Source organism: Microbacterium sp. HD4P20, from assembly GCF_019449275.2.
GTDB lineage: Bacteria > Actinomycetota > Actinomycetes > Actinomycetales > Microbacteriaceae > Microbacterium.
In genome coordinates this window covers 113,877-170,235 of sequence record NZ_JAHZQZ020000011.1, presented here as the reverse complement: position 1 = coordinate 170,235, position 56,359 = coordinate 113,877, and the positions used below count along the sequence as shown (strand labels likewise).

The following is a 56,359-nucleotide window of genomic DNA, read 5'->3' as shown; positions in this document are numbered from 1 at the left end:
ACGACGCTGAAGGAGGGGCCGATCTTCCAGCGCGACGTGCTGCGGTTCCGCAGCTTCGTCGCGCACGAGCTGCTGCGCGGCCGCGTCGCTCTCATCGGGGACGCGGCGCACACGGTGCCGCCGACCGGCGCGAAGGGCATGAATCTCGCCGTCGCGGACGTCATCGTGCTCGAGCGTGCGCTGCGTGCGCTGCTGCTCGATGGCGACCAGCGGCTGCTCGAGGCGTTCCCCGAGACCGCCCGGCACCGCATCTGGAAGGCGCAGCACTTCTCGTGGTGGATGACGAACATGCTGCATGTCGCGCCGGACGCCTCCGACTTCGACCGGCAGCGGCAGCTGGGCGAGCTGCGCTCGGTCGTGGAATCCGAGGCCGGCCGCACCTACCTCGCCGAGGCGTACACCGGCTGGCCGCTCGAGGGCCTCGCCTGACGTCCGGCGGCCGTCACCGCGCCGCCGCTGCGGCACCACGCCGTCACGGCCGCCGTCACCGCGCCGCCGCTGCGGCACCACGCCGTCATCGCCGCCGTCACCGCGCCGCCGCGCGCGACAGCGGCCGCGCGGACGCCCATCCGGCCACGAGCAACGCCAGCACCGCCGCCAGCAAGACGAGCAGGGGCGCCGCCCACGACCCCGTCGACTCGTGCAGCATCCCGAGCACGATGGGTCCGCTCGCGCCGCCCGCGTAGCCGACTGCCTGCACGGTGCCCGAGCGCCCGGCGACGGCGCGGTCATCTCCACCGAGGGCGTTCAGCATGATGAACACCCACGTGATGCCGGCGCCCTGCGCGAGGCCGCCGACGACGCACCACATCAGCCACGCGCCCGGCGAGAAGAGGAAGCCCAGAGGGATGGCGAGCCACGCGACGCCGAGCACGATCGCACTGGTCGCCAGCGAGGTCCGGTGGGCGAGCAGCGGGATCCCGAGTGCGCCCGCGATGCCCGCCAGCTGGAAGACGGATGCCACGGCCCCGGCCTGCGCCGCCGGCATCCCATCGTCCATCAAGAGCGAGGGCAGCCACGCCGTGGTCGCATAGAAGGCGAAGGCCTGCCCGGCGAATGCCACCGCGAGGAACCAGGTGGTCGGCGCCCACGCCGCCGACCGGGCTGCGCCGTCCGCATCGGCGGCCTGCGGCGCGGGCGCCGGCGCGAGTGCGCGCAGACCGTGCGTCCCGATCCATGTCGCGAGTGCAGCAAGACCGAACCCGCCCCACACCGCGAGCGCGACGCGCCAATCCGTCGCCGCGGCCAACGGCGCGGTGGCGAGCGTGACGACCATCGTGCCGACGTTGATTGCCGAGGTGTAGACACCCGTCATGAAGGGCACCCGTGCGGGCGGGTACTCGCGCTTGATGATGATCGGCACCACGACGTTGCCGACGGTGAGGAAGAGGCCGATCATCGCCGTGCCGACCATCGCCGCCGTCAATCCGCCGAGCGAGCGGACGAGGCACCCCGCCACCGAACCTGCCAGGGCGATCGTGAGGGCGAGATCGGCGCCGCACCGGCGGATCAGGGCCACCGCCAGCGGCGCACACACCGCGAAGGCCAGCACCGGGATGCTCGTGAGCAGCCCCACGGTGCCCGCGGTGACGGCGAGGTCGTCCTGCACCTCGCGGGCGACGGGCGCGACCGCGACGATCGGTGATCGCAGGACGGCCGCGGTGAGGAGGATTGTGAGTGTCACCCCGACCGCGTGCCACGACCGCGGGGCACGGGTCGACGATCGCATCGCGCCAGGCTACCGAGCGCGGAGACGGGTGGTGAGGCGCATTGCCGCTCAGCGAGAACGGGGGACGACGCGGCCAGAGGCTCGGTTATAGTCCGGTGACCATGGCTTCACCGTCGCCGATGACTCCCCCGCGGTCCGCATCGCGGTCGACGTCCGTCGTGCTGCTGATCGCGGCGGTGTGCCTGGTCGCAGCGAACATGCGGCCCACCATCACGGGTCTCGGCCCGCTCCTCGACCAGATCGGCGCCGACACCGGCCTGTCGATCGCGGTCCTCGGGGTTCTCGCCGCCGTGCCGCTCATCGCGTGGGCGCTGTTCTCGCCGCTCGCGCACACGCTGAGCCGCCGGTTCGGGCAGCCGCGTGTGCTGCTCGGGTCGCTCCTCGTGCTCTTGGCAGGCACTCTCGTCCGCTCGCTGCCCGGGCCGGTGCTGAGCCTCTGGATCGGCACCGCGGTGATCGGCCTCGGCATCGCGCTGATCAACGTGCTGATGCCCGCCGTGGTCAAGCGCGAATTCTCCGGCCATGTGCGTGGGGTTACCGCGCTCTACACGGCGCTGCTGGCCGGGTTCGGCGCGATCTCGTCGGGCGTCGTCGTCCCGATTTCGCATATCGACCTCGGCGGCGGTCCCGCCGGCTGGCGCTTCGCGTTGCTCGTGACGGGCGGCATCCTGCTCCCCCTCGCGATCGCGGCCTGGTGGTGGGCGCACCGCGGCGCCCGCCATGCGCACGTGCGCGAGACGACCCAGCACGGCCGCACCGGCATCTGGGCCGACCCGGTCGCGTGGCTGGTGGCTGCGTACATGGGGTTGCAGGCGGCGATGTTCTACATGCTCGTGACCTGGCTCGCCGCGATCTCGATGTCGACCGGGCGCTCGGAGGTCGTGGCCGGGATCGACGTCATGGTCTACCAGCTGTTCTCGCTCGCCGGCTGTCTGGCGCTTCCGCTGATCCTTCGCGGCCGGGTGGAGCGGTTCGCGCCGGCCCTGATCCCGTCGCTGGCGATCCTCGGCGTGATCGGCCTCATGCTCGTACCGGACGCGGTCGCCTTCTGGGCCTCGCTCATCGGACTGTCGTCGGGGGCGACCCTCGGCATGTCCCTCACGCTCATGGCCCAGCGGGCACGCGACCACGACGCCTCGGCGGCCCTGTCGGGCATGTCGCAGTCGGTCGGGTATGTCATCGCCGCGACCGGGCCGGTCGCCTTCGGTTGGCTCCATACCCTCACCGACGGATGGATCGCACCGCTTGCACTCCTTCTCGGGGTGCTCGTGCTGCTCACCTTCGTCGGGGTCTTCGCCGGCCGCGAGCGGTTCGTCCTCGACCGTGGGTAGTCAGGGACGGATGCTGCGGCCGCCGCGCTTCGGGGGGCACATTTCGCGGGGTCGAGCGCCGCGATCCCGCGTGTCGTGACACCCGAAACGCTCCCCGAGAGGCTCAGGCCTCGGGGAAGGCCAGGGTGCGCAGCAGGTCGGTGAGGGTCTGACGCTCGTCGTCCGAGAGGTGTGCGTGAACCTGCTCCTCGGCGGACCTCGCGGAATCTCGCGCGGCGAGCGCGAGCGCACGGCCGGCGTCCGTGGCCACGACGACGTTCGCACGGCGGTCGACCGGGTCAGGCCGGCGCTCCACGAGCCCGCGCGACTGGAGGTCGTCTACGAGGCTGACGACCTGGCTCGGGTCCAGCCGGAGGAACTCGGCGAGCTCGCGCTGCGAAGGGCCGGCGCCGTCGGCCGCGAGCGAGAGCACGGAATACGAACGCGCCTTCAACCCGTGCTCGGCGAGAGCCGCGTTGCCCGCGGCCAGCGCGATCGCATTCGCTCGGGCGAGCAGGAAGCTCATGTCGTCGGTCAGGGTCGAGGCACGCAGGCCGGCCGCGACGACATCGACGGGTTTCGGCATGGACAGATCGTAGCCCACTTCGTGGATGAAGCAAACGATTGACAATCTCAATCATTCCGGCTTCAATAGGCACGCAGGCACGACGCGCACGTCGGCAGGACACAAGCACGTCGGCAGGACACAAGGGAGTCACGCATGTCACTCGAAGGCAAAGTCGCCATCGTCACCGGCTCGGGCCGTGGCCTGGGCCTGGCCTACGCGCAGGAGCTCGCCCGCCAGGGGGCCGCGGTCGTCGTCAACGACGTCGACCAGGCGACCGCCGCCGACGCGGTCGCGTCGATCGAATCCGCGGGCGGCAAGGCCGTCGCGGTGGTCGCGCCGGTCGGCTCCACCGAGACGGCGAAGCAACTTGTCCAGACCGCCGTCGACACGTACGGGCGCCTGGACATCCTCGTCACCAACGCCGGCGTCCTGCGCGACACGGTGCTGTGGAAGATGAGCGACGACGACTTCGACACGGTCATCAACGTGCATCTGCGCGGCACCTTCACGTGCGTGCGCGAGGCGGCGACCTACATGCGCGCCAACGAGATCGCGGGGCGCATCATCTGCATCGGCTCCCCCACCGGGCAGCGCGGCAACTTCGGCCAGACCAACTACGCCGCCGCCAAGGCCGGCATCGTGGGCATGGTCCGCACGTGGGCCCTCGAGCTGAAGAAGGCCGGCATCACCGCCAACGCCGTCATCCCGGTCGCCGCGACGGCGATGACGGCGACCGTCCCCTACTTCGCCGCCGCGGTCGAGGCCGATCAGAAGGGCGAGCCGATGCCCGCGTTCTTCCGCCACGACCTCGGGTTCGGGACGTCGGACGATGTCGCGGGACTCATCGCGTATCTCGCGTCGGATGCTGCCGCCTCCGTCACCGGTCAGGCCATCGGCATCGGCGGCGACCGGCTGCAGCTGTGGTCACACCCCGAGGCCGTTGCCACCGCCTACCACGACGGCGGCTGGTCCTACGAGGCCCTCACCGCCGGATTCACCGACGCCGTCGGCGACTTGCAGACCGTCGGCGAGAAGTTCCCGCCGCTGCCCGAAGACCTCCAGCGCCCGGCATCCTGACATGACACGGTACGAACCGGCCATCGACCTCGATGCGATCGAGGCGATCGACGTGCACGTGCACGTCGAGGTCGACGGGCACGGCCACGCGTCGCTGCCCGACGACCTGACGGCGGCGGCGGCGAAGTACTTCTCGACCGACGGGCCGAACCCCGACCTCGACTCGATCGCCGCGTACTATCGGGAGCGCCGCATGGCGGCGGTGGTGATCACCGTCGACGCCGAGACCCAGCTCGGGCATGTACCGATCTCGAGCGCCGAGATCGCTGAGGGCGCCGCGCGCAACAACGACGTGCTCATCCCGTTCGGCTCGGTCGATCCCCGCAAGGAGTCGGCGATCGACGATGCCCGTCGCCTCATCGAAGACAGCGGCGTGCGCGGCTTCAAGTTCCATCCCACCGTCCAGGGTTTCGACCCCTCTGACGAAGCGCATTTCCCGCTCTATGACGCGCTGCAGCAGGCAGGCGTCGTCGCGCTCTTCCACACCGGTCAGACCGGGATCGGCGCCGGCATGCCCGGCGGGCGGGGCTTTCTGCTCGGGCTGTCGAACCCGATGCTGCTCGACCCGGTCGCGGCGCGTTTTCCCGAGTTGCAGATCATCATGGCCCACCCCTCGGTCCCGTGGCAGGACGAGGCGCTCTCGGTGGCGACCCACAAGCACAACACCTGGATCGACCTCTCGGGCTGGAGCCCCAAGTACTTCCCCGAACAGCTCGTGCGCGCCGCCAACTCCTACCTCAAGAGCCGCGTGCTGTTCGGCTCCGACTTCCCGCTGCTCACCCCAGACCGGTGGCTGCGCGACGTCGAGCAGACGGCCCTCAAGCCCGAGGTCATGCCCGGGATCCTCAAGGCCAACGCCGGCCGGCTGCTCGGGCTGACGGCATCCCCCACCCCTGAAGGCTCACGCCCCACACAGTAAGGACACCCCATGACCACCACCGTCGCCTACGCCGACGTCGCCGGAATGGCCGGAACCGACCTCGGCTGGTCGGAATGGCTCGAGGTCACGCAGGACCGCGTGAACCTCTTCGCCGACGCCACCGACGACCACCAGTGGATCCACGTCGACCCCGAGCGCGCCGCATCCGGCCCGTTCGGCGGCGCGATCGCGCACGGCTACCTGTCACTGTCGCTCACCGTGAAGTTCTGGTCGGAGCTGTTCGATGTGACCGGCGTCGGAACCAAGGTCAACTACGGGCTCGACAAGGTGCGCTTCGTCTCGCCGGTCAAGGTGGGCGCACGCGTGCGGATGAACGCCGTGATCGCCGAGGTCACCGAGGTGCGCGGCGGTTACCAGTTCGCCGTCGACCAGACCATCGAGATCGAGGGCGCCGACAAGCCCGCGGTCGTGGCGCGCGGGCTGTACCGCTTCTACGCCTGACCAACCGTCGCTCGCGCCTCGAGGGAGAGGATCCCGCAACGATGCACAACAAGGGACTGGGTTTCTGGCTCGCCAAACGGCGGCTGCGCAACCCCGACAAGACCGCCGTCATCTTCGGCGGCGCCCAGCTGACGTATCGGCAGTTCGCGGATGCCGCGGACCGTGTCTCGGCGGTGCTCCGCGATCGCGGCATCGGCAAGGGCGACGCGGTGGCCTACATCGGCGAGAACAGCCCGCAGTTCCTGCAGGTCATGTTCGCGGCGGCGCAGCTGGGCGCCGTGTTCGTGCCGATCAACACCCGGCTCGCCGCCCCCGAGATGCAGCACGTGCTGGTGGACTCCGGCGCTCGCACGCTGGTTCTCGACCCGGAGTTCCTCGACCGCGCGATGCCGGGCGTCGAGGCCGGGCGGGTCGCGGAGGTCATCGTCACCGGTGAGGGCGTCCCCGAGAACCCGGGCCTCGCGCGGCTGGTGGCCGAGGCGCCCGCCGGCCATACCGTGGTCGATGTCGACCTCGACGACCCGGCCGCGATCATCTACACCTCCGGCACCACCGGCCGCCCCAAGGGCGCCGTGCTGACCCACGGCAACCTCACGTGGGTCGCGATGAACTGCGTCGTGGACTACGACGTGGTCTCGACCGACGTGTCGCTCATGATCTCGCCGCTCTTCCATGTCGCATCGCTCGGGATGGGCGCCCTGCCGGTCATCCTGAAAGGCGCGACACTCGTGCTCGAGAAGGGCTTCGAGCCCGGCCGCGCCCTCGGGCTGATCCAGCAGCACGGGATCACGATGCTCAGCGGCGTGCCGACGACGTACCAGATGATGGCCGACCATCCCGACTGGGCGGGTACTGATCTCTCGACGCTGCAGAAGCTCACGTGCGGCGGATCCGCGGTGCCCACACGCATCCTGAACGCCTATGAAGAGCGCGGTCTGTCGTTCTCGCAGGGATACGGCATGACCGAGACCTCCCCGGGGGCGACGTCGCTGTCTGCCGCGATGACCCGTGAGAAGCAGGGCAGCGTCGGCCTGCCGCACTTCTTCACCGAGGTGCGGATCGCCGACGAGAAGGGCGACCCGGTTGCGCCCGGCACCGTGGGCGAGATCGAGATCACGGGCCCCAACGTCTTCCTCGGCTATCACGGTCTGCCGGACGCGACCGCCGAGGCGTTCACCGACGACGGCTGGTTCCGGTCCGGCGACCTCGGATACCTCGATGCCGACGGCTACCTGTACATCGCCGACCGGCTGAAGGACATGATCATCTCGGGCGGCGAGAACATCTACCCCGCCGAAGTGGAGAACCTCATCTCCGACATCGAGGGCATCTCGGGCGTCGCGGTCGTGGGCGTGCCCGACGACCGGTGGGGCGAGGTGCCGTGGGCGGTCGTCACGCTCAACGAGGGCGCCGACGTCGACACCGAGAAGGTCCGCTCGCACCTGGACGGACTGCTCGCGCGCTACAAGCTGCCCAAGAACGTCGTGGTGGTCGAGGACTTGCCGCGCACGGCCTCGGGCAAGGTCCGCAAGGCCGACCTGCGGGCCCGCTTCACGCGGGGCTGAGCAGACTCCGCCGCCGAGCGCGGCGACTTCGAGACGCTGCCGCGCTTGGAGGTTCCGGCCGTCCAGCGAAGCTGGCAGCCCTGTGGACTCTATTAACCTCGTGGTTAGTATACTAACCATGAGGTTAATCGAACGGACTCCCCACACCACCCGAACCGGAGGCGACGGGCCCGACCGCCCGCGCCGCAGGCCCGTTCTGCGAAGTCTGCTCGTCGTCGCGTTCGGTGTCGCCGCGTTCATCGCCGGCATGCTTGCCGCTTCCGGTCATGCCGATGTCGGTCAATTCGCATCGCGCGACGGACAGCGCGCATACATCGCGGCCTATGAGGAAGCGCTGGCAGAGGCCCCTCGACCACCCGACGCGCAGGAAGACGTGCGCACCACTTTCGGTGTGGTGCGGATGCTGCGCTGGGACGCTGCACACGAAAGTGACCCAGCGCCAGACCCACTCGTCCTGCTGCCGGGCACCCAGTCCGGCGCTCCGGTGTGGGTGGACAACATCGCGAGCCTGGCCGCCACTCGTGCTGTCTATGTCGTCGACCTGCTCGGGCAGCCAGGGCGGAGCGTGCAGGGGGTGCCGGTGACCTCCGCCGCGGAGGATGCCGCGTGGCTCGCCGAGGCTCTCGAGGCGATCGATGGCCCCAAGCACGTCCTCGGTCACTCAATCGGCGGGTGGATCGCGATGAACCTCGCGATCCACGAGCCCGACGCGGCGTCCAGCATCACCGTGCTCGATCCTGTCCAGACCTTCGGCGACCTTTCGATGGAAGCAGTCGTCCGCTCCATCCCCGCATCTCTCCCTTGGCTGCCGCGATCGTGGCGCGAGGACTTCGCCAGCTGGACCGCCAACGGCGCCGCGGTGGAGGACGAACCAGTGGCAGACATGATCGAGGCGGCCATGCAGAACTACCGCCTGGGCAGCCCCCCACCGGCGCGGTTCTCCGACGAGCAGCTCGCCGGCGTGCGGCTTCCGGTTCTGGTGATCATGGCGGGCGCGTCGGTCATGCACGACTCACGGGCCGCCGCGGAGGTCGCCGAACGCACGCTCGTCGACGGAACCGTGGAAGTGTACGACGACGCCTCGCACGCGATCACCGGGGAAGAGCCGCAGCGAGTCGCCGACGATGTGAACGCCTTTCTGAACGCCCTGCAAGACTGAAGCATGCCCACCAGACCGCGCCGGATTCGAGACGCATCGGGTCGCACCCCTACCCCCGCCGAGGTCATGCGGAGATCCCAGATCCTCGACGCGACCATCGCCGTGATCGCGGAGCACGGAGCGGCCGGATTGTCGCTCCAGTCCGTCGCAGACGTGGTGGGTATCACGAAGGCGGCGGTGATCTACCACGTGGGCACGAAGCAGCAGCTGGTCAAAGAGACGTACGAGCACGTGCTCGCCCGGTACATCGATCACATCGCCCGCGAGGTCGACGCCGCACCCGATCCTCGCTCGGCGGTGGTCGCCTACCTTCGCGCGCAGACGGCCTGGTTGCAGAGCAACCGCGACAGCGCCCGTCTCATCGTCGAGGCACTCGCCACCTCCGACGCCGGCATCGAGGACGCACCCCACTCGCCGCGGCGCCACGACGCCTTGACCGCGATGCTCACCGAAGCGCTCGGGCTCGACGAAGGCGCGGCGCGGATTCGCGCCGTCGTTCTCGCGGGAGCGACGGATGCCGCTATCAGCGCGTGGCTCGACGACCCCGGCTTCGACGTGACCGCTGCCACGGAGGTGATCGAAGACATCGCGCTGATGGCGCCGGTCACTCCGCAGCCGGGATCGCGATGAGCTTGCCGCCGAGCTCGCCCGCCGCCGCCTTCTGGTGGATCGCCGGCAGTTCGCTCAGCAGTATGCGCTGATCGACGCCACCTGAGACCGAGCAGCCCGGCCTCGGCCGCGGCGAGTCAGCCGACGAGCGCGGCGAAGTCGCGCACCGCGGGGAAGGCGAACTCGCGGTGGCGGCGCGTGAACAGCTCGTACGAGTGGTCAGCGGGCCAGTCCTCGCCCATGTACTGCCGCGGCAGGCGCGGGTCGACGCGCAGCAGGGCGAGCCAGTCGGCCACGAGCAGCGTCCGCGTCGTGAGCGGCGGCAGATCGGATGCCGCATCCGCACGCTCCCAATGCGCGATGAATTCGTGATGGGCGTCGCGGATGCGCTCGATGTCCCACGCGGTCAGCACCGCCTCGGCCATCGGGAAGCCATCGAGCTCGGAGGCGGCGAACGCGTTGACCGACCCCGGCGGCAGGTCGGGGATGATCGCGGCGAGCGCCGTCGCCAGGTCGACCGAACCCGGAGCGATCCACAGCCCGTCTCGCAGCAGCGCGAAGCTGGACCACGTCAGAGCCGCGCGCAGGCGATGGCGCAGCGTGCGCATGTGCTCGGGAACACTGAACGTCACCAGCGTCCACCCTTCGCCCTGCGGTTCGAACGGGGTCGAGCCGTTGACACGGCCGGATGCCTCCCGCAGCACTTCGCTGCCGTGGGCGGTCAGCTCGAATCCGATCTCACGTCCCAACCGGCGCCGATCGAGCAATCCGCTGTGCACCATGCGGTCGAGATTCGTGCGCACCGCCGACGCCGCCACGCCCGCGCTCTCGAGCGCCCCGATGAGGACGCTGGCGCGCAGCGGCTCGAAGTACCGATCGCACACGTACTCACCGAAGAAGGCCAGCAGCAGCTGGCGCGGCTTGCGGGTGAGCACCGAGGTCTCGGCATCCGCCTCCCCCAGCGCCGAAGCGACCGACAGCGTCACGCCGCACCCGGGCGGACGGCTTCGCCACGTTTCGCGCGCTGGATCTGTTCGTAGACGTGGGTGCGCAGCTCGGTGAACCGGGGCAGGGCGCGGGTGGTGATCTGGTCGCGGTCTGGAGCCAGGTCGATGGGGAGGTCTTCCTGAACCCACGTCGGGGACTTCGACAGCACGATCACGCGCTGACCGAGGTACACCGACTCGTCGATGTCGTGCGTGACGAAGAGGATCGACATGCCGCGTTCGCGGTGCAGCGTGCGGACGAGGTCTTCCAGATCGGCACGGGTCTGCGCGTCCACGGCGGCGAAGGGCTCGTCCATGATGAGCACCTCGGGCTGGTAGGCCACGGCGCGGGCGATCGCCACGCGCTGCTGCATGCCTCCGGACAGCTGCCACGGGTAGCTGCGGGCGGCGTGTTCGAGGCCGACCGCGGTGAGCGCGTCGTCGATCAGTCGGTCGCGCTCGCCGCGGGTGAGCTTCTTGTGCTTCAGGGGCAGCTCGACGTTGCCGCGTACCGTCAGCCACGGGTACAGGCTGCGCCCGTACTCCTGGAACACCAGCGCCATGTTCGGCGGCGGCGCCGTGACGTGCTTGCCGTGCAGCTCGACCAGCCCGTCGGTGGGCTTCAGCAGCCCCGCGATGCATTTGAGCAGCGTGGTCTTGCCGCACCCCGAGGGGCCGACGATGCACACCAGCTCACCGGCATCCATCTGGAAGCTGATGTCGCCGATCGCCTCGACATTGCCCGTCGAGGACTCGTACACCTTGCGCAGGTGCTCGACGGTGAGAAGCGCTTCAGGCACGCTCGACCTCCTTGATTCCGTGGTACCAGCGCAGCACGCGCCGCTCGGCGAATCCGAAGATCACCGCGAGCAGCACGCCGATGAGGCCGAGCAGCACGATGCCGCTCCACATCTCGGCGATGAGGTAGTTGCGCTGGAAGTAGACGATCCGGTACCCGAGACCGGACGAGGAGAAGAACATCTCGGAGATGACCATCAGGATCAGGGCGATCGACAGGCACTGACGAACACCCGTCATGATCCGCGGGCTCGCCGACGGAAGGACGAGGTAGCGCAGCCGCTCGGCCGGAGTGATGGCAAACGAGTGCGCCGTCTCGGTCATGACCGAGTCGGTCGCCCGGACGCCCTCGATGGTGTTGAGCAGCACTGGCCAGACCGCGCCCGCGACCATCACCACGACCTTCATGGTGTCGTTTGCCCCGAGCAGCACCGCGACGATGGGGATCAGCACGGGCGGCGGCACCGCGCGGAAGAACTCGAAGATCGGCTCGAGCAGTTCGCGCAGCCACTGCACCAGGCCGATGACGACCCCCGCGGCGATGCCGATCGCGATGGCCAGCACGATGCTGATCGCCAGACGCCCGAGACTCGGCAGCACGTCGTCGAAGAACGCCGGCCCTACCCACGTGTCGATGAACGCATCGGCGATGACGAGGGGGCTGGGGAAGAACAGCGCGGGCGAGATCGACGACCAGACGCCCCAGATCACCAGCAGGATGATGGGCAGACCCAGCGCATAGGCGGTGTTCTCGGCGGCCTTCGCCCACGCTCGCGACCGGCGACGAGGGGTGATCACGGTACTCGTGTAGAGCGTCACAGGATCTCCTCCCCTCGCACCGACTGGTGCCATGACAGCGACCGGCGCTCGATCGCCCGGAACAGCAGGTTGACCAGCAGCCCGAGCATTCCGGTCACGATCACCAGCGCGTAGACCGTCGTCCATTGGCTGGCCTCGCGCGCGAACATGATCGCCCGCCCCAGCCCGGGAACGTTGATGAACATCTCGGCCGTGATCGCCAGGATCAGCGCGACCGTCGCAGCCAGCCGCAGGCCGGTCATGAGATACGGCAGCGCGGTGGGGAAGACGAGGTTGACGACGCGCGAGCCCCGTGAGAGGCCGAAGCTGCGCGCCGTGTCGCGGGCCACGGCATCCACATCCGCCACGCCGTACAGCACCTGGATGAACACCTGCCAGAAGCTCGCGAACACGATGATCAGCAACGCGGCCTGCAGCTGGTAGCCGAACATCAGGATCGCCAGCGGGATCAGCGCCACCGACGGGATCGGCCGCAGGAACTCCACCGTGGTGTGCGTCGCGCGCCGCAGGAACGGCACCAGGCCGATGATCGTGCCCAGCACGACTGCGAGCACGGTCGCGATCAGCAGACCGATACCCCACGAGGTCAGCGTGCGGCCCACATTGCGCCAGAACTCCAGATCCCGGAACTCCACGAACAGCTGCGCAATGGTCTCGGTCGCGGTCGGGAAGTACGTGGGATTCACGATCCCCAGCATCGGCAAGAGTTGCCAGATCACCAGGAACCCGACGATGCCGGCGATACCCAGCGCGAGCTTGCGCAGGCTGCGGTTGCGGCGTGCGGTCCGGCCGCGGGGCAGAGGCTCGGGCGTGGTGACGACGATCATCGGAGCGTCAGCGGTGGCCATGAAGGTCGATCCGTTCGGTATCGCTCCGTCGGGAGCGCGATCGAGGACAGCGAGCGAGGATGACGGGATGCCGGGGGGTCGCGGCATCCCGCCTCCTGGCCTACTGCTGCTGGATCAGACGGTCGTAGTCGGGCTCGGCGTCGATGTACGCGAACTCGATGGCGAGGGCGCCCAGCTCTTCGATGCCGGCATCGGCCAGATCCCACGTGAACTCCGGCAGCGTGATGCCGGCGGCGGCCTCTTCGGGGATCTCGAGGTTGGTCGCGATCGCCGCGCGAACGGCCTCCTCGTTGCCGGACGCCCACTCGAGCGCCTCAGCCATCGCCTCGGAGTACGCCGCGACCAGCTCCGGGTCCTCGTCGAGAAGCGCCTGGGTCGTGATGCTGGTCAGCACCGTGAGCCCCGGGATCGTGGCCTGGTAGGGCGCGACGACCTCGACGCCGCCGGCGCCGACGATCATGGCCCGGAACGGGTCGGGTGCCCACGCGGCGTCCATCGTGCCGGCTTCGAGTTGGGCGGGGACGTCGGGGAAGGCGACCTCGACGAACTCGATCGTCGACGGGTCGCCGCCGTCGTCTTCCACGGCCTTGCGGATGGTGAGGTCACCGGCGGCGCCGATCGTGTTGACCGCCACCGTCTTGCCGGCGAGGTCGGCAGGGCGGGCGATGCCCGAGTCGCCGAGTGCGACAACCGCGTTGACGTCGGTGCCCTCGGCGAGGCTGTTGGCGTAGTTCCCGACGATCACGACGCCGAGATCCTGCAGGTCGGCGCGGATGGGACCGAACGGCTGGCCGATGGCGAACTGGATGTCGCCGCTGATGAGCGCCGGGATCGCGTTCGCGCCGCCCTGGGCCGGCACGACCTCGATCTCGAGACCGTGGTCTTCGAAGATCCCCTCCTCCATGGCAGCCCACAGGGCTCCGGTCTCGGCGATGGGGAGCGCGGCGACTCGGACGTTGGTCAGCTCGCCCGTGTCGGTGCCGGGCTCAGCAGTGGATGTGTCGGTCGGTGCGCCGGAATCGGTGCACCCGGTCAGGGCGAGGGCGGCGGCTGCCACCAGGCCGATGACGGCAAGACTCTTCTTCATTGACGGGCCTCTCGGAGACGGTGCTCGGGTTCACCGGCCGCCGGGGTGCGTTCGACGTTCGTCGAGTCCTCACCACGGCGTGCCGGACTGAAGTCATCGTGCGCCCAGACCTCGTGATTGTCAAGTGTTTTGTGACGCCCGTCATGAAATCGTTGAACATGAGATGCACTGGTCGAAGAGCGGCACTCACGCGCCACTGCGCGCCAGACGCTGGGCACGGCGGCCGGCGGTGCTCTCGGCCCAGCCGCGCCTGATGACGTGGATGGCCTCGGATGCCAGAGCCAGACCGTCGTCGAAGGGATTGCGCCAGATCGCCAGCATGTCGGCCGCCGCATCCCCCACCAGAGGGCGCGAAAAGGCCTCGACGCCCCACCTGCCGGTGTAGCCGTCGTCGATCGCGGTCTGCACGACGCGCGGGATGTCCACGGCGCCCGCGCCGAGGTATCCCCGCCCCGACTGCCCGAGCTCGAGATACCCGAGCTTCGGCAGGGCGGCGCGGATCGCCGCCGACATGTCGGGCTCCTCGACGGCCATGTGAAAGGTGTCCAGGTGGACACGCAGGTTCTCCGAGCCGCTCCACGCCACGAACTCGAGTGCCTGCGCCGCGGTGTTGAGAGCCGACGTCTCATATCGATTGAGCACCTCGAAGGTCATCGTGATGCCTCGAGCGGCGGCCTCCTCGGCGACAGCGCCGACCTCCCGCGCGGCTCGTTCGAGGGCCGCGCGCGAGGTCGGGCCGCCCGGGGCACCGAACAGTCCGTACGGCACACCGTTGAGCTGGTCGGCACCGATCGCCGCGGCGAACTCCGCCGCGGCGCGGAGGGCGTCCGCTCCCGCCCGACGCTCTGCCTCGTCGTCGGACGAGACATCGGCGCCCGATTGCTGACCGGTCATCGCGATGGGGACGATGTCGGCCTCGTCGAAGACGCGCTTCAGGCCCGCGGCATCCGTCCCGTGCGGATCCATCGGCGGCAGCACGGCCCGCCGATAGCCCACGCCGCGCAGCTCGCGCAGCAGCGGCGCGAGCGCGGCGGGCGAGGCCTCGGCGATGGCGATGCTGACGTGGAACGCCACGTCGAGGTCTAGGTCGAGATCGAGGTTCACGCGCTCGTCCGCCGCCATCAGAAGACCGGAAGATCCAGACGCTGCTTGAACACCGAGTACCCGTCGTCGACGCTCACGACGGTGCCGTTGATGGCGTTCGCCTCGTCCGAGGCGAGGAAGGCCACGACGTCGGCGATCTCTTCGGGCCTCGTGAGCCTGTTGCGCAGCTGCTCGGCGGCGAACGTGGCCTTGAGCTCTTCGCTGAACTGGTTGATGATCGGCGTGCCGACTCGTCCGGGCGTGATCGCGACGGCGCGGACCCCGTACTGGGCGAGCTCGTAGGCGGCCGACCGGGTGAACGAGATCACCGCCGCCTTGGCGGCGCTGTAGGTGAACGACAGTTCCGCGGCCTGCTCGCCGTAGATCGAGGACGTGCTGATGATGACGCCCCCGGTCCCCTGTCTCTGGAACTGACGGCCGGCCGCGAGGATGCCGAAATACACCCCGTCCTGGTCGACGCGGATGATCGGCTCATAGTCCTCGGCCGGATCATGCTCGAGCAGAGGCCTTCCGCCTGCGATACCGGCGTTGTTGAAGATCACGTCGAGAGATCCGAACGCCTCGACGGTGCGGGCGACGGCGGCTTCCACCTCGGCGTACACCGAGACGTCGACCCCGACGGCGACCGCACTTCCCGGTTCGAGACCATCGACGACGCGCTGCGCCCGAGCCAGGTCGATGTCGGCGACAGCCACCCGAGCGCCCTCCTGGATGAACTTCTCCACCGTGGCCAGCCCGATTCCGCTGGCGCCACCCGTGATGAGTGCGACCTTTCCTGCCAAACGCATGTACTGCTCCCAAATGTGTCGATGATCGAGCGAGAACGGGGCGGTGGAGGCTCGACCCCCACCGCCCCGGGGGCGCTACCCGAGCTGGTCGGACGGCGTGATGTCGGCGGCGTTGTTCGCGTCGACGAGCGTCGTATCGACCGCCTCGAAGTTCTCGGTCGGCATCGTTCCGTCGCTCTGGTATGCCACCATGCGGTCGATGACCGAATCGAGGATCGACGGCCAGGGCTGCTCGATCGTCGCCAGGAATGCGCCGCCCGCCTCGATGCCGGCGATGGCCTCGCTCGTGGCGTCGACGCCCGTGACCAGTGCATCCTCGCCGGCCTCGGTGATGGCCTGCGCAGCGCCCAGGGCGGCGTCGTCCCAGCCCACCCACACGGCGTCGAGTCCTCCCGGGTTGGCCGAGAGATAGTCGGTCACCAGCGCCAGGGCCTCGGTTCGACCCGTGGCGGGCGAAGTCACCTTCTGGATCTCGCCGCCCGCGATGGTCGCCCCGGCCTCGATCAGCGCCTCCTCCGCCAGACCGGCTCGCATACGGATGCCGGGGTGGGGATCATGCCCGATGACCATCACGTTCTTGCCGTCCAGGCCGCCCAGTGCGTCATCGAGGGCGCCCACCGTCTGGTCGACGATGCCCTGCTGATCCGTGGTGATGTTGATGGCGAAGGCATCAGTGGCCTCGGTTGCGCTGTCCATGGCGAACATCGGGATGCCGGCATCCTTCGCGGCGGTCACGATCGAGCCGATGGACGCGACGTCGGTGTACCCGTTGAAGATGGCGTCGGCGCCCTGTCCGATCGCGCTCTCGACAGCCGGGTTCATCTTCTGGAAGTCGAAGTCGCCCTGGATCATCGTGAGGTCCCAGCCCAACTCGTCGGCCTGCTCCTGAACCGCCTTGACCCACCACGCGCCGACGGGCGTCTGGTTTCCCGAGGTGAAAGCGATGACCTTGAACGGCTCGTCCTCGCCGCCGATTCCCCCTCCTCCGCCTGACGAACAGCCCGTCAGCGCGAGCACCGCCACCGCCGCGGTCGCCAGTACCGCCTTGAATCTCGTACGCATTGATCCCACTCCCTTGTTGATTGCGTTTCTTCTTGGTGTCCGAGCGGTGCCGCCGCTCAGCTGTGGAGAGCTAACGCTCCCGGTGTTTGAACGAAGACAGGGTCACGGCCGCGATGATGATCAGTCCGGTGACGACCTGCTGCACGTAGGCGTTCACGCCGAGGATGTTCAGCCCGTTGCTCATCACGCCGATGATCGCCACGCCGACCATCGTTCCCACGAGATTCGCCGCGCCGGACCGGACGATCGTCATGCCCAGGAACACTGCGGCGACCGAGAAGAGCAGATTGTCCTCGCCCTGGACGGCGCTGGCGCTTCCCAGACGTGCGGCGAGGAGGATGCCGCCGATCGCCGCCACCAGGCCCGCGACGGCGAACGCCAGCAGCCGCGCGCGCCGCACGTTGATCCCCGACAGCCGCGCGACCTCGACGTTGCCGCCGGTGGCATACCACCGGCGTCCCAGCGTGGTGAATCGCAGGACGAACCACAGGATCACCGACAGGGCGACCGCGATGAACACCGGCAGCGGAATCTCCAGGAACCTGCCCTGTCCCAGGGCGTTGAACTCCGGCGGCAGGTTGAAGAGGGTCGTCCCGTCGGTGACGAGGAAGGCCAGACCTGTCACCGAGGTCAAGGTGGCCAGCGTGGCGACGAATGCCGACAGATTGAGATACGCCACCAGTGCGCCGTTGACCAGCCCGATGAGGAGCCCGACCGCCAGGGCGATCACGATGGCCGCGGCGACGGGGACTCCGCGCAGCATCAACGAGGCTGCGACCGCGCCCGCGAGCGCCGACGTCGCCGCGACGGAGAGGTCGAAGTCTCCGACCACCATGACGATGGTCTGTGCACCGGCGATGATCGCGAGGATCGCGACCTGGTAGAGGATGTTCCGCACGTTGGTGAACGTCAGGAACACGTCGGGGCGCATCGCGAAGAAGAACACGATCAGGGCGATGAGTGCCAGCACGGTGCCGCCCGAAAGCAGCGTCTGCCCCAGTGAGCGACGGGGGATGCTCAGCGTGCCGGTCGCGTCCTCGAGCCCGGGGTTACGCGTCGTTGTCATGGACATGTGCCTTTCCGTAGCAGTAGGCCAGCAGGACTTCCTCGTCCGCGTCCTCGGCCGCGACCTCGCCCGAGATCCGGCCCTCATGCATGATGAGGATGCGATCGCTCAGTCCGATCAGTTCGGGAAGCTCCGAGCTCACCGCGATCACGGTCGTGCCGCGCGCGACCAGTTCGCGGATGAGCCGGTAGATCTCGGCCTTGGTGCCCACGTCGATCCCTCGCGTGGGCTCATCCATCAGCAGCACTCGCGGATTGCGTGCCAGCATCTTGGCCAGCACGACCTTCTGTTGGTTGCCCCCCGACAACTCGCCGACGTACTGCCTCGTGCTGCGCGCCTTGATCTTCAAGTCGCGCATCCCCTTGTCGACGATGCCGGAGATCCGGGCGTTCGAGACGATGCCCGCGTTGCTCACCTCTGGGATGTTCGCCAGCGCGATGTTGTCGCGGATCGTCGCTCCGAGGATCACGCCCTGGCTGCGCCGCTCCTCGGGAACCAGGGCGATGCCGGCATCCAGTGCCCTTCCCACTCCCAGCGAGCGCGGAAGGACCGTCTCGCCGATCGTGATGGTGCCGGCCGCGTGCTTCTGGGTACCGGAGAGGATGCGCAGCAGCTCGCTGCGCCCGGATCCTGCGAGCCCGCCGATCCCGACGACCTCCCCCTTGCAGGCGGTGAACGACACGTCCTTCACGCGGCGGCCGTCCAGACTCTCGACGCTGAGCGCCACCTCCGTGGTCGCGGTCGTGCGATCGGGATACAGCTCGCCGGCCGAGCGGCCCACCATCATCGAGATGACCTCGTCGATATGCGAGTCGGCGACCGGCTTCGTCACGATCGTCTCGCCGTTGCGCATGATCGTGAGCCGGTCGCACAGTTCGAAGACCTCCTCGAGCCGGTGCGACACGTACACGATCGCGACGCCCTCGTCGCGGAGTCTGCGCAGGACGCTGAACAGCTCGGTGATCTCGGTGTCTGTGAGCGACGCGGTGGGCTCGTCGAGGATGAGGACCCGGGCATCGGTGGCAAGGGCGCGAGCGAAGGCGACCATGGTCTGCTGGACCGGGGAAAGATCGCCCGCCAGCCTCCCGAGGGGGATCCGCTGGTGGATCCGATCCAGCTGCGCCCGCGCCCGGCGCCGCAGCGCCGCCCACCGCACGATGCCCGCAGAGGACGGCGTCTGCTCGCCGAGCACGATGTTCTCCGCCACGCTGAGCGATGGGATGATCGACAGCTCCTGATAAAGCGCGACGACCCCGGCGCGGCGTGCGGCACGCACGTTGGCGTACTGGACCTCGTCTCCCGCGCGATGAAGCGTCCCGTGGTCCGGAGCGTAGATGCCGGTCAGCACCTTGATGAGCGTCGACTTGCCCGCGCCGTTCTCGCCGAGGAGGGCATGGATCTCGCCCGGAAGCACCGACAGATCGGCGCCGCTGAGCGCGTGGACGCCGTCGAACCGCTTGACGATGCCGCGCGCTTCGAGTGCGAAGCCCGTCGACGGCTGCAGGGACGTCATGCGTCGGCTCCGTCCTGGGTGTTGCTGCACCGGATGACGACCTTCGGATGCCGGCCGCTCACGTGTGCCTCGAACGCGGCGGGCGCGTCCTCGAGTTCGAAGACAGCGGCGGTGAGCTCGTCGAGCTCCAGGCGCGGGAGGATCTGCAGCGCACGGGGGAACGCGTACGGCGACACGAAGACACCGGTGAGCGTCAGCTCTTTGAGATAGAGGTAGTCCGAGAGGTTCAGCGGCAGCTCGAAGCGCTCCGGGTACATGGCGCCGTAGACGACGGTCGCGCCTTTCGCCGCGATGTCGAGCAGCCCCGCCACCGCCCGCGTCGATCCGGAGGCGTCGATCACCACGTCGAAACCGCGACCACCGGTGATCTCCGCGGCGCGGGCGAACTGATCTTCTCCGACCGGATCGATGACGTGCTCAGCGCCGTGCCGTGCTGCCATCTCGCGGCGTGCCGGTATCGGCTCGATCATCGTGAGCGACGTCGCTCCGTGCATCCGCATCACCTGCAGCGCGAGCTGGCCGATGGGCCCGCCGCCGCAGATGACGACCCGGTCGCCCACGCGCACGTTCGTCTTGTCAGCGATGCGTACGGCGACGGAGGTCGGTTCGAGGAGGCAGCCCTGCAGCAGCGACACCTCGTCGGGCAGCCGGTAGACCTGGGATTCGTGCCACGTCACCGTCTCGGCCATGCCGGGGCGGTTGTACTCCTGGATGTTCTCGCAGAACTGCTGCTTGCCCTCCTGGCAGGGGCGACACGTGCCGCAGAACCGGAGGAAGTTGCCGGCGACCCGGTCGCCGACCTGCAATCCGTTGCGGTGGGCGCGGTCTCCGAGCGCCTCGATGACGCCCGACAGCTCATGGCCGAGCCCGATGGGCACGTCGGTGCCGAAGAACCCCTCGGCCAGGTGCGGGTCGGATCCGCAGATCGCGGAGTACGCGACCCGGATGCGGACGTCCTCGGGGCCGAGCGGCTGCTCGGGAAAGTCCACCACGCCGATGCGGCCGCGCGTGGTCTCGTCAGGATCGCGCAGACTCCCGATCCTGGTGACGGCGACGGTTCTCATGTGATCCTCCAGCCGCGCCGGTCGCTCAGCCTTGGGCGGCGATCGCGCGGCGAACCGCGGCGATCGTCGCCTCGAGCCCGTAGCCGTGCTTGTCGCGCAGCTGCTCGTCCTCGCCGAAGCCGGCGTACACCTGCGGGATGCCGAGCCTTTCGAAAGCAGTGAGACGGATGCCGCGATCGGCGGCCACGTCGGCGATGCGAGTGGCCAGCCCGCCGTAGGCGAGATGGTCCTCCAGCACGACGAACCGCCCGCCGGTCTCGTCCGCGCAGCGCACGATGAGCTCTTCGTCGATGGGCTTCAGCGTGAACATGTCGACCACGCGCACCGCCCGTCCGTCCTCGGCGAGCACATCGGCGGCGTCGAGCGCCTGCGCGACCGTCGTGCCGTGCGTGAAGATCGTCACGTCCTCGCCCGGGCGCGCGATGATCCCCTTGCCGATGCGCACATCGTGCTCGCCGGGCTCGTAGAGGACCTTGTCCTTCTTGCCCACGGCGAGCCGGATGTAGATCGGCCCCGCCATGGTCATGGACTGCCGGATGATCTCTCCGACCATGAGCGGGTCGCCGATCGAGGTCACCGTCATGTTGGTGAGGGCGCACATGAGCGCGAGGTCTTCGACGGCGTAGTGCGTCGATCCCCCGTTGCCGACGAGCCCGCCATGCGTGCCGATGATCTTGACGGGCAGGTTGGGGTAGCACACGTCGGTGCGCACCTGCTCGAGGGCACGCATGCTCAGGAACGGCAGCATCCCCGACACCACCGGGATGTTCCCGTCGTACGCCAAGCCGGCGGCGATCCCGACGCACACCTGCTCGGCCAGGCCGACGTCGAGGAAGCGGTCGGGGAACCGGTCGCGGAACTCCACGAGCGTCGCGCCGATGTCGGGCGTGAGCACCCAGAGGTTTTCGTGCTCCTCGCCCAGCTCGGCGAGCGTGGTGCCGATGACCGAGCGAGCCGAGAGCATCTCTCCGAACGTGAACGTGACGGGCATCAGATGCTCTCCTTCTGATGGGATGCCTCGAGCGCGGCCATCGCGCGCTCCAGGTCTGCTGCGCCCAGCGAGCCGGCATGCCAGGCGAGGTTGTGCTCCATGAAGTCGACGCCCTTGCCCTTGACGGTCTCGCAGATCACGACGGTGGGCCGGTCGGTGTCGGTCTCGGGCAGTGCGTCGATCGCCGCGACCAGCTGCGACATGTCGTGGCCGTCGACCTCGACGACGTTCCATCCGAACGCGCGCCACTTGTCGGGGTACGGCTCGAACACCACCCGCTCTTCGGCGAAGCTCGTCATGAGCTGCCGGTTGCGGTCGACGAAGGCGACGAGGTTGCCGAGCTCGTTGCTGCGAGCCGCCATCGCGGCCTCCCACACCGAGCCCTCGCCGGTCTCGCCGTCACCCAGCAGGCAGACCACGCGGTGGTCGTCGCCGCGATGACGGGCGCCGAGCGCCATGCCGACAGCGAGCGGCAGACCATGCCCGAGCGAGCCGGTGGAGCATTCGACGCCCGGGAGCTGGACCTTGCAGGGATGCATGCCGTACGCGCTGTCGAGCTGTCCGTATGTCTCGACGATCCCCTCGTATGAGAAGAAGCCCCGGATGGCCATCGCGATGTACATGCACACCGCGGCGTGGCCCTTGCTCAGCACGAACCGGTCGCGTTGCGGATTCGCGATGTCGTCGGGGTCCACGCGCAGCCCGTACCCGAACAGCGCCGTGAAGATGTCGGCCGCCGACAAGTCGCCGCCGATGTGGACGGCCCCCTCGTAAGTGCCGCACAGGTGCAGGAGCTTGGCGCGCAACTCGAACGCGAGTTCTTCCAACTCCTCGACGCTGTGCCGCTCGCCGGTCTGCAGGGTCTGCGTACTCACCGCATGCCTCCTCATTGAATGACACGGATGCCTCGCCCGGCGCTTCAGCGCGACGGGTCCGACCAGTTCCCTCCGCCCGAAGCGAGAGGTTGCGAGTGAACGTAGCACGATGTGCTTTACATGTAAACCAGAATGCACGTAAACTTGTTGAAAGGTGAGCGCAAGGGGTGCGCTCATGGACTCGGCTCACAGAGAGGTGCAGAACGATGTCGAACACCGCCACAGAGGTACGAACGGGCTTGTTCATCGGGGGTGAAGAGCGATTCACACCCGGCGTGCTGCGAGTCGCCGATCCCGCCAAGAAGGGCGCCATCGTCGGCGAGGCTGCCGCTGCATCGGCGGAGGATGTCGCCGACGCGGTCGCCGCCGCCAAAGCGGCATACCCGGCCTGGGCAGGCCTCACTCCGCAGCAGCGCGCCGCGCACATGGCCGAGGCGATCGCGGGGATCGCCGACGACCGCGACGAGGATGCCGCGATCCTGTCGCAGGAGAACGGCAAGGTACGCATGGAGGCATGGGTCGACGCGCTGGTGTTCGAGATCCGGTGGAACCTCGCCCTCATGCTCGCCGACGAGGTCGACGCATCCAAGACGCTGCCCGTCGTGCCGGGCGCCATCCCGGTCTCGACTGAGGTATCATACCAGTCGCTCGGCGTCGTCACGATCATCGTGCCGTTCAACTGGCCGATCGCGATCCTGGCAGCATCCCTCCCCCACGCACTGCTCGCGGGCAACACCGTCATCGTGAAGGCGCCGCCCTCGGCGCCGCTGGCCACAGCCCGCCTCACGCAGCGCGTGGCCGAGAAGCTTCCCGCGGGAGTGCTGAACGTCATCACCGGCGAGGACCAGCAGATGGCCGGGCTCATCCAGAACCCCGACGTGGCGAAGGTGTGCTTCACCGGGTCGGTGAACGGCGGCAAACGGATGATGGAGATGGCGTCGAAGTCGCTCACGCGCGTCACGCTCGAGCTCGGCGGCAACGACGCGGCGGTCTTCCTCGAGGACGCCATCCTGGACGACGCTCATCTGGATCGCCTCTTCGCGGCGATCTACGACACCACCGGGCAGATCTGCATGAACGCCAAGCGCGTGTACGTGCACCGCTCGCGGCTCGACGAGCTCGTCGCCGGGCTTTCGGCTCGACTGGAGCGCACCGTGCTCGGGTACGGGCTCGACGAGGGCACCACCATGGGGCCGCTGCACTCACCCGTCCAGAAGGCCTTCGTGCAGGACCTCATCCAAGAGGCGAAGGATGCCGGAGCCGACGTCCGGGAGTTCGGCTCCCTGCCCGACGGCGACCTCGCCGGCGGCAACTTCGTGCGCCCCGCCATCGTGGTGGATCCCGACCCGCAGCTGCGTGTGGTGACGCAGGAGCAGTTCGGGCCCGTCATCCCCGTCATTCCCTTCGACACCGAGGACGAGGCCGTCCGCGCCGCCAACGACACGTGGGCGGGACTGTGCGGTTCGGTCTGGACGGCCTCGCCCGAGGCGGCCCAGCGGATCGGGTCGCAGCTGGCATGCGGCTACGTGTGGGTCAACGACCACGGCGCCACCCGCCTGGACCTGCGGGCCCCCTTCGGCGGCATGAAGCAGTCCGGTATGGGACGCGAGCAGGGGATCGAGGGCGTTCGCGCGTTCCAGGACACCCGCTCGATCGCGACCATCGACCCGCAGGCGCTCGCCGCGATGGCGCACTGACATCTGTCCACTCGCGGCGGGGTCCGGTCGAGCTTCTCGGCCGGACCTCGCCCTGTCTGAGACACTCGAACCACGAAGGAGGGGCTATGGCCAACGATGAGACGCCGATCGCCCGGGCCGTCGGCGATGACCTCGTCACGGAGCCGCTGGAGGAGATCATCGACCCCGAGAACTTCACCCCCCGGCTGCTCGCGCTGCTGTCGAATGCCCTGGTGTGGCGCGAATCCCACGAGCTGCGGCGACAGTTCCGCCTCGGCACCAACGACTGGCGGGTGATCTCGGCACTCGCGATCCGACCGGGAGCCTCGGCCACCGAGGTCTCGGAGTTCATCGGCGTCAACAAGGCGGTGGTGTCCAAGAGCGTCTACACGCTGACCGCTCGGGCGCTGATCACGCTGGTCGACGGTCCTCGCGGGTCGCGGCCCATGTACCTCACGGCGGCGGGCGCGCGCATGCACGACGCGATGCTGCCGATCTCGATGAGCGGTCAGGGCATCATCCTCGACGAACTGACGCCCGAGCAGACCACAGAGCTCAACGCCCTCCTGCGCCGCATGATCGAGCGCGTTCGTGAGGCGCAGGTGACGGAAGAGGCCTCCGAGACGCACTCCGTCGCCGAGCCGGCGCACTGAACCGGCGCCGGCCGCGATCTACTTCGCGCCGGCCTGGCCGAAGTTGCGCATCGCCATGCCGCCGCCGTCGACCGAGAGGATCTGGCCCGACACCCAGCGCGCCTGATCGGTCGAGAGGAACAGGGCGGCGGACGCGATGTCCCAGTTGTTGCCCTCGACGCCCATCGCGACGTTCTGCCGACGGATCTCGCGCTGCTCCTGCGTCATGCCCTTGGCCGCGAACGCCCCCCAGATCATTCCGACGCGTACGCAGTTGACCCTGATGCCGCGCGGAGCGAGCGTCGTGGCGGCACCGGTGGTCAGCTTCTCGAGCGCCGTCTTGGCGATGCTGTACGGCAGGCCCGGCCCCCGGCCCTCCGCGGCGCCGGACGAGATCAGCACGGCCGCGCCGCCCGAGGTCATGTGCTTCTGCGCGTGACGCAGCAGGTACCACGCCGATTTGAGGTTGACCTCCATCGCGAGATCCCACGCGTCGACCGACGTCTCGAAGATGTCCTCGACACCGCCGCCGCCGATAGAGTCGGCGACCACGTCGATGCGCCCGAAACGGTCGATCACCGCCGCGACCACGCGCGCGACATCCTCGTCGTCGATCATGTCGACGACGAAGACCTCGGCCTCTCCGCCGGCCTCGCGGATGCCGTCAACCGTGCGCTGGGCGGCGGCTTCGTCGCGATCGAGCACCGCGACGGCGGCTCCGTTGCGGTGATACAGCCACGCCATCGCGAACCCCACGCCGCCCTCGGGCCCGCTCAGTCCGCCGCCGGCGACGACTGCGACCTTGCCGGTCAGCCAGGGCGGCCCGGCCGTCGCCAGCGCGTCGGTGACGGGGAACTCCCATGTGGTCGGATCAGTGCTCATCGGATGGGCTCCTTCTTGCTCGGGTCCACTCTGGCCGACCGGACGAGGCATCCGTCCGCCCGATTTCGCCCCGCGGAAGGCGACCGGTCAGCGCACCGGGAACGCGCGGCCCGACCACTCGCCGAACACCCGGAACACCATCGACATCGCGGCGTTCGCAGATCCGGCGACGATGATCGGCAGGTTCGCAGGAGTCGAGTCGGCGAACACGGGATGGAAGTGGTCGGGAGGGAAAGGCCCCTCGGGCAGGCGGCTGAGGCCTTTGCCGACGGCGGCGAGCTCGCCCTCGGTCTTGCCGCAGTTCGCCACGAGCCAGTCGCGCACGTCCTGCTTGGACATCCCGGCCTCGGCGAAGATCCGCGCGTGATCGGGATTCATCACGATCCCCACCGAGGAATGCCGGAAGATCCACGACCCGGAGCGCTGGATCGTATCGGCGAAGTCCCGCAGCACCTCGACCGGATCGGTGAAGTGCCGGTTGTCGACGAACTCGCACGTGCGCACCAGCATCACGCTCACCGCGCTCTCGCCCGCCGCGAGACCACCGTCGACCGAGAACGGCTCCCATGGGCTGTTCTCCTCGTCCTCGGCGATACCCATCGTCCACCGACCAGGAAGACCCTGCGTCGCCTGCTCGAACCCATGGGGACGGATGCCGAATCCGTTGCGCACCGTCAGTCCGATCGCCCGCGGGATCGTGGCATTGGCGCGGAAACCCGGGCCCAGTACGCCGGCTGTCGCGTTGAAGCCCAGCTCGGACCGGACAGGCCCGTTGACGATCACCAGCGGCGCCGGTCCGCTCGTGCTCTGCCAGCCGCCCCCGCGCGCCGCGCGGTCGGCCGACAGGGCATCCCACGCGGCGAGGACCACAGGCAGATGCTCCGGCAGACATCCCGCCATGACGGCGTGCACCGCGACGTCGAGCACGGTGGCGGCACGATCGAGACCGGCGTGACGGGCGACGATCTCTTCGGGGTCGCGATCGGTGTGGGCGAGAAAGCGCTCGATGGATGCCTCGGTCGCCGGAAGGATCGGCAGCCCGTCCGACCAGTCGCGGCTGTACAGGTACTCAGCGACCGCCTCGGCGACCTCCGGGTCGAGGAGCGCGTGCGGCGGTGCGCTCACGCGACAGCCCCGCGGCGTAGCGTGACGCGCTGCACCGCCGCGTCGAGGAGCTCCTCGGCGCGGACTTCGATCTCGGGCCGCGAGAGGTTGGCAACCGGGTGCGCGGTGAGCACGAAGGGGTACTCAGGATCGCCCTTGATGTCGGCCATCGCCCGCGAGGTGGCCTCGAACGCGTCGGTGCAGATCACCGCAGTCGGCACGCCGGCGGCCTCGAGCGCGATGCCGTCGGCCACGGCGGCCGCACTGCACGACCCGCAGTCTCCCACCCCGATCACGACGACGTCGCAGCTCGTCCGCAGATCATCGACGAGCTCGTCGGTCAGCGGCAGCGCGAACTGCTTCTTGGTCCGCCGCACGAGCGATGCGGTGCCGTGCTGTTGGATCAGCCGTTCACCCAGCGCGTCGAGGATGACGGCGGCGTTGCGCTTGGTGTTCTCGAGCAGCCCGACACGCAGCCCCGCCAGGTCACGGGGTCGCGGCGCGCGCTGCGCGCGGGCGGCGCGACGATCGGGGGAACTGCTGATCGTGGGATCGATGATGGTCAGGGTCATCGCGACCTCCTGCGTCATGTGGTGGCACCACTCTGCGACGCCGTCGCGCCCGCGGTCGCCCCCTGCTTCCACGCGGCGGAAGCCCGGGTCAGGACTGCGCGACGTGGCGCCGGTGGAACTCCTGCGCGCCGGGCGACAGGGCGGCCGGGCGATCGAGCAGCGCGTGCGACGCGCGGGCGGCCGCACCACGGACGAGCCCGGCGTAGTCCTCGGGCTGATGCCGTCCGAGCAGGCACACGAGCCCGACCGCGGCGCAGACCACTCCATCCGGCCCGAACACGGGCGCGGCGACCGACCCCGCCCTCGTCGTGAGCAGTCCACGCGTGATGGCGTAGCGCTGCCGCCGGATGCCGTCGAGCACGACACGCAGACGGTCGGGCTCGACGATCGTCTGCGGCGTGTAGCGGCACAGCGGCCGGCTGAGGTAGTCCTCGACGACGTCGTCCGGCGCGAAGGCGAGGAGCGTCAGGCCGGTGCCGCCGACGTGCATGGGCAGCCGGCCGCCGATGCGATTCTCGCCGGTGTAGTTCGCGTGGGGCCGGAGCGCCTCGAGATAGATCAGCTCGTGCCCGTCGCGCACCGCGAGGTGCACGGTCATGTTCGTGCGGCGGTGCAGGTCGGTCAGGAACGGCAGAGTCTTCTCGCGCAGCCGCAGGCCCTCGGTCGACGACGAGGCGAGCTCGAGGATCTTGGGCCCGAGCCGGTACCGTCCGCGCTCGTCGACCTCCAGACCCTCCCACGCGAGCACTTCGTGAACGAGGCGGTGCGTGGTCGAGAGCGACAAGCCCGCCTGGCGGCTGATCTCCGACAGCGTCAACCGGCCGTCGCCCTTCGCGAAGGCTCCCAGCAGCGCCAGCACGCGGCCGGCCGCAGTGAGCTTGTGCTCGCCGTCCGCTGTCGGCATCGACATCCTGGCTCCTCCCGTCGCCCGCGCGGGTCCGCGGCACGCAACCCCGCGACGCCGTGCCCCGAGGCTAGAACGGCTCGCCGGCCGGGATCCACCGATCTTTCACAGGCCGGAAGGACGGATGCCGGCCGTCACGGTGGACCCCCACCACCAGTGCGCGGCCGGCATCCGGACTCCCCCCTACTTGAGGGTCATCGTCGTCCACGGCACCGTGTTGGTGGTGGCAACGGCGTCGAGCTGACCCTCCCATCGCTTGCTGCTGACGGTCGGGAACGACCCGTAGTACCAGCTGAGGGGCGCGTAGAACATCAGCTCGCTCGCCCGCTGCTGCAGGTCCTTCAGATGCTCGCCGCGCTGCGCGCGGTCGGTGGTGCCCAGCGCTCCGTCGGCGGCCGCCTGGATCTCTTCGTCGCAGATCTGAGACGGGTTGGATGCCGCGGCCCGGTTGGGGTTGCACGCGTACCAGCGCACGATTCCCGTGCTCGGGTCGGCGCCCACCGTCGAGCGCAGGAAGGAGAGATCGAACTCGCTGGTGGTGTACACCTTCTCGGTGAAGACGCTCGCCGACGTACCGACGAGGTTGAGGCCGATACCCACCTCCTCGAGCTGCGACTTGGCCATCTCAGCCGTCGCGGCGACCTCCGACAGCTCGGAGATATAGCGCACGTCGAGCGTGAAGCGCAGCCCGTCGCTGCCGCGCGGGAACCCGGCCTCGTCGAGGGCTTCGTTGATCGCGTCGGTGTCGCGCGGGAAGTCCCGCTCGAAGTCGACGTCGGTGTTGAGCGCCCACTCCAGCGACGGCGGGAAGAAGCCGGTCGTCGGCTCGCCGAGTCCGGAGAGGGCCACATCGGTGATCGCCTCGCGGTCGAGCGCCGCGAAGACGGCGGCACGCACTGCCGGGTCGGTGAGCTCCGGGCTCAGCCCGTTCATCATCACGGTGATCGCCTGCGCGAAGAAGCCCTCGGTCATCAGATCGAGGTCGGAGTCCTCCTCGACGCGCTTCTGCTGCGACGGATCCAGCTCCGCGCGATCCACCTCGCCGGCGAACAGGGCCGATGCGCGACTGTTCGGGTCGGTCATCACCGGATACACGGCGCGATCGACCTGGACCTCACCGTCCCAGTACTCGGGGTTCTTCAGCAGCACCACCTGCTGGCCCGACTCATACGAGTCGAACATCATGGGGCCGGTGCCGATCGGCTCCATGTTGGCCTCATTGGTGACGTAGTCGGTGCCCTCGTAGATGTGCTTCGGGATCATGAACTGCTGCGCCAGCGTCTCGAGCACCGGTCCGAACACCTCGGTGAAGGTCACGACTGCCGTGGTCTCGTCCACCACCTCGACCCCCGCGATGCGCGCGGCGAGTGCCGCCCCGAACGTCTGCAGCTCGACGATCTCTTCGAGGTTGAACTTGACGTCCTCGGCGGTGAACGGCTCGCCGTCGTGCCATGTGACCCCGTCGCGCAGGTGCAGCGTCAACTCGAGGCCGTCGTCCGAGAGCTCCCACTCCTCCGCGAGACCGGGGCTGAGCTCGCCGGCGTCGTCGATGCGGATGAGCGTGTCGAAGATCTGCGCGCTGAACATCGACGCCGCAGCGCCGCTGACCAGCTGGGCGTTGAGGCCCATCGGATCGTCGCCGATCGCCTGTACGTAGACCTTCTCCTCGCCGGCTGCGTCGGCGTTGCCGCCGGTGCATCCCGACATGACCAGTGCCGCCGCGGCGAGCGCCCCGACGATCCCGATCGTCCTCCTTGCGTACCTGTTCTTCACGGTCGTCCGCCTCTCTGCGTCTGTCGTTGTTCGGGTGGGGTGCCGCGCGCCCGGGTTCAGGTGAGAACCGGTGCGGCGGCGAGCAGCTCACGGGTGTACGGATGCTGCGGCGCGGCGAAGATCGCCGCTTTGGTGTTGTGCTCGACGATCTCGCCGGACTTCATGACGTAGACCTCGTCGGCGACCTTGCGAACGACGGGAAGGTCGTGGGTGATGAAGACGTAGCCGACGCCGAGCCGGTCCTGCAGGTCGCGCATGACCTTGAGCACGCCCGCCTTCACCGAGGCGTCCAGGGCAGACACCGCCTCGTCGGCGACGATGATGCGAGGGTTGAGCGCGATCGCCCGCGCGATGAGCACCCGCTGGCGCTGCCCGCCCGAGAGTTCGTGGGGGTAGCGATCGAAGAAGCGCCCCGGTGGTGTCATGCCGACCTGTTCGAGGACCTCGGCGACGCGGTCGCGCACCGCCGCCCGGCCCCGCGCGATGCCGTGCAGACGAATGACTTCGCCCACGGCCTCGTCGACGCGCTTGCGTGGATTGAGCGAGCCTGCCGGATCCTGCAGCACCGCCTGCACCTGTCGGCGATAGGCAAAAGCCTCGCGGCGATCCATGCCGGCGACGGGCGCGCCGTCGAGCTCCACGGCTCCGCTCGTCGGCGCAAGGAGATTCAGCAGCAGCCGGCCCAGCGTGCTCTTGCCGCTGCCGCTCTCGCCCACGATCGCGATGAACCGTCCGGGCTCGGCCCGGAGCGTGGCATCCTTCACCGCCACCGTCTCGCCGCCCCCTCGGCGGGCACGGAAGACCTTCGACACGTTCTTCGCCTCAAGAAGCATGGGCCACCTCCGCGGTGAGCTCGCGCCGCAGCGCGGGTGGAATGGAGTACAGCTCGACGCCGTCGTCGGTCAGGCTGCGGACACTGCGCAGCAGAGCCTGCGTGTAGGGATGCTGCGGCTCGTGCAGCACCCGGGAGGTGGGACCGTCCTCGACGACGCAGCCGTCGTACATGACGTAGATGCGGTCGGTCATGCCGGCGACCACGGCGAGGTCGTGCGAGATGAGCACGAGCGACGCACCGGCCTCCGACACGGCCAGGTCGAGCGTGTCGAGCACCCGCTTCTGCACCGTGGCATCCAGAGCGGTGGTGGGCTCGTCGGCGATGATCAGGTCGGGGCGCTTCGCGAGCGCGATCGCGATGAGCACGCGCTGGCGCATGCCGCCACTGAGTTCGTGGGGGAACCGGGCGGCGACGTCCTCGACGCGGTCCAGTCCTGCGGCGGCGAGCAGCTGGTGCACGTCGCTCGCGATGTCGGCCCGCTCGTCGTCGTCGCGAGCCCGCACGGCCTCGGCGACCTGCCGGCCGATCTTCATCGTCGGGTTGAGGAACGTGAGCGGGTCCTGGAACACCATGCCCACGGTGCGCCGGCGCACTTCGTCCCACGCGCTGCGCGGGGCGCCGACCATCTCGCTGCCGCGCACGCGGATCGAGCCGCTCACCTTCACGCGGGGCGACGTGGGCAGCAGGCCAGCGATGGCGCGTCCGGTCACCGATTTGCCAGAGCCGGACTCGCCGACGATCCCGACCCGCTCGCCGTCTCGGACGACGAGGTCCACGCGGGTCACGGCCTCGACCTCGCTGCGCGGCCCGGTCGGCAGCCGCACGTGGAGCCCGGTCACCTCGAGCAGCGCGTTGGGCTGCGGCGTGGGAACGGTCGCACTCATTTGACTCTCCCCGCCGTCGGGTTGAAGGAATCGTTCATGCCGTCGCCGAGCATGTTCACCGCCAGAACGGTCAGGAAGATGAGGACTCCCGGGAAGACCGCGAGCCACCAGGCCGACTGCATATAGGACTGCGCGGAGTTCAGCAGCGCGCCCCAGCTCGGGCGATTCGTGTCGCCGATGCCGAGGTAGGCCAGGCCCGACTCGATGAGGATCGCGCGACCGACCGTCATGCTCGTGGCCACCAGCACGGGAGGCATGGCGTTGGGGATGACGTCGGACCAGATGATCCTCGCGCCGCTGAAACCGGCGGCCCTGGCCGATTCGACGTAGCCGAGCTGCGAGATGCGCATCGCCTCGGCGCGCACGATGCGCCCGACGCCCGGCCACATCGTGATGGCCAGGATCGACACGATGATGAGCATGTTCGAGCCGAGCAGCGCGGCCGCCACCAGCGCGAGCACCAGCCCCGGCAGCACCTGGAAGAACTCGGCGATCTTCACCAGGCCGGTGTCGATCGCGCCGCCGTAGTAGCCCGCGAGCCCGCCGACCAGCAACCCGAAGGTCATGCAGAGGAAGGCGACGCTGAAGCCCACCAGCAGCGACACCTGGCCGCCGTAGACGACACGGGCGAGGTAGTCGCGACCCAGCTGGTCTGTCCCCAGCGGATACTCCAGGCTCGGCGGCGCGAGCACGGGGTTCGCCGTCGAGACCGGGTCGCCGACGAAGAACGGGCCGATGAACGACACGAGTGCGATGACGACGAGCAGCGGCCCGAAGAAGAGGGTCGAGGGTTTGCGGAAGAAGACCCGCCACGGCGAAGCCTGGCTGCGGCGGCCCGCAACGACGATGGGCTCGGTGGCAGGGATGTCGATGCGCGCCTCGAGGTCGGGCAGTTCGACGCTGTCGCGGTCGACGCTGTCGCGGTCGATGCTGTTCTGCGTCGTCATGCGGGCGCTCCTGCCTTGCGGGTGAACCTCGCTCGCAAGCGCGGATCGACGAGTCCGTACACGATGTCGGTGAGGAAGTTGACGATGATGATGGTCACGGTCAGCACGATCGCCACGCCCAGCACGACCATGTTGTTCTGCGAGTTGATGGCGTCGACGAACAGCAGTCCCATGCCCGGCCAGCCGAAGACGCTCTCGACCAGCGTCGAGCCGGCGAAGATGAAGCCGAGGCTGTAGCCCGCGACGGTGACCATGGGCAGCAGGGCGTTGGGGAGCGCATGCCCCCAGAGCACTCGACGGGGATTCAGCCCTTTCGAGCGCGCGGTGTCGATGAAGTCCTGCCCGAGCGACTCGATCATCGACGAGCGCATGATGCGCGTCTTGTAGGCGAGCTCGCTCGTGGCCATCGTGATCACCGGCAGCACCAGGTAGGGCAGCGCGATGCCCGATTCTCCGTAGGGCGCCTTCCCCTGTGTCGGGAACCATCCCAGCCACAGCGAGAAGACCATGATGAGGAGCATCCCGAACCAGAAGCTCGGTACCGAGAAGAGCCCGACCGCGATGCCCGAGATGCCGGCATCGAGCCAGCGGCGGCGCGTGCGCGCCGCGATCGAGCCGAGGATGATGCCGCCGACGGTGGAGAGGATGAACGCCGGCACCGCGAGCGCGAGCGTGTTGCCGGCGCGACTGAGGATGAGATCGAGCACGGGTTCGTTGTTCGTCCCGAACGAGTACCCCAGGTTTCCGGTGAGCACGTTCGCGATGTACGCGAAGTACCGCTGCCACGCCGGCAGATCCAGTCCGTACGCCGCCGTGATCTGCGCGCGGAACTCGGGCGAGATCGGCACATCACCCACGAGAGATTGCACCGGGTCACCCGGCGCGAGCTCGAGCAGGAAGAACAGCACGGTGATCACGACGAGGAAGAGGATGACCGACGACAGCAGAAGCCGGACGAGGTGAAGGAGGTAGGACTTCACAGGCGATCTCCGCTCTCGACGTCGTCGTCACGGTGACCTCTGCTGCGACGTCACCGCCGCGTTCCGGGGGGATCCCGGCCCGCGTCGAGCAACCATCCCCACCCCGCACGCACCGCTCAAGCGGCGCTTCCACGCTGTGGAAGCCCGGCGGCCGCGCCGGTTCCTCTGATCGGAATTCCCTCTTGTCATTACCTATGTCCATAGGTAATGTGCCTCATGGAGGCGCAGAGCAGCACTCCCCTGTCAGCCGGAAGGATCCGCACGTGGCGCACATCGCACCCGCTATGAACAAGGCCGCAGCCGTCGACCTCGTCGAGGGCTTCTCGCTCGAGATGACGGGCAAGGACGTCCCGGGTCTCCAGGAAGCGGCATCCGTCATCCCGCAGGGAACGAAGATCAACGTGACGTTCCTGGGCAACGAGGACCTCGATATGCGGGTCGCGGCGTCCAAGGCGGTGCGGGACCTCGGCTTCGTGCCGGTGCCGCACATCTCGGCCCGCCGTCTGGCGTCGCAGGATCAGCTGGAGGAGTTCCTGGGCCGGCTGCAGGAGGTCGGCGCGACCGAGCGCGTGTTCGCCGTGGGCGGCGACCCGGCAGAGCCGGAGGGTCCCTACCCTGACTCGCTCAGCCTGATCCAGACCGGACTGCTGCAGAAGTACGGCGTGAAGGAGGTGTCGATCGCCGGGTACCCCGAAGGTCACCCCGACATCGCCGAGGACGTGCTGTGGCGTCACCTGGACGAGAAGGCACTCTCGCTCGCGCAGCAGGGGCTGGACTCGGTGATCCTCACGCAGTTCGCGTTCGACACCGACCCGGTGACGGCGTGGATCAAAGAGGTCCGCGCCCGCGGTATCGACACCCAGATCCGTGTCGGAACCCCCGGCCCTGCCGGCATCAAGCGGCTGATCAGCTTCGCCCGCCGGTTCGGCGTGGGCGCCAACGCGATGATCGTGAAGAAGTACGGGTTCTCACTGACGAACCTGATGGGCACCGCCGGGCCGGACCGGTTCGTGTCCGACCTGTCCGAACTGCTCGCGCAGGACGCGGCGTCGGGCCCGGTGAAACTGCACTTCTACACCTTCGGTGGGCTGCTCGCGACGTCCCAGTGGGCCCGCGACTACCTCTCCGCGCAGTCCTGAGGCAGCCGTACCCATGTCGCCGCACACCGAAGCGCTCCGCGACCAGGCCTGCCTGATCGTCCACGGCCCCGACCAGCCCGGTCTGGTCGCTGCTGTCACCGCGCTGATCGCCCGCAACACCGGCAACATCGTCACCCTCGACCAGTACTCCGACAACCCCGTGGGCGGCGCGTTCTTCCAGCGGGTCGTGTTCCACCGCCCCGACCTGGCCGCGGCGATCCCCGAGATCGAGGCCGACCTCGAAAAGACCCTCACCCCCTACGGGATGCAGTGGGCGCTGACCGACCAGTCCATCCCCAAGCGCATGGCCGTGCTCGCCTCCACCAGCGACCACTGCCTGCTGGAACTGCTGTGGCGACACCGCCGCGGTGAGCTGCCGGTCACGATCCCGATGGTCATCAGCAACCACACCAACACCGCCGAGGACGTCCGATCGTTCGGCATCCCGTTCTTCCACGTCCACTCCCAAGGACCAGACAAATCGGAAGCGGAAGCGAAGATCCTGGAACTGCTGAAGGGCAACGTCGACTTCGTCGTCCTCGCCCGCTACATGCAGATCATCTCCGAGGACTTCCTCGACGCCGTCGGGGTACCGGTGATCAACATCCACCACTCCTTCCTGCCCGCCTTCATCGGCGCCGCGCCCTACCGCAAGGCCAAGGAACGAGGCGTGAAGCTCATCGGCGCCACCAGCCACTACGTCACCAAAGACCTCGACGAAGGCCCCATCATCGAGCAGGACGTCGCCCGCGTGAACCACTCCATGACCGCCGCCGACCTGCAAGCCCGCGGCGCCTACGTCGAACGCGCCGTCCTGTCCCGCGCCGTCCAATGGCACGCCGAAGACCGCGTCATCCAGCACGGCAACCACACCATCGTCTTCAGCTGATCACCCACCACACCGAAAACCAGACCCAGGACGCCTCGCCGAGGCATCCGCTCACAGAACAGAGAGGTTCGCATGGCCGACAATCTTCAGCAGCTGCTCGACCAGAAAAACCCGGTCGAGCTTCTGCGCAACTCGCAGATCGGCTCCTACATCTATCCGGTCGTCCCCGCTGACTTCCAGAACTGGATCAAGGAGCAGAAGGCGTGGCGTGACACGGCCGTGCTCTACGACCAGTCGCACCACATGGACAACGTCTTTCTCAAGGGCTCGGACGCCATCAAGCTGATCAGCGACACCGCGATCAACTCGGTCGCCAACTTCGCCGTGAACAAGGCCAAGCAGTACGTGCCGACGACCGCCGCCGGCCACGTCATCGGCGACGGCATCCTGTTCCGTGAAGCCGAAGACGAGTACACGTACGTCGGCCGCGCGCCCGCGTCGAACTGGCTGCTCTACCACGGCGAGACCGGCGGCTATTCGAACCTCGAGGTCACCGTCGACCGCCGTTCGCCCTCGCGCCCGTACGGTCACCCGGTGACGCGTCAGTACTACCGCTTCCAGATCCAGGGCCCGAAGGCGTGGGACGTCATCGAGAAGCTCAACGGCGGCCCGCTCGAGAAGATCGGCTTCTTCAACATGTCGACGATGAAGATCGCCGGCAAGGACGTCCGCACGCTGCGTCACGGCATGGCGGGTGCGCCGGGTCTGGAGATCTGGGGCCCGTACGCCGAGCACGACGAGATCCGCGATGCGATCGTCGAGGCGGGAGCAGAGTTCGGCCTGGTCCCCGTCGGGTCGCGCGCGTACCCGTCCAACACGCTCGAGTCGGGCTGGATCCCCTCGCCCCTGCCTGCCATCTACACCGGCGAGGCCGAGCGCGGCTACCGCGAGTGGCTCGGCACCGACAGCTATGAGGCCACCGGCACGCTCGCCGGCTCGTTCGTGTCGGACGACATCGAGGACTACTACCTCACCCCGTGGGAGCTCGGCTACGGCAACTTCGTCAAGTTCGATCACGACTTCATCGGTCGCGACGCGCTCGAGAAGATCGACCCCGCGACCCAGCGCAAGAAGGTCACGCTCGCGTGGGACGCCGAAGACCTCGGCAAGGTGTGGACGTCGCTGCTGAACGTCGACGGCCCCAACTACAAGTTCTTCGACCTGCCGCTGGCGAACTACGGCTCGGCGAACTACGACTCGGTCATCGACGCCGACGGCAACGTCGTGGGCTACTCGATGTTCACCGGCTACTCGGCCAATGAGCGCCGCGGTCTGTCGCTGGCGACGGTGAACCCCGACGTCCCCGAGGGCAGCGAGCTGCGCGTGGTGTGGGGCGAGCCCAACGGCGGCAGCAGCAAGGCATCGGTCGAGCCGCACGAGCAGACCGAGGTCCGCGTCGTCGTCAGCCCGGTCCCGTACTCGACGGTCGCACGTCAGACCTACCAGGGCGGCTGGCGCACGGGGTACCAGCAGCCCGCGTCCTGACGACTCCCGCTCGCTGAGCGAGCGAAGCGAGACGAAACGCCCTGAGCCTTCGAAAGGCCAGGCGCGTTTCGTCTCGCTCGTCCCTCGCTCGCTCAACGACCGAGATCCTCCCGCTACCCTCAGGCAGGGAAAGGAGTCGCATGAGTCTGCGCTATGCGCTGTTGGCTATCCTGCGCGTCGGGCCGCTGTCGGGCTACGACCTGCAGAAGCAGTTCCACCAGTCGGTCGGCCACGTGTGGCATGCTCCCGACTCGCAGATCTATCCCGAGCTGCGCAAGATGGAGCAGGCCGGGCTGATCGAGGGTGAGGAGCAGGCGCGCGGCGAGCGCGGCACGCGACGCATCTATCACGTGACGGATGCCGGTGAGCAGGCGTTCGCGGAGTGGATGGCCGCGCCCCTGGATTATCAGCGCGTGCGCGACCCCGCCCATCTGCGTGCCGCCTATCTGGAGGCGACCACGCCCGACGCGGCGCGGGCCTTCCTCGAGCGGCACATCGAGGTGTGGCGAGGCGAGCTCGCGCAGTGGGAGGGCGAGCTCATCCACATCCAGCACCTGAGCAACCCGATGCTGGTGCGCCGGCTCGAGGTCCTGCCCGACGACGACCGCGAGCGCACCATCGAGTTCAAGCGGTTCGCGTACGAGGGGCTCGTCGAGCGCGCACGTATCGAGATCGCGTGGGCCGAGCGCGGCCTCTCCCTCGTCGACCGCCTCGAGTCGACCGCCTGACCCGACGGCGGACGGCTTGCCTGGAGTGATCGACGCGCCAGTAGCGTCAGCGTATGAGCGTCGCGCGGCCCGGGGTGCGCCGCGGCCGACCCGGACCCGGCGCGGCTAGGCTGAGGGCGTGTCGATCCAGAGCCGAGATCCGCGGGGAACGCCCGCCACAGATCGGCTCAACTACACCGCCTACCGCCTCGCCCGCGCCCTCAACCGCGCCGCCGAGAACACCGCTCTCGCGCACGGTGTGACCCTCCCCCAGTTCCTCATTCTGCAGGTTCTCGGCGAAGGGGTGCCACTGTCGAACGCGCAGGTCGCGCGGCGCACGTTCGTCAGCTCGCAAGCGGCGCACGTGGTGTCGGCCGAACTGCTCGATTCGGGTCTCATCGAGCGGGTCGAGCACCCCACGAATCGCCGGGTGCGGCTGGTTCGACTGAGCGAGACCGGCTGGGACACGCTCGCCAAGTGCGAGGCCGAGATCCGCGAGCGCGAGGACCGGCTGGCCGAGAGCATCGGCCCCGACCTGGGAGGCTCGCTCGCCGAAGTGCTGGATCGCGCGGCCGACACGCTCGCGGGCGGCTACTTCGGCGATGCGGATGCCGAGGCCGAGGCGGTCGCGAAGCGCCGCCGCCCCAGCAAGGGCTCGGGGCTGGCACCAGCCTGAGGCACGGCCCCGCCGTAGCCGAGACCCGGGCCGGCGGCATCCGTCATCGCCTGCGCAGCCGGACGGCGACGAAGACCGCGCACGCCAGCCCGGCCAGGCCGCCGATCGCCAGCGCCGCTCTCCCACCCTGGGCGTCGATCACCCAGCCCATGAGCAGCGCGCCGAACGGCACCATGCCGTAGTTGCCGAGCGTCACGAGCGACATCGTCCGGCCGATCTGGTCGGGTGCGACGCTGACCTGGGCAGCCGCGTTGAGGATGCCCTGGTAATACCCGACGCCGAGCCCGAGCAGCGGGCCGACCGCCAGCAGGATGGCCAGTGTGGGCGCGGCGGCGTTCAGCAGGAGCGCTGCGCCGAGGCCCCCGCACGCGACGATGAGCGAGCGCACCGTGACCCGGTCGCGTCCCGCGGCGAGGACGCCGCCCACGATGGCGCCGAGCGCGTTGAGCGTGTGCGTCGCGCCGACCGCCATGGCGTCGCCCGCGAAGGTGAGGCTCACGGTCGACGTCAGCACCAGCATGAGGTTGAGGGCCAGCAGCGCCACGACGACGTTCACGACGAGGAGCGTCACCAGCTCACGGGTGAAGAACGAGGGACGGATGCCACCAACCGGCCGTTCCGCCCGTCGAGGGCGCGGGAACAGTTGTGCCGGACGGATGGCCACGATCGAGGCGAACACCAGCAGGAACGACGCCGAGTTGATCAGCATGCACGCCGTCGCGCCGAGCCCTTGGAACGCGATGCCGGCCAGGCCCGGACCGATCGAGCGCGCCGAAGCGAGGGCGATGGTGCTGAGCGACACGGCGCGGCCGAGGCTGTCCGGGCCGACGATCTCGAAGATGATCGCCTGCGCCGCGACCCGCTCGAACGCGTGCACCGTGCCGAGCACCGCCACCAGCGCGTAGATCGCCACGATCGACGGCTCGGGGGTGAGGGTCGCGAACGCGAGCCCCGCCACGACGAGCGCCGACGCCAGCGACGTGATCAGGAGGATCGTTCGCGGTCGCACCCGGTCGGCGAGTCGGCCGGCCGGAACGCTCAGCACGAGCAGCGGCAGGAACTGCGCGATCGTCACACCGCTGAGCGCCTGTGCGCTGCCGGTCGCCTCGAGCACGACGAGCGATAGTGCGAGGTTCTGGAACCACGTGCCGGTGTTCGAGATCACCTGGCCGCTGAAGTACAGCGAGAAGCGCCCGTTGCCGAACGGCTCGAAGACCCGCAGCCGCGGCGCGCGGCTCATCGGGCGGCCGGCACGCGCTCCCGCACGAAGCCCGCGATCCGCTCCCGCACGTCGCCCGTTGCCCGCGGGTCGGCGTTGCTGGCGCGGATCTCGAGAACCGGGATGCCGCGCTGCTCGAGCGCTGCCGTGATCACGCCGGGGGCCGGAGTGTCGTCGGCGACGAGGTGCACCACCCCGTCGACGCCGTGGGCGAGCGCTTCTTTGACGTACCACGACGACGACATCGGCGGCACGTAGAGCAGGTCGGTGAGCCCCACGAACCGCGCGGCGAGCGTTCGCACCGGGTCGTCGCCGTAGCGCGCGTATCCGTCCGCGGCGATCGCGAGGTACATCGACCACACGAAGACCGCACCGAACTCGTCCTGGAACGAGCGGTACATCTCCAGGTCCGACCACAAGCCGCGGCCGATCCACATCAGCCGGCGCCTCTCGCCGCGGCACACGGCGTGGCCGTCGTCGATGCGACGCGCGACTTCGTCGTGCAGGCGCCGCGCGGCTGCGACCGCCCACGGCGTGCCGCGATGCCACTGCGGCACCATGACCGCCGGGATGATGTCGGTCACCGCGACCGGCAGAGGGCGGGCGGATGCCAGCAGGTCGCGCGTGCGCCGGTTCCACTCGGCCTGCTCGTTGGCCAGGGCCATGATGCCGGCGAGTTCGCCGAGGTCCAGCGTGCGGCGCACGCGCTGCTCGAGCGTCGCGGCGAGCGCCCGGATCTCGCCCTCGAGCAGATCGATCCGGGCCGCTCCGAAGACGTCTTCCCAGTCGTGCGCGACACGGTCCCACCAACCGGCGGGTGCGGGCACGGCGGCGGTGCGCGAGAGCAGGAAAGTCTCGGTGCCGGGCCGGCGGCCCCACCGCTCGAAGATCTTGTGCGTGACGTCGCCGCTGCGCTCAGAGATCGCGAAGCGCGGTTCGGGCAGCCCGCCCCACGGGGCGAGTTCGGCGGCAAGCTCTTGCGCGCCCAGCGGCAGCACGTCGTACTGGCGGCTGTCGTCGGGCAGGCCCTGCGCAGCGACAGCGGCGAGGCTGGCAGGCGCCGCACGCTTGGCCGAGATGATCGACGACCACCACTGGTTGACGACGTACGGGATGCCGAGTGCTCGCAGCAACTCGTGCGGAGCGTCCGCGTTCGCCAGCGCGATCGGCTCGCCTTCGCGCGCGCGGTCGGCCAGGCTCAGGAACCACTCCTTCTGGAACGCCGTCGCGGCGGCGGCGCTCTCCAGCCGCGGCGGCGCAGCGGCGCCCTGACCGCTCATGCGGACACCGCCGCGTCGACGAGCTCGCGCACGAGATCTCGGGCAGCATCGATCTCTTCGCCGGGTGTCACTCGCCCGCTGATGAACGGGATGCCCTCGAGCACGTCACGCTGGTCGGTGAGGTCCCACAGCGGAGCCTCGTCGAGCTCGCGGATGATCGCGGCCACCGCGTCTGCGCCCGCTTCGCGCGCGATGTCGCCGGTGAACGCGGCGCGGACCGAGCCGGATGTGGTGGCCGAAGTGGTGACCCGTGCGAAGTGCGCGTCGCTGAGCCCTTCGAGCACGTGTTCCGTGGTCTCGCCACGCACGGCCTCGCCCAGCCACGCGGCCTCGCCCGTGTCGTGGTCTTCGCTGACGATCACGCAACGGCCCTCGCTCTCGAGCTCGCGGTAGAACGCGGCGTCGGGATGGGACGAGCCGGTCACGTGCACTCTCATGGCGCCGGGGGAAACCGGGGCTCGCGCCGCATCGAGGCGGGCCACAGCTTCGGACGGCGCCAGGCGTGCGGCATCCAGCATCGCGTCCAGCGCATCCGCGCCCGCGCACAGCGGCGGGTCGGCGCGGCGGCGAGCGCGCAGACGTCGCAGCGCATCGCCGACGGCCGCCTCGGCGTCGGCGGCGGCAGCAAGGGATGCCGCATCCAGCCTGCGTCCCGTCACCGCGGCACAGAACGCGGCGAGCGCCTCGAGCTGGAACCGCGCGAACCGGCGCGCGGGCTCGGAGGCATCTCGCGGCATATCGAGCAGGTGCACCGGCACCGTCGAAGCGGTGGCGCGCAGCACGTAGAAGAGGCGCAGGTGCGCCTGGGAGTCGTTGCACACGATGAGCGCGTCGAGCGGCTGCGCGTCGCTGCGCAGCTCGGTGAGAAGGCGCGCCACGACGGCATCGGTCGCACCCAGGAGCTGCGCCGCATCCGGGTCGATGGCTCCGGTCCACGATCCGGTCAGGCGATGCGGGCGGGCGCCGAGCGCGAGGAGCAGCTGCCGTGGCACATCGTTGCCCACGACACCGATCACCGGTGCGCTCGTGGTCACAGCACCCCGTCCTGCCGCAGTTGCGCCACGCGCTCGGCGTCGTACCCGAGCAGATCCTGGAGCACGCCGTCGGTGTGCTCGCCGAGACCCGGGGCGGGCTTGGAGAGATCGGCGCGGCTGCGAGAGAACACCATCGGAAGCCCCGTGCCGTACAGGCCCTCGAAGTGGCCGAACCGCGGATGCACGAGCGGCACCACCTCGCCCCGGCCGGTGACGATGTCATCGCGCACGGCCGTCGCGGTGTCGCGCACCGGAGCGGCCGGGACGCCGTTGTGCTCGAAGGCCGACAGCACTTCGGCCGATGAGCGGGTGCGTGCCCAGTCGCTCACCAGGGCGTGCAGTTCGTCGGCGTTGTCGACGCGCGCGTCGCGCGATGAGAACCGCGGGTCGTCGATCAGCTCGGGTTGCCCGATCGCGGCGAGGGTCCCCTCGGCGAAAGCGTCGGTGGGGGCGCAGATCGCGAACCAGCCGTCGACGGACTGGAACGTGCCGAACGGCGCGAGCCGGGGCACGACCGCGCCTGTTCGCAGCGGGAAGCCGACCGATTCGAGCGCGTCGAACGGCTCGCACGCGACGAGGGAGGTGAGGCTGCCGAGCATCGAGACGTCGACGTGCTGACCCTCGCCGGTGCGCTCGGCATCCATCACGGCGGCGAGCGTCCCGATCACCGCGAACAGCGGGGCGACCAGGTCGCCGATCGGCAGCCCGAACCGCACCGGCGCGTCGCCCGGCTCGCCGGCGGTCATCATGACGCCGCTCAGGGCCTGGATGATCGTGTCCATCGCCTTGCCCTCGCCCGGGACGCCCTGCGCGCCGAAGCCGCTGATCGAGGTGTAGACGATGCGCGGGTTGATCTGCTGCACGGCGGCGAAGTCGATGCCCAGGCGCCGGGTCACGCCGGCGCTGTAGTTCTCGACCACGATGTCGGCCTCGCGGACGAGGTCGAAGAACACCTCTCGGCTCTCCGCGTGCTTCAGGTTGAGCGTGATGCTCTCCTTGCCGCGGCCCCGGGCCATCATCGACACCGACATGTCGTCGGGGCCGGTGCGTCGAAGCTGCAGTCCGTCCGCGGTCACGTACGGCGAGTTGTTGCGCGACGAGTCTCCGCCGCGCTCGGGGTTCTCGACCTTGATGACGCGCGCGCCGAGGCTCGCGAGCAGCAACGTCGCATAAGGCCCCGCGAGCGCGGTGGTCAGGTCGATCACGGTCTTTCCCGCAAGCGGGGCGTCAGGAGTGCTCATCGTGTGCTTTCCCCCGCGCGGACGACGAGTCGATCGCCGTCCCACGCGAGATCAGTGGCGAAACCGGCGTGTGCCGTGATCGTGCGCAGGTAGTGGGCGACCTGCTCGCCGCGCTCGGAGCGCCCGACGGGTACCGGCCGCGCCTCGTCGTCGATCCAGCACGGCAGGAGCGCCGCGCGCACCTCGCCGCCGTCGTCGATCACGAGCTCGGCGATCGCGGTGTTCCGGCTCTCCGGGTGGAAGGGGTATTCCGGCATCGCGGCATCCGGCTCGAAGCCGAAAAGACGCCGGCGCTGCCTTGCCCACGCGACGCGCTCGGGCGAGCCCTCCGGCGATACCGAGAGCGCACGCGTGACGGTGGCGAAGTTGCCGAGACCATGGAAGATCGCTCGACCGCGATAGACCTCCACGCCCTTCGCGATGTGCGCGTGGTGTGCGATCACGGCGTGGGCTCCCGCATCCACCACCGCATGAGAGACCTCGATCTCGTAGTCCGCGATCTCGGCGGGAACGTGCACCAGGCCCTTGTGCAGCGCGACGACGACGACCTCTGCGTGCGCGGCGGCGACTTCGACCGCCTCACGCAGACGACCCAGGCTCGTGGGCTCCGCATAGGTGCGCACGCGCGGCGGTCCGCCCGGATTCGCGCCCCGCACCTCGTAGTGCGTGATCACCTCGACGTACGCGGCGCCCGGCTTGAGGCTCGATGCCCACGTCTCGCGAGGACCGACGCAGTTGACGCTCAGCACTGCGACCCGCGTGCCGTGCACATCCGTGATCACCGGCGTGAACGCCTCGTCGAGGTTCTCGCCGACTCCCACCGTGCGCAGGCCTCGCTCGGCGCAGTGACGCACGGTGTCGCGGATGCCCTCGGGACCGAAGTCGTAGACATGGTTGCCGGCGAGGGTCAGGATGCCGAACCCGGCGTCGGCGAGGGCGTCCAGGGCGGAGGGCGGTCCGGGCAGGGCCGGGACATCCGTCGTCTGCACCACCGCCCCATCGACGTCGCTGTCGAGATGCGGGATCTCGAGCTGCCCGATGAGCAGGTCGCTCTCGCGCAGCAGATCGCGGGCAGGCTCCAGCAGCGGGCGCGCGTCGTCGCGTTCGAGCACCAGATCACCGACCGCGCGGATGATGGTCACGCCTCCACCTCGCGCGCGGGGGCCGCGGCGATGCGTGTCAGGAACGTCCGCAGGCGCGTGGATCGCGGATCGTCGAAGAACTCCGTCGACGGGCGGTCTTCGATCACCTGCCCATCCGCCATGAACACGCACCGGTCGGCGACGTGACGGGCGAAGTCGAGCTCGTGCGTGACGACGATCATCGTCATGCCCGACTCGGCGAGGTCTTTCATGACCTGCAGAACCTCGTCGACCAGTTCCGGATCGAGCGAGCTGGTGGGCTCGTCGAACAGCAGGATCCGCGGGTTCGTGGCGACCGCACGAGCGATCGCGACGCGCTGCTGCTGGCCGCCGGACAGCTGACGCGGGTAGGCCTGCGCCTTGTCGGCGAGCCCGACCCTGTCGAGCAGCTCGAGCGCGCTGGCCTTCGCCTCGGCGGCCGGCACCCCGTGCACCTTGATGGGCGCCTCGGTGATGTTGCGCAGCACCGTCCAGTGCGGAAACAGGTTGAACTGCTGGAAGACCATGCTCATGCGACGCTGCTGCCGCTTCACGTCGGCGTCGGTGAGGGGACGGATGCCGTCGCGATACCGTTCGTAGCCGAGCAGTTCGCCGTCGAGGTACATCGCGCCGCCCTCGATCGACTCGAGCTGGTCGATGCAGCGCACGAGGGTCGACTTGCCCGAGCCCGAGGGACCGAGAACCGCGACGACCTCCTGCGCATGGACCTCGAAGTCGACGCCGTCCAGGGCGACATTGTCGCCGTACGTCTTGCGCAGTCCGACGACCTGGAGCACCGGGGTCACGGACGTGTCGTCGCGGGTCATGCCGCCACCTCCGTCCGCTCGACGGCGCGCCGGGCGACCGCGGCCCGCGACATGCCCCTGCTGAAGTGCCGCTCCACCCTTCGCTGCACCAGCGTCAGGGCGGTGACGACCACGAGGTACCAAATCACGGCGACGATCAGCATGGGCACCACTTCATAGGTCCGGTTGTAGATGACCTGCACCGAGTGCAGCAGATCGCCCATCGCGATGACGCTCACGAGCGACGTTCCCTTCATGAGCGCGATCACCTGCGACCCGGTCGGCGGGATGATGACGCGCATCGCCTGCGGCAGCACCACGCGGGTGAAGGAATGCCAGCGGCTGAAGCCCATCGCGGCCGCGGCATCCCGCTGGCCGGAGTCGACCGACAGGATGCCGGCGCGGATGATCTCGGCCATGTAGGCCGCTTCGTGCAGCGACAGTCCGATGATCGCGGCCGTGAGCGGGGTGATGAGGTCGTTCGTCGGCCAGCTGAACAGCTCCGGCCCGAACGGCACCCCGACCGCCAGCCGCGGCAGCAGGTACGCGAGGTTGTACCAGAAGATCAGCTGCACCAGCGGCGGAACCCCGCGGAAGACCCCGACGAACACGATGCACGCCCACCGCAGCGGCGCGAACTCGGTGAGCTGCCCCGCCGCCAGGGCGGTGCCCAGGAGCGAGCCGAGCACCATGCCGATGATCGTCAGCGTGATCGACATGCCGAGCCCCATCAGCACGCTGGGGTTGAAGAGGTATTCCGCCACGACCGGCCAGTCGAATCGCTCGTTCGTGACGAGGAAGACCGCGATCTGCACCGCGACGAGGGCGAGCAGGATGCCGACGACCACCCGCCAGGGATGGATCCGGCGCCGTGCGCGCGCGGCGTCGATCGATCTGACGGCCGACGGGTTGCGTACCGGCTGGGTGGTGAGGTCTGTCATCGTCACTCGCTGGTCATCGGGTTGAGGGTGGGTGCGTCGACGGCGGCGTCCTCGATGCCCCACTCGGTCATGATCCGCTCGTACTCGCCGTTCTCGAAGATCGCCTCGAACGCCGCGAGCATGGGCTCTGCCAGCCCGTTGCCCTTGGGCATGAACAGGGCGAGCTGGTCGACGCCGGCTCCCTGCTCATCGGACTGGAGGATGAACTCGTACGTGTCGGGATCTGAGGCCTGCAGGTCGATCGCGGCGGACTGGGTCGTGCCCGCGTAGTCGGCGCGGTCGGAGTTGACGGCGAGGAACGTCGAGTTGCTGTCTTCCAGCCCGACGAACTCGGCGGGGTCCAGACCCTCGGCGGCGCACCATTCGTTGTATCGGGCGAGCTGACTCTCGGTCACCGATCCGGTGACGCCCGCGACGCGAGCACCGCACAGCGCCTCGGGATCACTCAGCTCGTCGGCGCGCTCGGCGAGGTAGACGTACGAGGTGCGCGTGGTCATCCAGACGACGGCGTCGAAGTCGGCCTCACGCTCGGGCGTGGTGCGCACGGGACCGTTGAACGCGTCGAAGCGGCCCGACAGCATGCCGGTGAGCATCGCGTCCAGACCAGAGGACGTGATGATCTCGAACGGTACGCCGAGCTGCTCCGACAGCGCCTCCTGCAGGTCGGGGTCGATTCCGGTGATCTCGCCGCCCTCCTCGATCGTGCGGTAGGGCGGGTGGGTGTCGCCGGCGATCTTGATGACGCCGGCCTCTTTGATCGCGTCGGGAAGCTGGTCGTACAGCGGGGCCTCGGTCGCAGCATCCGTCTCGGCCGGCTCGCCCTCGGGCGTCGAGGGGGACGAGCAGCCGGCGAGGAGGCCGATCACGAGAAGGGGGGCGAGGGCGGCAATGCTCTTGGTGCGCATGGGTACTCCACATCGTTGTGCAGATCGAGTCGTGGTCTGCTGACCACAAGAACATCATAAAAGTTGATGGTTGATGTTTTCAACTATCAATACTGACACGGAAGGGCGGCGAGGTGCTCCGCGGGTTCCTCGCCGGGGCCGGCGCGGCGTCATCGGTTCCTCCACAGGAGCGATCTCTTGCTGCGGTTGTCAAGGTTGTCCACAGGCTGGTTTGACGGACTGATCTGGGGGTTTGGATGTCGGTGGCCCCGGTCAGAATGGGGGTATGACAAACCTCGCCGATGCTCTGAACGAGCTCGGCGATGCGCTCGCGAAAGCGACCGCGGCGGCCGTCGCCGGCGGCGGTTTGCGGGGAGCGGACGACACGGAGCTGCTGGGTGCGTTGGCGGCGGCGGGGCGGATCCGGCGGCAAGCGGAAGCGGTGATGGTGGAGGCGGTCGCGGTGATCACCGACCGTGACGGCAGCGCTCCCCATCCGGACCGGCTCACCACCCGGCACGGGTGCCGCAACACCTCCGAACTGATCCAACGCGCCACCCGGGTCTCGGGGCGGACCGCGTCCGAGATGGTCGGGGTCGCGAAAGCGGTGCAGCAGCAGGTCGCGCTCTCGACCGGTGAGGTGCTGCCGGCGGAGTTCCCCGGGATGCGTCAGGCGCTCGCGAGCGGGCACGTCGGGGTGGACGGGATGATCGCGGTGACCGGTGCGTTCCGCGGCTGCCAGACCGGACGCGCCGGGATCCTCGCAGCCGACACCGAGCTCGCCGCCGCCGCCCGCGGTGACGGTGCCGATGCGGCACCCCCCGCCTCGGCCGATGAACTACGCGCATACGCCCTGGTGTGGGCGGCGTACCTGGACCAGGACGGTGCCGAACCCGACGACACCACCGCGCTCCGCAAACGCGGAATCACCGTCGGGCGCCGCGGCGACGACGGACTCGTGCCGTTGCGCGGCCGGCTGCTGCCCGAAGTCGCCGCGCAACTGCAACTCGGATTCGACAGCGTCCTCAACCCGCGCGGAGACGGCGCCCCGACACCCGACGGACCCTGCTTCGTGGAGACGGACGACCACGGGGATCCGTCAACGCCGCTGGCAGCAACAGCGGACCCGCGCTCCCACAGCCAGAAGCTGCACGACGCGTTCGCGGTGCTCCTCACCGCGGCGGCCGCCTCCGGCGAACTGCCCACGCTCGGTGGCGCGGCACCCACCCTGGTCGTGTCGGTCCGGCAAGAGGACCTTGCCGCCGGGCGGGGGAAGGCCCACCTGCCCGGCGACGACCAGCCCCTCCCGTTCGCCGTCGCCCGGCACACCGCCTGCACCGGCGCCATCCAACGCGTCCTCACCGGCGAGGGCGGCCGGATCGTGTCCATCACCACCCTGGACCGGGTCTTCAACCACCACCAGCGCAGAGCCATCACCCTCCGCGACGGCGGCTGCATCATCCCCGGCTGCACTGTCCCCCCACAATGGTGCGAGATCCACCACGTCCAAGAACACTCACGAGGTGGACCCACCCATACCGACAACGGCGTCCTGCTCTGCTGGTTCCACCACCGCACCATCGACACCGGCGGCTGGCACATCCGCATGCAACACGGCATCCCTTATGTCCGCGGACCCGCATGGTGGGACCACACCATGACATGGCGCCCCACCACCAAATCCCCCACCCGCAAACGCGACCTCATCGCCCTACGCACCTGAACCGACGCTCCCTGCGCGCGGCGGATAAAGTGGCGCCGTGACTCAGGCAGTCGCTGGGGAAGAGTTCTTCGCCCCCGATCAGAAGGCCGTCTCCATCTTCCGCGCGCTCGCGGGACCGCTCGTGAGGCTCGATGACGTCGAGGTTGTGGTGTCCAAGAGCCAAGTGTCGTTCCGCGCCCGTCGCGCATTCGCCTACGCGTGGGCGCCGGGACGCTATGTGAAAAATGACGCGCCCGTCGTGGTGTCGTTCGCATTGAGCGAAGAGCTCTCCTCCGCTCGCTTCAAGGAAGTCGCCCATCCTTCATCTTCGACGTGGATGCACCATGTGGAGCTTCGCCTTGTGAAGGACGTCGACCGCGAACTGACCGCCTGGATCAGGCGGGCTTACGCGGAGGCTCGTTGACCCACGCCTCGTTGCTCGCCATCTCCCAGACACCGCGCTCGAACGGGGAGGATAGGGTGGCGACCGACATCCGTCGAGCGTCTACCGACGCCGGCAGGGAGCGAGAGTCCGGCATGATCGCACGATTCGAAGAACTCGACTGGCAAGACACCCGAATGGGCGAGCTGACCCTCCGGCGGCGTGCCGACCCGGAGACCGGTGAGTGGATCTACGAGGTGAAACTGCGGGACGAGTTCCTCATGTCGAGCCTGTTCACCGTCGCCGAGCAAGAGCTCGCGACACTGGGGCTGGCCGCGGCAGAAGACGGCGATCTGCGAGTGCTCGTCGGAGGTCTGGGCCTGGGCTACACCGCCGCCACGGCGCTCCTGGACGATCGGGTGCGAACGCTGCACGTCATCGACGCCCTCCCCGCGGTCATCGGGTGGCACGAGAAAGAGCTGCTCCCGGTATCGGCGATGCTCGTGCGAAACCCCCGCACGGCCTTGATCCACGACGATTTCTTCTCCGTCGTCCGCCGGGCACCCGAGCCCGACGGCCTGCGCTACGACGTCATCCTGTTGGACGTGGATCACTCGCCACGCCACGTCCTTGACCCCAGTCACGCCGACCTCTACACCGCCGCGGGCATCGAATCCCTCGCTCGGCACCTCACCGACCGGGGAGTCTTCGCGTTGTGGTCGGACGATCCCCCCGACCCCGAATTCATGGCCACGCTGTCGTCCGTGCTCGATGCGACGGCTCACACCGTGACGTTCGACAACCGCCTCACCGGCGGAACGTCGTCGAACACGGTCTACGTCGCGACCCGCGACCGAGGGGTGTGACCGCCGTCCGACACGAGCGCTGTGTCGCCGGACAATCACGGTGTAGACATCGCATCCTGGACCGACACCTACGACTGACCCGCCCTCCGATGGGCTATCGCGGCAGATCGCCCCGAGCGAGGTCGACGTCTCGCACGAAACGACGCTGCCATGGAGTCTCCACCGCTTTCGGCCGGTAGTTCGCCCTCACCCATGGCACGGCGTCCTCGCGCGGCACACCGGCAAGGCGCGCGAGGATCGCGATCGCCGAACCCGTTCGACCCGTGCCCCCGTCGCACGCGATCTCGACCCTCATGCTCGCTGACCGTTCGTAAGCATCCTTGAGTGCCGCGATCGCTTCGTCCGACGATCGCGGCAGCCGGAAGTCCGGCCAGCACACCCAGCCGGATTCCCAGCCGTCCTCGGCGTGCGGCTTCGCCGTGAGGTAGAGCCCGTACTCGGGGACGGCCTCCTCCTCCGGGGCGCCACCGAGAAGCCCGCGCCCTCGCACCAGCCGACCACCCGGGAGTGTGACGACTCCGGTGAGGTCGCTGTTCCATGTACCCATCGGTCAATTCTGTCGAGTCCGCGCGCTTGCCGTCGCACGTGCATCGAATGCGGCTCCGAGCGCGATACCAAGCGACAGGCCGACACCCGCACCGACGGCGAGATCGTCGAAGAAGATCAAACCCGCGCCGGCGCCGACCAAGAGACCCAGCGCGATTCCGATCCCCACGCCGTCGTGAGGCTTCTCCGGGCGGCGTTCCGTTGGCACCATGCCGCCAACGCTACGCATGCCAGACGCACCGCTCGAATCACCCCGACGAGACGGATCGGGCACCGCGGAAGGGCAGGTCCCCGCCGCGCGAGAAACCTGCCCTTCCGGGCGGATCGCCGACGCTAGCCGAAGCTGAGCCAGGTGCCCTCGAGCTCGCTGTAGCCCTGCGGGCGCTGCGTCCAGTCGCACACGCCGTCGGGGAACACCGCGGTCAGGCGCTGCCACTGCTCGTCGCTCATGGCCGGGTAGTCTGCCCGCTCGGTGTCGGTCAGCTCGCACTTGAGCCCGTCCGCCAGCAGCGGCATGCCCGCCTCGGCCCGCGGCTGCGAGTGGAACGGATACAGCTGGTTGCACCCCGTCGTCGGATCGTCGTAGTCGAGCACCTCCGGGATGAACGTCATCCCGGCGTCGTAGCATCCGTCCGCCAGCCCTGCCGGTCGCGCCGCGATCGTGCGCTCGCGGTCACCGGGACCACCCGCCGCCTCGATTGCATCCAGCCATGCCTCGAGCTGGTCGAGCGCGGCCACTCGCATCGCGGCGGTGTTGGCCGGGATGTTGGCACCGGTCCAGCTGACGTGCGTGCCGGCGTCACCATGGGCCGCGATCATCCGCTCCCGGATGATCGCCGAACGGTACCGCTCGTGGAAGTCGCCGGTCGGATCGGTGTAGTTGCGGATCTCGATCACCGGCGTCCACTCCAGGCCGCCCGTCATCATGTTGATGCGGCCTGTCGCGTACGCCCGCTCGATCGCCTCGACGCTCGCCTCCGAACGCTCCACGGTTCGGGCGCCGTCGACGTCCATGCCGCCGACGCGCTCGTTGAGCGACACGAACTGCTCCACGGTGATGGCGCCCTCCTGCAGGGCGTTCCAGCCGTACTGCACCCCGACGTTGTCGGGCTCGACGCGCAGGCCGCGGCCCTCGGCATCCGTTCCGTACACGTTCTTCACCATGTCGGCGATCGTGCACCGCAGACCGTCGGGATTCGACGGCGACCAGCGGTCGGCAACCGGGATCGCGACGTTGCAGCCGCGGTTGGGGTCGTCCACGCCGTCGAAGAACGTGAAGCCGAAGCAGGTGCCCGAAAGCGCGTGGCCGGTGACGGCCACCTTCTGCGCCTCCGTCCACCCGGCGCCGGCCGGCGAGTTCCAGTAGCCCAGCAGGCCGCGGCAGTCGTGGCCGCCGATCGTCGTCGACCGCTCGTCGGGGTAGCCGATCTCACCGAGCACGCCATCGAGGATGCCGGGGTAGTTGTTCGACAGCAGCAGCTGCTGCATCGTGCCCGCCGAGCCGCCGGAGCCGACCGTATAGGTCACCGGCCCGAGCTGTTCGACCACATGCTCCTTGACCATCATCGCCGTCTCAGCGCTCGTGACGTCGTTGCAGTTCTGCGCGTACACATTGAAGGTCGCGGATGCCACGGCATACCCGCGGCTGAGGAACAGGTCGTTCTGCACGCCGCCGGTGCTGCTGCCCTGCCAGTAGCCGACGCCACAGGCGCCTCCGAACGTGTAGGCGAGCTTGCCGTTCCAGCCGGGCTCTGTCTGCGTCGGCGAGGGCTCGGGCTCTGCCGGCTGGTGCAGCATGGCGGTCTCGTACACGGCACGGTTGATCGTGCCGCGCTCGATGCGCACGATGTATGGCACGCCGACGCCGTCGACCGTCGCGGTGGCGACGTCCGCGGGCACGGAGCCGTCGGTCGGGAAGTCCGCGAACTGGCCGGCGGTCGTGCGGTAGCGGTAGCTGACGACGGGTGCGGCGACGTGACAGTCCTCATCGACGGCGCCGAGGTTCCACGGCGCCCCCGAGGCGGTGCAATACATCGGATGCTGCGGTCCCGAGAACACCGGACCGGTGATCGGGTGGTTCTCCACCTCGAGCGAGTTCTGCACCTGCCCGTTCTTCTTCGTCACGGTGATCTCGCTCACACCGAGCGGCAGATCGTCGACCAGTCCGACCAGGCTGCCGCCGACGGGCCGGAAGGACTTGGTCACATCCACGCCCGCAGCCACGATGCGGAAGTCGCGACGCGCACCGGTCACCGAGATGAGCGCATCACCGCCCGACACCGAGTCGGCACGCCCCGACAGCACGTCGATATGGACGGGCCGGGCCGCATTGCCCGCAGCGGGGGCGAGGAGCAGCCCCGCCACCAGCGCACCGGATGCGGCGAGCACGCCTGCCCCGAACATGCGCGCCCTGTACCTGGATCGCTTCATCGATTCCTCCGACATCGTCGTCAGTGGAACGGCCTCGTCGCCGCCCTCACGCCACAGAGTAGAACTGCGCGTGACGTGCGTCAATGAAAGATCAACTATCGGTGAGGCGCCGGCGTGTCACGAGCCCGCTGGCGCCGGCATCGATCTCGCCGACGACGCCGCGCACGTGCTCTTCAGCCGGTGCCCCGAGCCGGTTGTAGAGCTGCATCCATGAACGACGGACACTCGCGCGCGGCCACTCCGTCGGAACCAGTTCGGCAGGCATGCCGGTGTCGAGCACGCGGAATGCCTGCCAGCTCAGCATGAGCCGCGTCCGCTCGACGAAGGCCGCGACCGGGGTCGTCGCATCCGTCGACGAGACGGCCGTCGCGAAGGCCCGGTACTGCTCCGCCACCGCCTGCAGGTCCCACGCGGCCTGGGGTCCGCCGGGGATCGAGGTCTCGAGAGTCGCGCGCATCGCGGTCACGTCGGCGATGCCGAGATCGCGCAGCTGCGCCATCGCCTCGGCCGCGTGATCGAGCGGCGAGACCCAGACGCCGTCATAGAGGGGCGCGAACCCGAGCCACTTCAGCCGCGACCGCGCGAGATGGCGCGTCGAGCGCTGCGACTCGGGGATCGAGAACGCCAGCACCGTCCACAAGCCGTCCCACGCCGGTTCTTCGACCCCGAACGCGTCGAGCCAGGCCGCCTCTTCGTCGACGATGGACACCGCACGCTCGGTGAGCCGGTGCGTGGTGCGCCGGCCGTCACGATCCGCGACGAGCAGGCCGCTCTTCGACATGCGGGCCAGCGTGGCGCGCGCCGCGGCTTCTTTGAGCCCGAGATCACCGAGCACCCGGACGAGCGCACCGGTCGGCATCGGCTCGTCGATGTGCCACCAGTAGTCGCCGAAGATCGTCAGCACGTGCCGCACCGGCGAGGCGCGGCGGATCCCGGGCCCGCCGGGCCCCTCGTCGGCGAGAGTCATGGCCTACATCATGGCACCCGCCCAACGGCGACCGAACGTCAGTGGGCCATGGCCGCGAGCGCCTCGGGATCGATCGTGGCGATCGAGCGGGTGTCCTGGAAGGCGCGGACGCCCTCGATGCCCTGCTCGCGACCGAAGCCGGACTGCTTCACGCCACCGAACGGAGCACGCAGGTCGAGGCGGGTCGCCCCATGGTCGTTGACCCACACGTAGCCGCACTCGAGCTGCGAGCCCACGCGCTGCGCCGACTCGGGTGAGGCGGTCCACACCGAGCCGCACAGTCCGCCCCACGTGTCGTTCGCGAGCCGCACCGCCTCGTCCTCGGTGTCGAAGGGGATGATCGGGATGACGGGCCCGAACTGCTCCTGCGTCACCACACGCAGCTCCAGTGGCGGGTCGACCACGATGGCGGGGCGCACGAAGTTGCCGCCGGCGAGGTCGCCGTCGGGCAGGGATCCGAACTCGCGGACGTCGGCTCCGGCATCCTTCGCCTCCTGGATGATCTCGTCGACGAACGCCTTCTGCGCCGGCTGGTGCAGCGGACCCATCGTGGTGCCGTCGTCGAGCCCGTAGCCGAGCTTGGCGTTCTCGAGCCTGGTCGTGAGCCCCGCGACGACCTCGTCCACGCGCGAGCGATGCACGAAGACGCGCTTGGCGTTCATGCAGATCTGCCCGGTGGTGTCGTAGACGGCCGCGAAGAGGCGATCCAGGTGGGTGTCGTCGAGGGTGGCGTCCTCGAGGAAGACCGCCGCGTCGTTGCCGCCGAGCTCGAGCGTCACGCGGGTCAGCGACTTCGACGCCATCTCCATGATGCGCTTGCCGCCGTTCACCGACCCGGTGAAGCACACCTTCGCCACGTCCGGGTTCTGGATGAGCCCGGCCATGTTCTCGTCCTTGCCGGTCACGACGTTCAGCACGCCGGGCGGCAGCTTCTCGGCCACCCGCTGGACGACCCGCGCGGTCGCCAGCGGCGCCGAGGGCGGCGGCTTCACGATCGCGGTGTTGCCCGCGAGCAGTGCGTGCGGCAGCGAGGCCCCGAGGATCGCGATCGGCCAGTTGAACGGCACGATCACCGTCACGACACCGAGCGACTGGTACGACACCTCGGTCGACACCGGGATCGCGCCCGGAACCACTGGCAGCGTCTTGGACGCATCGACCTCGTCGACCAGCATCAGCGCGAGATTCCACCGGATCTCGAACACCAGCGCGTCGACCCACGCCTCCATGCGCACCTTGCCGTTCTCCTGCGACAGGATCGCGGCATCCTCGTCGCGGTCGTCGGCGATCCCCGCGATCGCCTCGGTCATCAGGCGCGCCCGTTCCTGCGGACTCAGCGCCGACCAGGCAGGGTAGGCGGCCTTGGCGGCCGCGACCGCATCGGCCACGTCCGCGGGCGTCGCCGCGGCCGCCTCGCCGACGATCGCACCCTTCTTTCCCGGGTCGGCGATCGGCAGCACCTCGTCGGTGAAGCGCTCCTCACCCCCGATGAACAGGCCCGTCCGAACTCCGGTCTCCGTTGCAGTGCCGCTCATGGCACGACCACCTCTCTGTGCGTCGATTCGCCCGGGTTCCAGCGTGCATCTTCCATACGCGCGAATCAAGATTGTCGACGATATTCGCGTGAATCTCGTATGAAATAGCCTGGTCACCGGATAGTGTCGGAGCACGGACGACGGCGTCGAGAGGGGACAGCAGAGATGACGGATGCCGCGGCGACGGCGGTCGACGAGACCACCGAACGCTTCGACCTCACGCAGCAGATCCGGGATGCCATCCTGGACGCGCAGTTCGCTCCCCACCAGCGTCTGATCGAAGCCGACCTGAGCGAGAAGTACGGCGCCTCCCGTGCCGCCGTCCGCACCGCGCTGCTCAATCTCGCCGGTGAGGGCCTGGTCGAACGACTTCCCAACCGCGGCGCACGCGTGCGCGCCATCAGCGTCGACGAGGCCATCGAGATCGTCGAGGTGCGCATCGGGCTCGAGACGCTGTGCGCCCGCAAGGCCACCGAGAACCTGACCGACCAGGACGCCGCCGAACTGCGCAATCTTCGTGCGGCGATCGAGGTCGCGGTGACGTCCGGCAACCTCGTCGAGTACTCGCGCCTCAACCAGGAGCTCGACCGGCGGATCCGCGATCTCAGCCGCCACGCGACGGCGACGCAATTGCTCGAGCGTCTGCGCGCGCAGTCCGCGCGCCACCAGTTCCGGCTCGCGTTCCACCCCGGCCGGGCCGCGCGCTCGGCGCCCGAGCACATCGCGATCATCGACGCCATGCTCTCGCGAGACCCCGCTGCCGCCGAAGCCGCGACCCGCGCGCACCTGACGGGCATCGTCGACGTGCTCCACGGCATGGAGTGACGGCCCGGCGAGACGCCGAGCACGAGCCGCCGCACGCCGCCTCGGCGTACGAATGAGGGGGCGACCGGATGCCTCCGGCCGCCCCCTCATCGTGGG

56 protein-coding genes (1 of these 56 running past the window's edge) are annotated in these 56,359 nt (G+C 69.1%); 19 read left to right on the top strand and 37 right to left on the bottom strand.

What is annotated here, in order from left to right; translation table 11 throughout:
- Positions 1-429 carry the 3' end of a 4-hydroxybenzoate 3-monooxygenase gene (locus K0817_RS03925; protein WP_219980063.1) on the top strand. The gene continues 756 nt to the left of window position 1, outside the view, so 429 of the gene's 1,185 nt are visible here — the last part of the coding sequence; the start codon falls outside the window, past its left edge; it ends in the stop codon at positions 427-429.
- Positions 430-526: 97 nt separating this feature from the next.
- On the opposite strand, the gene K0817_RS03920 is transcribed toward K0817_RS03925, so the two are convergent.
- Positions 527-1,729 (bottom strand): CynX/NimT family MFS transporter, encoded by a 1,203-nt coding sequence (locus tag K0817_RS03920; RefSeq protein ID WP_219980062.1) that lies wholly within the window; start codon positions 1,727-1,729, stop codon positions 527-529.
- Positions 1,730-1,830: 101 nt separating this feature from the next.
- On the opposite strand from K0817_RS03920, the gene K0817_RS03915 reads away from it, so the two are divergent.
- Entirely contained in the window at positions 1,831-3,060 is a 1,230-nt protein-coding gene (locus K0817_RS03915) for an MFS transporter (RefSeq protein WP_253735161.1), read from the top strand.
- A gap of 103 nt (positions 3,061-3,163) precedes the next feature.
- On the opposite strand, the gene K0817_RS03910 is transcribed toward K0817_RS03915, so the two are convergent.
- The gene (locus K0817_RS03910; RefSeq protein WP_219980061.1) at positions 3,164-3,625 is read right to left on the bottom strand and encodes a MarR family winged helix-turn-helix transcriptional regulator; all 462 of its coding nucleotides are present in this window, start codon (positions 3,623-3,625) and stop codon (positions 3,164-3,166) included.
- A 135-nt stretch (positions 3,626-3,760) separates the two neighbouring features.
- Between K0817_RS03910 and K0817_RS03905 the strand changes: the two genes are divergently transcribed.
- The 6 genes from K0817_RS03905 (at position 3,761) to K0817_RS03880 (ending at position 9,419) form a co-directional block, all read left to right on the top strand.
- Positions 3,761-4,684 carry an SDR family NAD(P)-dependent oxidoreductase gene (locus K0817_RS03905; protein ID WP_219980060.1) on the top strand — a complete coding sequence of 308 codons (924 nt, stop codon included), beginning with the start codon at positions 3,761-3,763 and terminating at the stop codon, positions 4,682-4,684.
- A gap of 1 nt (position 4,685) precedes the next feature.
- The gene (locus K0817_RS03900) at positions 4,686-5,603 is read left to right on the top strand and encodes an amidohydrolase family protein (RefSeq protein ID WP_219980059.1); all 918 of its coding nucleotides are present in this window, start codon (positions 4,686-4,688) and stop codon (positions 5,601-5,603) included.
- A 9-nt stretch (positions 5,604-5,612) separates the two neighbouring features.
- A complete protein-coding gene (locus K0817_RS03895; RefSeq protein ID WP_219980058.1) occupies positions 5,613-6,065 on the top strand; it encodes a MaoC family dehydratase in 453 nt (150 codons plus the stop codon).
- A gap of 41 nt (positions 6,066-6,106) precedes the next feature.
- Positions 6,107-7,630 (top strand): o-succinylbenzoate--CoA ligase, encoded by a 1,524-nt coding sequence (gene menE / locus K0817_RS03890; RefSeq protein WP_219980057.1) that lies wholly within the window; start codon positions 6,107-6,109, stop codon positions 7,628-7,630.
- 118 nt (positions 7,631-7,748) lie between these two features.
- Positions 7,749-8,789, top strand: coding sequence for an alpha/beta fold hydrolase (locus tag K0817_RS03885; protein WP_219980869.1), 1,041 nt, complete (start codon positions 7,749-7,751; stop codon positions 8,787-8,789).
- 66 nt (positions 8,790-8,855) lie between these two features.
- Positions 8,856-9,419 (top strand): TetR/AcrR family transcriptional regulator, encoded by a 564-nt coding sequence (locus tag K0817_RS03880; protein ID WP_219980056.1) that lies wholly within the window; start codon positions 8,856-8,858, stop codon positions 9,417-9,419.
- 116 nt (positions 9,420-9,535) lie between these two features.
- On the opposite strand, the gene K0817_RS03875 is transcribed toward K0817_RS03880, so the two are convergent.
- The 13 genes from K0817_RS03875 to K0817_RS03815 all read right to left on the bottom strand — a co-directional run bounded on the left by K0817_RS03875 (position 9,536) and on the right by K0817_RS03815 (position 22,399).
- On the bottom strand, positions 9,536-10,384 hold the full coding sequence (locus tag K0817_RS03875; RefSeq protein WP_219980055.1) for a PaaX family transcriptional regulator C-terminal domain-containing protein: 849 nt from the start codon (positions 10,382-10,384) through the stop codon (positions 9,536-9,538).
- Positions 10,381-11,184 (bottom strand): ABC transporter ATP-binding protein, encoded by an 804-nt coding sequence (locus K0817_RS03870; RefSeq protein WP_219980054.1) that lies wholly within the window; start codon positions 11,182-11,184, stop codon positions 10,381-10,383. Before K0817_RS03870 ends, K0817_RS03875 begins: the two co-directional genes overlap by 4 nt.
- Positions 11,177-12,001 (bottom strand): ABC transporter permease, encoded by an 825-nt coding sequence (locus K0817_RS03865; RefSeq protein WP_219980053.1) that lies wholly within the window; start codon positions 11,999-12,001, stop codon positions 11,177-11,179. Before K0817_RS03865 ends, K0817_RS03870 begins: the two co-directional genes overlap by 8 nt.
- Entirely contained in the window at positions 11,998-12,936 is a 939-nt protein-coding gene (locus tag K0817_RS03860; protein ID WP_253735160.1) for an ABC transporter permease, read from the bottom strand. Before K0817_RS03860 ends, K0817_RS03865 begins: the two co-directional genes overlap by 4 nt.
- Positions 12,937-12,949: 13 nt before the next feature.
- Entirely contained in the window at positions 12,950-13,936 is a 987-nt protein-coding gene (locus K0817_RS03855; protein ID WP_219980051.1) for an ABC transporter substrate-binding protein, read from the bottom strand.
- Positions 13,937-14,122: 186 nt separating this feature from the next.
- Positions 14,123-15,058, bottom strand: coding sequence for a TIM barrel protein (locus K0817_RS03850; RefSeq protein ID WP_219980050.1), 936 nt, complete (start codon positions 15,056-15,058; stop codon positions 14,123-14,125).
- Positions 15,058-15,828, bottom strand: a complete 771-nt coding sequence (locus K0817_RS03845; RefSeq protein WP_219980049.1) for an SDR family NAD(P)-dependent oxidoreductase — start codon at positions 15,826-15,828, stop codon at positions 15,058-15,060. The genes K0817_RS03850 and K0817_RS03845 overlap by 1 nt, the downstream gene beginning before the upstream one ends.
- A gap of 75 nt (positions 15,829-15,903) precedes the next feature.
- Positions 15,904-16,890: a sugar ABC transporter substrate-binding protein gene (locus K0817_RS03840; RefSeq protein ID WP_219980048.1), complete on the bottom strand. Its 987-nt coding sequence runs from the start codon at positions 16,888-16,890 to the stop codon at positions 15,904-15,906.
- 70 nt (positions 16,891-16,960) lie between these two features.
- Positions 16,961-17,956, bottom strand: a complete 996-nt coding sequence (locus K0817_RS03835) for an ABC transporter permease (RefSeq protein WP_253735159.1) — start codon at positions 17,954-17,956, stop codon at positions 16,961-16,963.
- A complete protein-coding gene (locus K0817_RS03830) occupies positions 17,940-19,469 on the bottom strand; it encodes a sugar ABC transporter ATP-binding protein (RefSeq protein ID WP_219980046.1) in 1,530 nt (509 codons plus the stop codon). Before K0817_RS03830 ends, K0817_RS03835 begins: the two co-directional genes overlap by 17 nt.
- A complete protein-coding gene (locus tag K0817_RS03825; RefSeq protein ID WP_219980045.1) occupies positions 19,466-20,533 on the bottom strand; it encodes a zinc-binding dehydrogenase in 1,068 nt (355 codons plus the stop codon). The genes K0817_RS03830 and K0817_RS03825 overlap by 4 nt, the downstream gene beginning before the upstream one ends.
- 25 nt (positions 20,534-20,558) lie before the next feature.
- Positions 20,559-21,524: a transketolase family protein gene (locus tag K0817_RS03820; protein WP_219980044.1), complete on the bottom strand. Its 966-nt coding sequence runs from the start codon at positions 21,522-21,524 to the stop codon at positions 20,559-20,561.
- Complete coding sequence (locus tag K0817_RS03815) at positions 21,524-22,399, bottom strand: transketolase (RefSeq protein WP_219980043.1); 876 nt, start codon at positions 22,397-22,399, stop codon at positions 21,524-21,526. Before K0817_RS03815 ends, K0817_RS03820 begins: the two co-directional genes overlap by 1 nt.
- Positions 22,400-22,605: 206 nt before the next feature.
- Here K0817_RS03815 and K0817_RS03810 point away from each other — a divergent pair, with 206 nt between their 5' ends.
- Both K0817_RS03810 and K0817_RS03805 read left to right on the top strand, forming a co-directional pair.
- Positions 22,606-24,096, top strand: a complete 1,491-nt coding sequence (locus K0817_RS03810) for an aldehyde dehydrogenase family protein (protein ID WP_219980042.1) — start codon at positions 22,606-22,608, stop codon at positions 24,094-24,096.
- 86 nt (positions 24,097-24,182) lie between these two features.
- On the top strand, positions 24,183-24,728 hold the full coding sequence (locus K0817_RS03805) for a MarR family winged helix-turn-helix transcriptional regulator (protein ID WP_219980041.1): 546 nt from the start codon (positions 24,183-24,185) through the stop codon (positions 24,726-24,728).
- Between the two features lie 18 nt (positions 24,729-24,746).
- On the opposite strand, the gene K0817_RS03800 is transcribed toward K0817_RS03805, so the two are convergent.
- From K0817_RS03800 to K0817_RS03760, 9 genes are all read right to left on the bottom strand, one after another.
- Positions 24,747-25,589, bottom strand: coding sequence for an SDR family NAD(P)-dependent oxidoreductase (locus K0817_RS03800; RefSeq protein ID WP_219980040.1), 843 nt, complete (start codon positions 25,587-25,589; stop codon positions 24,747-24,749).
- Positions 25,590-25,676: 87 nt separating this feature from the next.
- Complete coding sequence (locus K0817_RS03795) at positions 25,677-26,714, bottom strand: hypothetical protein (RefSeq protein WP_219980039.1); 1,038 nt, start codon at positions 26,712-26,714, stop codon at positions 25,677-25,679.
- Positions 26,711-27,265, bottom strand: coding sequence for a UGSC family (seleno)protein (locus K0817_RS03790; RefSeq protein ID WP_219980038.1), 555 nt, complete (start codon positions 27,263-27,265; stop codon positions 26,711-26,713). The genes K0817_RS03795 and K0817_RS03790 overlap by 4 nt, the downstream gene beginning before the upstream one ends.
- A gap of 88 nt (positions 27,266-27,353) precedes the next feature.
- Complete coding sequence (locus K0817_RS03785; RefSeq protein WP_219980037.1) at positions 27,354-28,175, bottom strand: IclR family transcriptional regulator; 822 nt, start codon at positions 28,173-28,175, stop codon at positions 27,354-27,356.
- Between the two features lie 177 nt (positions 28,176-28,352).
- Positions 28,353-29,942, bottom strand: a complete 1,590-nt coding sequence (locus K0817_RS03780) for an ABC transporter substrate-binding protein (RefSeq protein ID WP_219980036.1) — start codon at positions 29,940-29,942, stop codon at positions 28,353-28,355.
- 56 nt (positions 29,943-29,998) lie between these two features.
- Positions 29,999-30,775, bottom strand: coding sequence for an ABC transporter ATP-binding protein (locus tag K0817_RS03775; RefSeq protein WP_219980035.1), 777 nt, complete (start codon positions 30,773-30,775; stop codon positions 29,999-30,001).
- On the bottom strand, positions 30,765-31,661 hold the full coding sequence (locus tag K0817_RS03770) for an ABC transporter ATP-binding protein (RefSeq protein WP_219980034.1): 897 nt from the start codon (positions 31,659-31,661) through the stop codon (positions 30,765-30,767). The genes K0817_RS03775 and K0817_RS03770 overlap by 11 nt, the downstream gene beginning before the upstream one ends.
- The gene (locus tag K0817_RS03765; protein WP_219980033.1) at positions 31,658-32,608 is read right to left on the bottom strand and encodes an ABC transporter permease; all 951 of its coding nucleotides are present in this window, start codon (positions 32,606-32,608) and stop codon (positions 31,658-31,660) included. The genes K0817_RS03770 and K0817_RS03765 overlap by 4 nt, the downstream gene beginning before the upstream one ends.
- Positions 32,605-33,588: an ABC transporter permease gene (locus tag K0817_RS03760; RefSeq protein ID WP_219980032.1), complete on the bottom strand. Its 984-nt coding sequence runs from the start codon at positions 33,586-33,588 to the stop codon at positions 32,605-32,607. The genes K0817_RS03765 and K0817_RS03760 overlap by 4 nt, the downstream gene beginning before the upstream one ends.
- 284 nt (positions 33,589-33,872) lie before the next feature.
- Here K0817_RS03760 and K0817_RS03755 point away from each other — a divergent pair, with 284 nt between their 5' ends.
- From K0817_RS03755 to K0817_RS03735, 5 genes are all read left to right on the top strand, one after another.
- Complete coding sequence (locus K0817_RS03755) at positions 33,873-34,727, top strand: methylenetetrahydrofolate reductase (RefSeq protein WP_219980868.1); 855 nt, start codon at positions 33,873-33,875, stop codon at positions 34,725-34,727.
- 13 nt (positions 34,728-34,740) lie between these two features.
- Positions 34,741-35,616: a formyltetrahydrofolate deformylase gene (gene purU / locus K0817_RS03750; protein WP_219980031.1), complete on the top strand. Its 876-nt coding sequence runs from the start codon at positions 34,741-34,743 to the stop codon at positions 35,614-35,616.
- A gap of 72 nt (positions 35,617-35,688) precedes the next feature.
- On the top strand, positions 35,689-37,101 hold the full coding sequence (locus tag K0817_RS03745; RefSeq protein WP_219980030.1) for an aminomethyl transferase family protein: 1,413 nt from the start codon (positions 35,689-35,691) through the stop codon (positions 37,099-37,101).
- A gap of 140 nt (positions 37,102-37,241) precedes the next feature.
- Entirely contained in the window at positions 37,242-37,829 is a 588-nt protein-coding gene (locus tag K0817_RS03740) for a PadR family transcriptional regulator (protein WP_219980029.1), read from the top strand.
- Positions 37,830-37,947: 118 nt separating this feature from the next.
- The gene (locus tag K0817_RS03735; RefSeq protein ID WP_219980028.1) at positions 37,948-38,484 is read left to right on the top strand and encodes a MarR family transcriptional regulator; all 537 of its coding nucleotides are present in this window, start codon (positions 37,948-37,950) and stop codon (positions 38,482-38,484) included.
- A 43-nt stretch (positions 38,485-38,527) separates the two neighbouring features.
- On the opposite strand, the gene K0817_RS03730 is transcribed toward K0817_RS03735, so the two are convergent.
- The 8 genes from K0817_RS03730 to K0817_RS03695 are packed head-to-tail and all read right to left on the bottom strand — an operon-like array spanning position 38,528 to position 47,031.
- Positions 38,528-39,724 (bottom strand): MFS transporter, encoded by a 1,197-nt coding sequence (locus K0817_RS03730; RefSeq protein WP_219980027.1) that lies wholly within the window; start codon positions 39,722-39,724, stop codon positions 38,528-38,530.
- Positions 39,721-40,983 carry a 2-hydroxyacyl-CoA dehydratase family protein gene (locus tag K0817_RS03725; RefSeq protein WP_219980026.1) on the bottom strand — a complete coding sequence of 421 codons (1,263 nt, stop codon included), beginning with the start codon at positions 40,981-40,983 and terminating at the stop codon, positions 39,721-39,723. Before K0817_RS03725 ends, K0817_RS03730 begins: the two co-directional genes overlap by 4 nt.
- Positions 40,980-42,017 carry a 2-hydroxyacyl-CoA dehydratase family protein gene (locus tag K0817_RS03720; protein ID WP_219980025.1) on the bottom strand — a complete coding sequence of 346 codons (1,038 nt, stop codon included), beginning with the start codon at positions 42,015-42,017 and terminating at the stop codon, positions 40,980-40,982. The genes K0817_RS03725 and K0817_RS03720 overlap by 4 nt, the downstream gene beginning before the upstream one ends.
- Complete coding sequence (locus K0817_RS03715) at positions 42,014-43,258, bottom strand: CaiB/BaiF CoA-transferase family protein (protein ID WP_219980024.1); 1,245 nt, start codon at positions 43,256-43,258, stop codon at positions 42,014-42,016. The genes K0817_RS03720 and K0817_RS03715 overlap by 4 nt, the downstream gene beginning before the upstream one ends.
- Entirely contained in the window at positions 43,255-44,400 is a 1,146-nt protein-coding gene (locus tag K0817_RS03710; protein ID WP_219980023.1) for a CapA family protein, read from the bottom strand. The genes K0817_RS03715 and K0817_RS03710 overlap by 4 nt, the downstream gene beginning before the upstream one ends.
- On the bottom strand, positions 44,397-45,206 hold the full coding sequence (locus tag K0817_RS03705; protein WP_301339657.1) for an amino acid ABC transporter ATP-binding protein: 810 nt from the start codon (positions 45,204-45,206) through the stop codon (positions 44,397-44,399). The genes K0817_RS03710 and K0817_RS03705 overlap by 4 nt, the downstream gene beginning before the upstream one ends.
- Positions 45,203-46,126 (bottom strand): amino acid ABC transporter permease, encoded by a 924-nt coding sequence (locus K0817_RS03700; RefSeq protein ID WP_219980022.1) that lies wholly within the window; start codon positions 46,124-46,126, stop codon positions 45,203-45,205. The genes K0817_RS03705 and K0817_RS03700 overlap by 4 nt, the downstream gene beginning before the upstream one ends.
- Positions 46,127-46,128: 2 nt before the next feature.
- Entirely contained in the window at positions 46,129-47,031 is a 903-nt protein-coding gene (locus K0817_RS03695) for a transporter substrate-binding domain-containing protein (RefSeq protein ID WP_219980021.1), read from the bottom strand.
- A gap of 265 nt (positions 47,032-47,296) precedes the next feature.
- Between K0817_RS03695 and K0817_RS03690 the strand changes: the two genes are divergently transcribed.
- The 3 genes from K0817_RS03690 to K0817_RS03680 all read left to right on the top strand — a co-directional run bounded on the left by K0817_RS03690 (position 47,297) and on the right by K0817_RS03680 (position 49,960).
- On the top strand, positions 47,297-48,733 hold the full coding sequence (locus K0817_RS03690) for an HNH endonuclease signature motif containing protein (RefSeq protein ID WP_219980020.1): 1,437 nt from the start codon (positions 47,297-47,299) through the stop codon (positions 48,731-48,733).
- Positions 48,734-48,770: 37 nt separating this feature from the next.
- Entirely contained in the window at positions 48,771-49,136 is a 366-nt protein-coding gene (locus K0817_RS03685) for a DUF5655 domain-containing protein (protein ID WP_219980019.1), read from the top strand.
- Between the two features lie 113 nt (positions 49,137-49,249).
- Entirely contained in the window at positions 49,250-49,960 is a 711-nt protein-coding gene (locus K0817_RS03680) for a spermidine synthase (protein WP_219980018.1), read from the top strand.
- A gap of 94 nt (positions 49,961-50,054) precedes the next feature.
- Here K0817_RS03680 and K0817_RS03675 read toward each other — a convergent pair whose 3' ends face one another.
- From K0817_RS03675 to K0817_RS03655, 5 genes are all read right to left on the bottom strand, one after another.
- On the bottom strand, positions 50,055-50,507 hold the full coding sequence (locus K0817_RS03675) for a protein-tyrosine phosphatase family protein (protein ID WP_219980017.1): 453 nt from the start codon (positions 50,505-50,507) through the stop codon (positions 50,055-50,057).
- A gap of 3 nt (positions 50,508-50,510) precedes the next feature.
- Positions 50,511-50,675 (bottom strand): hypothetical protein, encoded by a 165-nt coding sequence (locus K0817_RS03670; protein WP_253735158.1) that lies wholly within the window; start codon positions 50,673-50,675, stop codon positions 50,511-50,513.
- 164 nt (positions 50,676-50,839) lie between these two features.
- Positions 50,840-52,909, bottom strand: a complete 2,070-nt coding sequence (locus tag K0817_RS03665; protein ID WP_219980015.1) for a DUF6351 family protein — start codon at positions 52,907-52,909, stop codon at positions 50,840-50,842.
- A gap of 118 nt (positions 52,910-53,027) precedes the next feature.
- Positions 53,028-53,903 (bottom strand): PaaX family transcriptional regulator C-terminal domain-containing protein, encoded by an 876-nt coding sequence (locus K0817_RS03660; RefSeq protein ID WP_219980014.1) that lies wholly within the window; start codon positions 53,901-53,903, stop codon positions 53,028-53,030.
- 38 nt (positions 53,904-53,941) lie between these two features.
- Positions 53,942-55,438 carry an aldehyde dehydrogenase family protein gene (locus K0817_RS03655; RefSeq protein WP_219980013.1) on the bottom strand — a complete coding sequence of 499 codons (1,497 nt, stop codon included), beginning with the start codon at positions 55,436-55,438 and terminating at the stop codon, positions 53,942-53,944.
- Between the two features lie 165 nt (positions 55,439-55,603).
- On the opposite strand from K0817_RS03655, the gene K0817_RS03650 reads away from it, so the two are divergent.
- Complete coding sequence (locus tag K0817_RS03650) at positions 55,604-56,263, top strand: GntR family transcriptional regulator (protein WP_219980012.1); 660 nt, start codon at positions 55,604-55,606, stop codon at positions 56,261-56,263.
- The last annotated feature ends 96 nt before the right edge of the window (positions 56,264-56,359 follow it).

What these genes read in the sequence shown, in the direction of transcription:
- K0817_RS03920 (WP_219980062.1), bottom strand. Translation starts at nt 1,729, where the DNA reads ATGCGATCGTCGACCCGTGCCCCGCGGTCGTGGCACGCGGTCGGGGTG.
- K0817_RS03915 (WP_253735161.1), top strand. Translation starts at nt 1,831, where the DNA reads ATGGCTTCACCGTCGCCGATGACTCCCCCGCGGTCCGCATCGCGGTCG.
- K0817_RS03910 (WP_219980061.1), bottom strand. Translation starts at nt 3,625, where the DNA reads ATGCCGAAACCCGTCGATGTCGTCGCGGCCGGCCTGCGTGCCTCGACC.
- K0817_RS03905 (WP_219980060.1), top strand. Translation starts at nt 3,761, where the DNA reads ATGTCACTCGAAGGCAAAGTCGCCATCGTCACCGGCTCGGGCCGTGGC.
- K0817_RS03900 (WP_219980059.1), top strand. Translation starts at nt 4,686, where the DNA reads ATGACACGGTACGAACCGGCCATCGACCTCGATGCGATCGAGGCGATC.
- K0817_RS03895 (WP_219980058.1), top strand. Translation starts at nt 5,613, where the DNA reads ATGACCACCACCGTCGCCTACGCCGACGTCGCCGGAATGGCCGGAACC.
- menE (WP_219980057.1), top strand. Translation starts at nt 6,107, where the DNA reads ATGCACAACAAGGGACTGGGTTTCTGGCTCGCCAAACGGCGGCTGCGC.
- K0817_RS03885 (WP_219980869.1), top strand. Translation starts at nt 7,749, where the DNA reads ATGAGGTTAATCGAACGGACTCCCCACACCACCCGAACCGGAGGCGAC.
- K0817_RS03880 (WP_219980056.1), top strand. Translation starts at nt 8,856, where the DNA reads ATGCGGAGATCCCAGATCCTCGACGCGACCATCGCCGTGATCGCGGAG.
- K0817_RS03860 (WP_253735160.1), bottom strand. Translation starts at nt 12,936, where the DNA reads ATGCCGCGACCCCCCGGCATCCCGTCATCCTCGCTCGCTGTCCTCGAT.
- K0817_RS03855 (WP_219980051.1), bottom strand. Translation starts at nt 13,936, where the DNA reads ATGAAGAAGAGTCTTGCCGTCATCGGCCTGGTGGCAGCCGCCGCCCTC.
- K0817_RS03850 (WP_219980050.1), bottom strand. Translation starts at nt 15,058, where the DNA reads ATGGCGGCGGACGAGCGCGTGAACCTCGATCTCGACCTAGACCTCGAC.
- K0817_RS03845 (WP_219980049.1), bottom strand. Translation starts at nt 15,828, where the DNA reads ATGCGTTTGGCAGGAAAGGTCGCACTCATCACGGGTGGCGCCAGCGGA.
- K0817_RS03840 (WP_219980048.1), bottom strand. Translation starts at nt 16,890, where the DNA reads ATGCGTACGAGATTCAAGGCGGTACTGGCGACCGCGGCGGTGGCGGTG.
- K0817_RS03835 (WP_253735159.1), bottom strand. Translation starts at nt 17,956, where the DNA reads ATGACAACGACGCGTAACCCCGGGCTCGAGGACGCGACCGGCACGCTG.
- K0817_RS03830 (WP_219980046.1), bottom strand. Translation starts at nt 19,469, where the DNA reads ATGACGTCCCTGCAGCCGTCGACGGGCTTCGCACTCGAAGCGCGCGGC.
- K0817_RS03825 (WP_219980045.1), bottom strand. Translation starts at nt 20,533, where the DNA reads ATGAGAACCGTCGCCGTCACCAGGATCGGGAGTCTGCGCGATCCTGAC.
- K0817_RS03820 (WP_219980044.1), bottom strand. Translation starts at nt 21,524, where the DNA reads ATGCCCGTCACGTTCACGTTCGGAGAGATGCTCTCGGCTCGCTCGGTC.
- K0817_RS03810 (WP_219980042.1), top strand. Translation starts at nt 22,606, where the DNA reads ATGTCGAACACCGCCACAGAGGTACGAACGGGCTTGTTCATCGGGGGT.
- K0817_RS03805 (WP_219980041.1), top strand. Translation starts at nt 24,183, where the DNA reads ATGGCCAACGATGAGACGCCGATCGCCCGGGCCGTCGGCGATGACCTC.
- K0817_RS03800 (WP_219980040.1), bottom strand. Translation starts at nt 25,589, where the DNA reads ATGAGCACTGATCCGACCACATGGGAGTTCCCCGTCACCGACGCGCTG.
- K0817_RS03790 (WP_219980038.1), bottom strand. Translation starts at nt 27,265, where the DNA reads ATGACCCTGACCATCATCGATCCCACGATCAGCAGTTCCCCCGATCGT.
- K0817_RS03785 (WP_219980037.1), bottom strand. Translation starts at nt 28,175, where the DNA reads ATGTCGATGCCGACAGCGGACGGCGAGCACAAGCTCACTGCGGCCGGC.
- K0817_RS03775 (WP_219980035.1), bottom strand. Translation starts at nt 30,775, where the DNA reads ATGCTTCTTGAGGCGAAGAACGTGTCGAAGGTCTTCCGTGCCCGCCGA.
- K0817_RS03770 (WP_219980034.1), bottom strand. Translation starts at nt 31,661, where the DNA reads ATGAGTGCGACCGTTCCCACGCCGCAGCCCAACGCGCTGCTCGAGGTG.
- K0817_RS03765 (WP_219980033.1), bottom strand. Translation starts at nt 32,608, where the DNA reads ATGACGACGCAGAACAGCATCGACCGCGACAGCGTCGACCGCGACAGC.
- K0817_RS03755 (WP_219980868.1), top strand. Translation starts at nt 33,873, where the DNA reads ATGAACAAGGCCGCAGCCGTCGACCTCGTCGAGGGCTTCTCGCTCGAG.
- purU (WP_219980031.1), top strand. Translation starts at nt 34,741, where the DNA reads ATGTCGCCGCACACCGAAGCGCTCCGCGACCAGGCCTGCCTGATCGTC.
- K0817_RS03745 (WP_219980030.1), top strand. Translation starts at nt 35,689, where the DNA reads ATGGCCGACAATCTTCAGCAGCTGCTCGACCAGAAAAACCCGGTCGAG.
- K0817_RS03740 (WP_219980029.1), top strand. Translation starts at nt 37,242, where the DNA reads ATGAGTCTGCGCTATGCGCTGTTGGCTATCCTGCGCGTCGGGCCGCTG.
- K0817_RS03730 (WP_219980027.1), bottom strand. Translation starts at nt 39,724, where the DNA reads ATGAGCCGCGCGCCGCGGCTGCGGGTCTTCGAGCCGTTCGGCAACGGG.
- K0817_RS03725 (WP_219980026.1), bottom strand. Translation starts at nt 40,983, where the DNA reads ATGAGCGGTCAGGGCGCCGCTGCGCCGCCGCGGCTGGAGAGCGCCGCC.
- K0817_RS03715 (WP_219980024.1), bottom strand. Translation starts at nt 43,258, where the DNA reads ATGAGCACTCCTGACGCCCCGCTTGCGGGAAAGACCGTGATCGACCTG.
- K0817_RS03705 (WP_301339657.1), bottom strand. Translation starts at nt 45,206, where the DNA reads ATGACCCGCGACGACACGTCCGTGACCCCGGTGCTCCAGGTCGTCGGA.
- K0817_RS03700 (WP_219980022.1), bottom strand. Translation starts at nt 46,126, where the DNA reads ATGACAGACCTCACCACCCAGCCGGTACGCAACCCGTCGGCCGTCAGA.
- K0817_RS03695 (WP_219980021.1), bottom strand. Translation starts at nt 47,031, where the DNA reads ATGCGCACCAAGAGCATTGCCGCCCTCGCCCCCCTTCTCGTGATCGGC.
- K0817_RS03690 (WP_219980020.1), top strand. Translation starts at nt 47,297, where the DNA reads ATGACAAACCTCGCCGATGCTCTGAACGAGCTCGGCGATGCGCTCGCG.
- K0817_RS03680 (WP_219980018.1), top strand. Translation starts at nt 49,250, where the DNA reads ATGATCGCACGATTCGAAGAACTCGACTGGCAAGACACCCGAATGGGC.
- K0817_RS03675 (WP_219980017.1), bottom strand. Translation starts at nt 50,507, where the DNA reads ATGGGTACATGGAACAGCGACCTCACCGGAGTCGTCACACTCCCGGGT.
- K0817_RS03665 (WP_219980015.1), bottom strand. Translation starts at nt 52,909, where the DNA reads ATGTTCGGGGCAGGCGTGCTCGCCGCATCCGGTGCGCTGGTGGCGGGG.
- K0817_RS03660 (WP_219980014.1), bottom strand. Translation starts at nt 53,903, where the DNA reads ATGACTCTCGCCGACGAGGGGCCCGGCGGGCCCGGGATCCGCCGCGCC.
- K0817_RS03655 (WP_219980013.1), bottom strand. Translation starts at nt 55,438, where the DNA reads ATGAGCGGCACTGCAACGGAGACCGGAGTTCGGACGGGCCTGTTCATC.
- K0817_RS03650 (WP_219980012.1), top strand. Translation starts at nt 55,604, where the DNA reads ATGACGGATGCCGCGGCGACGGCGGTCGACGAGACCACCGAACGCTTC.